Raw genomic sequence first — 44,826 nt, 5'->3', positions numbered from 1 at the left:
CGCTTGGATGGACGGCTTTAAGGGATTGGTTATCAGATATGAAGTCCTATCCAGGAACTGGATGGCGATGCACTGGATGGCATTCTGCGTATTTTTCCTCAGAAGAATTAACAAAAAAATAAAAGTTTAAACAACTTCGATGAATAAACGCTACGCTAATTATTTGAAAGTGCGGAAACAGATAGAAAGCATCAAAAAAAAGACTTCGAGCAAGGCAAAGCGAAAGTTGGGCATATTACAAGGCAAAGTAACCATCATTTTTCATGACGATTTTAAAATGACTGACGAAGAGTTTATTTCTTTATAATTTTTGTAAGACTGCTTAATTGCTTTGTAACTTTTTTATTCCCACACCAATTTTTATTCGATAAAAACAGCATATTTAAGCTTTAACAAAAGTTTATTTATGCAAAGATTACTCCTGCCTCTGCTGTGTTTTTTGTTTGGTGCGGCATCGGCACAAACAACCGCCAAAAAACCTTTAGACCATTCAGTTTACGATGGCTGGCAAAGCATCAGCAACGAACGTATCAGCGATGACGGCAAATGGGTTTTATTTGTGATAAAACCGCAGCAAGGCGATGCCACGCTTGTAATTTCTACTGCTAAAAACAGCAACAAAACCCAGGTTCCGCGGGCAGATACGGCACGCATTACGGCTGATTCCAAATATGCCGCTTTTTTGATCCGTCCGTTTTATGCAGCTACCCGTTTGGCGCGCATCAAAAAGAAAAAGCAGGAAGACTTTCCGAAAGATACGTTGGGGATTATGTCGCTTGGATCAAACCAAATCACCAAAATCCCGGCCGTCCGTTCTTTCAAAATGGACGAAAAAGCTTCAGTACTGGCTTACCTCGCGCCAAGCGATACCTTAAAAAAACCGGCCGTTTCGGATACCACCAAAAAAGCAGTTGCCCAAACCGTTGCGCCGCCAACCCGCGAAGGTGCCGACCTCACCCTGAAACAATTGCTGAACGGCAAACAGCGCACCTTTAAATATGTAACCGATTATCAGTTGGATAAAAACGGAAAGTATTTAGTGTTTGCCACAACGGTTCCGCGGAAAAATAAAGACGCAAAATCAGGTTTGTTTTGGTACGATGTTGAAAAAGATGTGCTAAAAACAGTAAGCAGCGGCCGGGGCAATTACCGCAATTTGGTTTTTGATGAAACCGGAAAACAACTGGCTTTTGCGGCCGAGAAAAACCCGGAAAAGGCGCAGGTGAAACCTTTTAAATTGTATTACTACAACACTTCAAAAGACAGTGCCGAAGTAATTGCAGCGCCAGGATCGGCAGGAATGCCGGCAAAATGGATGGTGAGCGGCGATGGCCGGGTTTATTTCAGCAAAAACGGAAGCCGTTTATTTTTCGGCACTGCGCCTATCCCAAAACCTGCGGATACTACTTTGGTGGAGTTTGAACATGCCAAGCTGGACATTTGGAACTACAAAGACGATTACCTGCAACCGCAGCAATTACACAATTTACAGCGCGAACTGCGCCGCAATTATTTGGCGGTAATTACACCTTCGGAAGCAGAACACAAGTTGGTTCAATTGGCAAATCCCGGTGTTCAGGATGTGATGCTTCCCGAAAACACCGATGCCCGTTTTGCTTTGGGCGTTACCGATACAGGTGCGCGTGCGCAAGCCGTTTGGGCGGGAAACTTGCAGGAAGCGTATCTGATTGATACTAAAACCGGCGAATATAAAAAGATCAACACGCGTTTAAAAGCGCGTTACCAGATTTCGCCTGTCGGGAATTATGTCATCTGGTTTGATTCGGCCAACCAAAACTGGTTTAGCTATGCTGTTTTTACCGGCAAAAAAACAAACTTAACGGCTGCTACCGGAACAAAAATGGGCGAAGAAGACAACGATGTGCCAGACGATCCTTCGCCCTATGGCATTTCCGGCTGGACGGAAGGCGATAAAGATTTGCTGGTTTACGACCGTTACGATATTTGGAAAATTGACCCGGCAAATGGGCAGGCCAGCAATTTAACCAACGGTTTTGGCCGAAAAAACAAGCTCATTTTCCGTTATCCAACACCAAACCGAAGGATGAACGCGGCAGGAAATGAAGAGGAAAAAGCAATCCCAACCAAAAAACCGCTGCTGTTTTTAGTGCAGAACGAAGAAAACAAACAATGGGGAATTTATAAAAAAACCTTTGCCAGTAACAAAACGCCTGAGAAAATATTGATGGTTCCTTACAGTTTCGGTGCTTTGCAAAAAGCCAAAAACAGCGATGCATACATTTACACCAAAGCAAATTACCAGCATTCTCCGGATTTATATGTTTCCACGGATTTGAAAAAAGAAGTAAAACTAAGCGCCATCAATCCGCAGCAAAGCCAATACAACTGGGGAACGGCCGAATTGGTGAGCTGGACAACGCCAAAAGGTTATCCGTCCAAAGGGATTTTGTACAAGCCGGAGAATTTCGACCCGCAAAAGAAGTATCCGATGCTGGTTTATTTTTATGAAAAACTTTCCGAAGGTTTGTACAGCTACGTTCCGCCTGCGCCAACACCTTCGCGCCTGCCAATTTCGTTTTTTGTTAGCAATGGTTATCTGGTTTTTACGCCGGATATCAGTTATGAAAGAGGCCAGCCCGGCGCTTCTGCAGTCGAATTCATCAATTCGGGTGTCGAGAATTTAAAGAAAAACTCTTGGGTTGATGGTGCACACATCGGCATCCAGGGACAAAGCTGGGGCGGTTACCAGGTTGCTTTCCTCATCACGCAAACCAATATGTATGCCGCTGCCTGGGCGGGCGCGCCGGTTGCCAACATGACTTCGGCTTACGGCGGCATTCGTTGGGAAAGCGGCATCACGCGTGAAGGCCAGTACGAAAAAGGGCAAAGCCGCATCGGTTCCAATTTGTGGGACAATACCGATTTGTACATCAAAAACTCGCCTTTGTTCCAGTTGCCGAAAGTGAAAACGCCGGTGGTGATTATGTCGAACGATGCGGATGGTGCCGTTCCCTGGTATCAAGGCATCGAAATGTTTACGGCTTTGCGTCGCCTAAATAAACCGGTTTGGTTGCTGCAATACAATAACGAAGCGCATAATTTGGTGCTGCGCCAAAACCGGAAAGACATTTCCATCCGCGAGCAACAGTTTTTTGACCATTATTTAAAAGGCGCGCCGATGCCGGTTTGGATGGCCAGCGGCGTTCCGGCGGTGGATAAAGGAAAAGACTGGGGATTTGAATTAACCAAGTAACCTTTTTCTCGAATTGAACATATAAACCTGGCAGGAAAAGCAATCCAGCCGGGGTTTTTTGTGTTTGAATTTTACCTTTACACAACCTGTTATTTTCAACATAAAACAGAAACATGATATGAAGCAACAATACGATTTGCTGGTAGTGATTCCGGTTGGGCCAAACTGCAAAATCCCTTTTATTGCAGATACTTTGGACAGCATTATCCATTACTGTTTGTGCCCTTATAAAATCATTTTGATTGATGATTCAAAGAAAGATTTTGGCGCTCAGTTGAAGCAAAATTATCCGGATATTGACGTGATTATTAACCAGCAGCGGTTCGGTTTATTGGGCGGTTTGTACATTACTTTAAGCCATGCTTTTGCTTATGCGCTGGACAATTACCAGTTTAAAGTTTTACTGCGGATGGACACCGATGCGTTGATTACGGGATACAACCCGCAGGCAGAAGCGATTGAAATGTTTGATAAAAATTCTAAAATCGGTATTGCCGGGTTTGTAAAACGTGGAAAAGAACCGCGGGATTTTGCCGGGAACGCGGTCGAAAATTACTGGCCGATGCACCAAATCACCACTTACGCGCTGACCTGGCGTTTCTTATCCAAACCAAAAGCAAACCTGGCGTTGCGCAGATTGGTGATTAAAGCTTTGTTGAACGGTTATGCCATGGGCGAAAATGTTTTTGGCGGTGCTTACATGGTGAGCGAACTTTTTTTGCAAAAGCTGCACGAAGCCAATATGCTGCCGGATTACGGCATTCAAAAGATTTATTTGGAAGAAGACCATATTTTTGGCTTATTGACCAAAGCCATCGGTTTTGAGTTGGGCGATCTGGAAAGCGGCAATTTACCCTTCGGCGTTTCCTGGAGAAGTTTGCCAACTTCACCGGAGGAATTGTACAAACGGGGAAAAAAGATCATCCATTCCACCAAAATTTATAAAGATTTGAACGAGGCCGATATACGCCAATTTTTTAGGGATAAAAGAAGCATCAGGGCTGATGATGCATTTTTTAAAGAAATAAAAGAATAAACAGACACTGATTTTTACCCGATAAAAGAAGCATTGTAATTTTTAAAAAAAACGTAAAAGCTGACAATGGAATTTCCCAAAAAATAAAAAGAATAAGCGGCCATTGATTTTATACCGATAAAAGAAGCATTGTAATTATTTTTTGAAAGAAGCAGAAAAGCTAACGGTGCATTTTCCCAAAAAATAAAAGAATAAGCGGACACTGATTTTATGCCGGTAAAAGAAGCATTGCATTTTTTTTGATTTTCGTTTTTTGGCTAAAGCCTCATACCTGTTTTTTATTATCCCCGGCCTGAAGGTCGGGGCAATGAAACCCTTATATTTTCACCAGATGTTTTTTTGCAATTGCCTGGTTTTTTTTCATTGCCCCGGCCTTTAAGCCGGGGAAACAAAGCTGTGAAGTTGGCTTTAGCCAAAACCTTTTAAACCGGATTTTCTAATGGCAGAAACGAAAATTGGATAATTACCGTTATTTGCACAACCAAAAATCTATTTACAAAATTTTAATTTTTCACACGCGTTCTTCTTCCTGTTCACACCATAACATCAATGAATTCCATCAAACATAAACTGCTCTTTTTACCGCTCATTTTTATGCTGCTAAACGAAGCATCGGCACAAAGAAAAGTGGATTATACCCGATTGGTTGACCCTTTTATCGGCACCGGCGGCCATGGCCACACGTATCCCGGCGCGGTTGTGCCTTTCGGAATGGTGCAGTTAAGTCCGGATACACGGCTGGAAGGCTGGGACGGCAGTTCCGGTTATTACTATACGGATTCGCTGGTTTACGGCTTCTCGCATACTCATTTGAGCGGAACCGGAGTTGCCGATTATTGCGATGTGCTGTTTATGCCAACTACCGGAAAACCACAGTTAAACAACAAAGATTACCGCTCCGCTTTTCAGAAAAAAAACGAAGATGCTGCTCCCGGTTATTACACCACCACCTTAGATAAATACAACATTACAGTAGAGCTGACCGCAACCACACGCGTTGGCGTGCACCGTTACAGTTTTCCATCCACAAAAGAAGCAAATATCATCATTGATTTGCAGCACCGCGATTCGGTTTTGGATTCCTGGATTGAAGTGGTCAATGATCACGAAATACGTGGTTTTCGCCGCTCGTCTTCTTGGGCAAAAGACCAGTCGGTTTACTTTTACGCCAAGTTTTCCAAGCCTTTTAAAACTTATGGTATCGCCCAAAACGACCAGATCAAAGAAGGCGAAAAAAAGCTGCAAGGCAAGAACATCAAAATGTTTGTGCAATTTGATAACCCCGGCGAAGTGATTGCCAAAGTTGGTATTTCTTCCGTCAGTGCCGATGGCGCTTTAAAAAATTTGGATGCCGAAGTGCCCGATTTCGACTTTAAAAAAGTAATGCGTGCGGCAAAAGATACCTGGCAAAAGGAGCTTGCCAAAATTCAGGTAGAAGGCGGCGCGCCGGTGATGGCTCCGGTTCAGCAAAACAACATGGGTTTTGGCGGTTTTGCAGGAAGGCCGCAACCAAGGACCCGGACATCAGATTACGCCCGCATCAAACAAACGATTTTTTACACGGCATTGTACCATTGCATGCTGGTGCCTAATATTTACAACGATGTTGACGGGCAGTACCGAGGTTTAGACCAGCAGATCCACAAAGCAGAAGGCTTTAACTATTACACCGTTTTTTCTTTGTGGGACACGTACCGCGCCGAGCATCCATTACTTCTTTTAATTGATAAAAAACGCACGCTGGATTTTATCAAAAGTTTTATGGCGATGAACGAGCAAAGTGGATTGCTGCCCGTTTGGCCGCTTGCTTCTAATGAAACTTTTTGTATGATCGGTAACCATTCCATCCCGGTTATCGTGGATGCTTACGCAAAAGGTTTGCGCGGTTTTGATGCCGAAAAAGCTTTTAAAATGATGAAAGATGCCGTCAACCGAAACCAGTTTGGCTTGGATTCGTACCGGAAAAACGGTTTGGTTTTGGCGGAAGATGAAAACGAATCGGTTTCCAAAACTTTGGAATATGCTTACGACGACTGGTGCATCGCCCAGATGGCTAAAATGTTAAAGCAAGACCAGGATTATGCCGAATATATCCAGCGCGCCCAAAACTGGAAGAATGTTTACAACAATCAAACCGGATTTGTGCAAACGCGTAGCAACGGCGGTTGGCTTTCGCCTTTTAAACCTTCGGATGTGGACAATAACTTCACCGAAGGCAATGCCTGGCAGTTTTCGTTTTTTATGCCGCAGGATGTGAACGGTTTAACCACGATGCTGGGCGGAAAAGAAAATTTGGAAAACAAACTGGATGCTTTGTTCTCTGCCAGTCCGGAAATGACGGGCAGAAGCTTGCCAGACATTACCGGGACAATTGGCCAATACGTTCACGGAAACGAGCCGAGCCACCACATCGCTTACTTGTACAATTTTACCGACGACCCTTACAAAACGCAATATTACCTCAACAAAATTATGAACACGTTGTACAAAGCTGCACCGGATGGCTTGGCCGGCAACGAAGATTGCGGACAGATGAGTGCCTGGTACGTAATGAACGCTTTGGGTTTGTACAACATCGCGCCCGGCCAAAACAACTTTCAGATTGGGATGCCAGTTTTTGATAAAGCAACGATCAACCTCGAAAACGGGAAAAAGTTTATCATCAATTCTTCCGGAAACGCAACCAACAGTTTTTATTTGCAGGGGATGCAACTCAACGGAAAGCCTTACAACAAGCTGTTTTTACCGTATGAAAGTTTGGCCAACGGCGGCAACTGGGATGTTTTTATCGGCAGGTTGCCCAACAAACTGTACATGGCGGATTTGGAAAAACCAGTTTCGGCCATCACCGACCATTTGATTACGGTGAACCCTTATCTCGTTGCGCCTTCCAAAACTTTTTCCAAACCGATTACCGTTTCGGCAGCTTCGGCACGAGACAGCGTGAAAATTTATTATACTTTGGATGGCAGTACACCGACTTTGCAATCCAAGGAATATGTTGGCCCGATCAATATCAGCAACACCACAACCATCAAAATTGTGGCCGCTAAAAACAGTATCCTGAGCAAAGTGGTAAGCGGGACTTTTACCAAAGTTGCAGCAGATGTGAAGGCTGGTTTACCGGCAAAAACCTCGGCAACCGAACAAAAGCTAAAGTAATCAGTATAAATATCGCTACAGAATTTTGCACAAGCTGGTAATATGGCTTAATTGCTTACGTTTGTACACCTCGAAACACTTCGTTTATTTATGTTTTTAAGCTTAAAAAATCCGGTTTTACGATACTTCGTTTACCTGGTATATTTTATCATCATCCTGTTTTGTGCCGTCGAGCTGAACTTTTTGTGGCTGTTCGGCCATTCGCCAAACACGGGGGATATTAAAAACCCAACTTTGTCTATCGCTTCTGATGTTTATACGGCCGATGGAAAACTGATCGGGCGGTATTACAAGGAAAACCGTTCGCCGGTGGATTTTAACAAGATTTCGCCCAACCTTATCCATGCTTTGGTTGCTACCGAGGATACGCGTTTTTACCAGCACCACGGCGTGGATTTTTATGGATTGTTCAGCAGCATGGTTTCTACGGCAACCGGCGACCGGCGCGGCGCAAGTACGATTACGCAGCAGTTGGCCAAGAATTTGTTCCAAACGCGGAAAAAGAAATACCAGGGGCCGATTTCGCATGTTCCGGTTTTGCGCACCATTGCTTACAAATTTAAAGAATGGCTCACGGCGTTTAAGATCGAGCGCAGCTACAGCAAAAACCAAATCCTCACTTTGTATTTCAACACCGTTCCGTTCGGCAACAATTCTTTCGGCATAAAAACAGCATCGCTTAAATATTTTAATAAGAACCCCGACCAGGTTAATCCTGCCGAAGCCGCTACTTTGATTGGTATGTTGAAAGCGACTTCTACCTACAATCCCATCAAAAACCCGGAAAAATCTAAGGAACGGCGGAATGTGGTTTTGTCGCAGATGGAGAAATACGGCTACATCACCAAAGCGGATTATACCAATTACAGCACCAGCCCAATTACGCTGGATTTGAGTTATGTGGAGAACGAAGCGCAGGGCGATTCGTACATCCGTACTGCCGTGGACAAATGGCTGGAAAAATGGTGCGATGACAACGATTACGATTTGTATGCTGATGGTTTAAAAATTTATACCACGATTGATTCCCGATTGCAAGGCTACGCCGAAGAAGCCGTTGCCGATAAAATGAAAGCTTTACAAAAACGTTTTCAAGGTGTTTGGGGGAAAGAAAACCCGTGGCGAACGTTGGATGGCAAAGAAATCCTGGATTTTCCGCAACGTGCCGTGCAGCGTTTGCCAATCTATAATCTGCTCGAAAAAAAGTACAAAAACAACCAGGATTCGGTGGATGCTTATTTTAACCGTAAAAAACGGATGCAGGTTTTTACTTGGAAAGGCGATCAGGACACTACTTTTTCGACTTACGATTCCATCAAATATTATGCGCGATTGTTGAACACCGGCATGATGACGATCGAACCATCCACCGGAAAAATCAAGGTTTGGGTGGGCGGCATCAACCACCAATACTTTAAATACGACCACGTAAACCAAGCCAAACGCCAGGCTGGTTCTACTTTTAAACCTTTTGCTTATTGCGCTGCGCTGGATAACGGAATGACGCCTTGCGATAAGTTTACCGATAAACCGGTTTCCATCAAATACATCAATAACGAAGGAAAACCGGATGTTTGGGAACCTAAAAATGCCACTTTTAGTTTTTCATACCAGGAAATGAGCTTGCGCTGGGCAATGGGAAAATCCGTTAATTCCATTACAGCACAGGTTACCGAAAAAGTAGGTTGGGACAAAGTGGTAGAATATGCGCACAAATGCGGCATCGAAAGCCATTTAGAGTCCGTTCCTTCCGTTTCTTTGGGTTCCAACGATGTTTCTGTTTATGAAATGGTACGTGCTTACAGTACTTTTTTGAACAAAGGAAACCGCATTGACCCGATCCTCGTTTCAAAAATAACCGATAATAAAGGCAATGTTGTAGCAGAATTTAAACCGAAAACGACTTCTGTTTTAAGCGAAGAAACCGCTTGGCTGATGTTGTACATGTTCCGCGGCGGGATGGAAGAACCAGGCGGAACGTCTCAGGCTTTGTGGGAATACCCGGATTTGTGGAAAGGCGGCAACAACCAGATCGGCGGCAAAACGGGCACGTCTTCCGGCTACGCCGATGGCTGGTACATGGGCATCACCAAAGATTTGGTTACCGGGATTTGGGTGGGTGCCGATGAACGCAGCGTCCATTTTAAAACTTCGCAAACTGGCGAAGGCTCGCGCACGGCTCTGCCTATTTTTGGCGAATTTATGGAAAAGGTTTACGACGACCCGAAATCCGGTTATACCCGTGGCCCGTTCCCGAAACCCTGGAGCAAGATCAGCAAAGAATACAACTGCCCAACGCCGAGGATTAAGGTGGACACCACACGCACAGACAGTATTGCCGCGCCAATTGCAGATACCACTTCGGTTACCGAGCCGGCCATCAATCCATAATATTTTTCTACAAATTGAACTTGAGGTTTAATAATTGGTCTAAATCTGCGTTATCCTAACCGAGGCAAAAAATATACCCATAAAAGAAGCATTTAATTTTATCCAGGTTGGTCAATATGGAAAAACCAAAACTTACCCGCTACCCATTTAAAAAGTTGTTTTGTACACTGTGCTGCATTTTCGGCATACTGTTTTTACTGCCTAAAAATTCGGATGCCCAATACTTCGGGCAAAATAAAGTCCGCTACAAAAACCTCAAATTTAAGGTTTATAAAACCCCGCATTTTGAAATTTATTATTACCTGAAAAACGACAGCGTGATCAAACGTTTTGCCCAGGAAAGCGAACTTTGGTACACCATCCATCAACAGGTTTTTCAGGATACTTTCCGAAAAGCCAACCCGATTATTTTATATGCCGATCATCCTGATTTTGAACAAACTACTGCGATACAAGGCGAAATTGGCGTAGGCACAGGCGGCGTAACTGAAGGCTTAAAAAACCGTGTGGTGATGCCGCTCATGGAAACCAGCCAGACCACGCGCCACGTGATCGGCCACGAACTGGTTCACGCATTTCAATACCATACGCTGCTCGACAACAACCGGGCGCAAGGCGATGTAAGCAGTATCAATAATTTGCCGTTGTGGATGATCGAAGGGATGGCGGAATATCTTTCGCTGGGCAAAAAAGATGCTTATACGGCCATGTGGATGCGCGATGCCTACCTCAACAAAGACATCCCAACTTTGAAAGATTTAACCACCAGCAGCAAATACTTTCCGTACCGTTATGGCGAGGCTTTTTGGTCGTTCGTTGGGTCAACTTACGGCGATTCGGTGATTGTGCCTTTTTTCAAAAACACGGCGCATTTTGGTTTGGAATATGGCATCCGCAGAACATTTGGTTACGATGAAAAAACGCTTTCCAGCTTATGGAAAAACTCCATTGAAGCCACCTACAAACCGTATTTAAAAGACACGCTGCAAGTTCCGGTTGGGATGAAAGTGATTGACGATAAAAACAGCGGGAAAATGAATGTGGCGCCGGCGATCAGTCCCGATGGAAAATACATCGCTTTCCTTTCCGAAAAAAACCTGTTCAGTATTGATCTTTATTTGGCCGATGCGAAAACCGGAAGGATTTTACGAAAGCTAACGAGCAAGGTCTCGAACACGCACATTGATGAATTTAACTTCATCGAATCGGCCGGAACCTGGTCGCCCGATAGCAAACGTTTTGCTTTCAGCGTTTTTAACGAAGGCCGGAATAAATTAGTGATTGTTGATGCAAACAGCGGCCGTGTGATGGAAGAATCTTCCATGAAAAAAGCCAAGCAGTTTAGTAATTTAAGCTGGTCGCCAAACGGCAATGACATTGTTTTTAATGCTTTGGCCGAAGGGCAAAGCGATTTGTACCTGTACAATATTTCCACAAAAACAGTAACACAGATCACCAACGATAAATACACCGATTACCAGCCCAGCTTTTCCCACGATGGCAAAAAGATTGTTTTTACCAGCGACCGCACCACTTACGACCAATCTTTAGCGCAAACCATTCCGTTTAATTTGGCGGTTTATGACCTCGCTACAAAAACAACCACAGATATTACCATTTTTAACGGAGCCAACAATTTAAACCCGGCTTTTTCTGCGGACGACAAGTCCATCTACTTTTTAAGCAACCGCGATGGTTTCCGCAATATGTACCGCTACAATTTAAGCAGTGCAACTACCGAGCAAATGACGAATTTGTTTACCGGTATTTCCGGCATCACCGAGTTCTCCCCTGCTTTGAGTTTATCGGCCAACAACGATGTGGTTTACTCGTACTACCGCGCCCAGAAGTACACCATTTACAATGCAAAAGTTACTGATTTTAAACCTGTTGCCGTAGAAAACCAAGCTATTAATTTTGATGCTGCCTTGTTGCCGCCGCCAAAATCGGTTGGCGTTGATTTAATCAATACCAACTTGAACAATTTTCTGGCCTATCAAAAAATCCCGACAGATTCGATCCATAATATCCCTTTTAAACCACAATTTAAACTGGATTATTTGGCCAGCAGCGGCGTTGGTGCAGGCGTGAGCCGTTATGGTGCCGGTTTGGCCAGCGGAATCCAGGGTTTGTTTAGCGATATCATTGGCCGAAACCAAATTTATGCAGGTGCTGCGGTAAATGGCCAGATTTATGATTTTGGTGCGCAACTGGCCTACATCAACCAGCAAGGCCGTTGGAATTTTGGCGTTAGTGCTTCGCATATCCCTTTTCAATATGCCACTTATCAGGAAGGCATCACCAACATCAGCCAAAATAACAAACCTGTTAGCGTTTACGAGTCTCGTTACGATATCACGCGCACTTTCCAAGATGCGTTGCAGGTTTTTACTTCTTACCCTTTTTCTAAAGTTACCCGTATTGAGTTTGGTACAGGTGCTTCCCAGTATTATTACCGGGTGGATCGCTACAGCACGTATTACAACTATGTAACCACCAATAACAATCTTCAGATCACCAACGGTTTGTATTCTGAACACGAGAAAATTTCGCGTGCGCAGTACTTTAGCGAAACCGGTTACGATTTGATGCCTTTTTCGCTTTTCCAGTTAAATACGGCTTTGGTTGGCGATAATTCTTATTTCGGGGTTGCCTCGCCTTTGGAAGGTTACCGTTACCGGATTGGGATTGAAGGCAACGTGGGCAGCTATAAATTTTTGGCGCCAACAATAGATCTGCGGAAATATGTGCGCACCAAACCCGTAACTTTTGCCGGCCGCATTTATGGCTACGGCCGTATTGGCGATAACAGCCAGGCACTTTTCCCGCTGTTTATTGGCTATCCATATTTGATCAGGGGTTACGAAGCCAACAGTTTTTACAACAACAATGCACGCAACAAAGGCAATTTCACGATTGACCAGTTGCAGGGAAGCCGTACAGCCGTGGCCAATTTTGAAGTCCGTTTGCCTTTTACCGGGCCGGAAAAACTGTCGCAGATCAAATCCAAATTCCTCTTTACCGAACTAAATTTTTTCTTTGATGCCGGTTTGGCTTGGAATGCCGGCGATAAAATCGCTTTCAAAAAAGAACCGGATGCCAACCAATATTTAACAGATGCCAGCGGAAACCCGGTTTACAGCCGCTTTGGCCAATTGGTTTATCCAAGCGGTTATAACCGTGTTCCGGCTTTCTCCACCGGTATTTCTTTGCGGATAAACCTGTTTGGCGCCTTTGTTTTGGAACCTTACCTGGCCATTCCTTTTCAACGGACGGACGTGCAGAAACCCGTATTGGGCTTAACTTTTGCGCCGGGCTGGTAATGCTTCTTTTATCGGCATAAAAAAAGTGGTCAAGTTTTAAATTTCTAAATTTAGAGCCTGTTTAAACTTTGAAGTTGTTTAAATTTATTTTTGGATGCTTCTTTTATCGGGTAAAAATTAAGGTCATCCCCCTTGCCCCCTTCAAAGGGGGAAAAGGGCCAGGGCGCACATCTTTCTTTCTCAAAATTTCTAAACTTTAGAAAGGTAGGCGACAGGCTTCCCCCTTTGAAGGGGGTTAGGGGGATGAATTGGTTTCATTTGATTGGTTTCTATCCTTTCTTCTTATAAAAAGTTTAAACAACTTCTTTGTTCAACTTATTTTATATGCTTCTTTTACCACATAAAAATTGTTATTTGTTTGTGCTTTTTTGTACCAAATAAAGAATTTATAGGCATAAAAGAAGTACTATAATTTTTAAGATAGAAATTTAAACACGCTCAAATACTTACACCAAGTTTTAGTAATCCTCCATCTGGCCAAATTCTTGATTTTAAACATCTCCACTTAAACCATGGACCTGTTTAAACTTATTCTTTTGTACTTTACATCATGCTTCTTTTACCGACTAAAAATTGGTACGTGAATCAACCTAAAAAAATCAAAAACCAATTGCCCGCCAATTTTTAGGCGATAAAAGAAGCATCGAAAAATAAATGAACAAAATTTAAACAGGCTAATCGTAAAAATTAAAGTTTGCTGTTTCAAAATAATTACCTACTTTTGTACTGTAATAAAAATTAATACAGTTTGAACAACATAGAATTTGCTACTGCTATCCATATTTTAACCTTACTGGCCATTACCGGAGAGTATTTATCTTCTCCTTATATTGCCGGCAGCATCAACATAAATCCGGCTATGGTACGCAAATCGTTGAGTGTGCTTCGCACCCACGGATTTGTAGAAACAAGGGAAGGTAAAGGCGGTGGTGCTGCACTTGCAAAGCCTGCCGACCGGATTTTGCTTTCAGATGTTTATCGGGCAATAAATGATGCCGCTTTGCTGGGCAAGTTGAACAAACCTAATCCCGATTGCAAGGTTGGCAGGCAAATCAATAACCACCTGATTGAATTATACAAACAGGCCGATCATGCATTGGTGAATAAACTGAGCATGACAACGCTGGCTGATTTTTGTAAAGAGTTTAAATAATTTTTTTTAACCCATACTGTAACAATTTAAATTACAGTACATTTAATAATCACTAAATAAATAAAAAGATGAAAGTAGCATTAATTGGAGCAACAGGCTTCGTAGGAAAGGCAGTATTAAATGAGTTACTGCACAAAGGCCATCAGGTAACAGCTATTGTCCGTAATCCTGAAAGTTTGAAGCCTCAGCATGGCTTAACCATCGTTAATGGCGATGCAACCGATGTTTCGGTGCTTGCCGATGCGTTAAAGGGTCAGGAAGCTGTAATCAGTACATTCAATGCCGGCTGGGCGAACCCAAACCTTTACTTGGATTTTTTGAACGGTTCGAAAGCAATACAGGAGGGCGTGAAGAAATCTGGTGTTAAACGCCTGCTGGTTGTTGGCGGTGCGGGAAGCTTATTTATTGATGGCAAACAGTTGGTAGATGCACCAGCGTTTCCGGCAGAATATAAAGCCGGTGCAACAGCCGCGCGCGACTATTTGAATGAGCTAAAAAAAGAATCCGGGTTAGATTGGGTGTTCCTGAGCCCTGCTGTTGAAATGCACCCAGGTACATCCGGCGTTCGCAAGGGTACTTACCGCACTGGTACGGAAAACCCGGTGTTTGATGAAGCTGGCAGAAGCGTAATTTCAGTTGAAGATCTTGCTGTGGCCATTGTTGATGAAATAGAACAGCCTAAATTCAGCCGCCAGCGTTTTACAGCAGCTTATTGATCGAACGCAAAATGGTTGGCATGACCTGTCGAAAATGAGGAGCCGGTCAATTAATTGCATAAAGAAAAATTTATTTCACATGACCAAAAACCGTTATTACACGTTAATCCTGGTACTGGGTGCTTTAACGGCGCTGGCTCCTTTTTCTATAGATATGTACCTGCCCGGGTTTCCGGCAATTGCCAAAAGCTTTGGCGTCAGTACAGGCAAAGTAACTTTAAGCCTCTCCAGTTTTTTCTTAGGCATAGCTTTAGGGCAAGTGTTGTACGGGCCATTACTCGACAGGTTTGGCCGCAAGAAGCCGCTTTACGCTGGGCTGTTTTTATACCTTGCGGCTACTGCAGGCTGCTATTATGCACCATCTATTGAAGCCCTGATCGCATTACGTTTTGTGCAGGCTATCGGTAGCTGTGCTGCGGGAGTCGTTTCCATGACCATGGTTCGCGACTTGTTCCCGGTAGCAAACAATGTTAAAGTATTTTCACTGCTACTGCTAGTATTGGGTGCGTCGCCTCTGGTTGCGCCTACTATAGGCGGATTTATCTCCTCAGCGTTTGGGTGGCAGGCCATTTTTATTACGCTATTTGTGTTAGCGCTAATTATTTTGATAGCATCATATGCTTTGCTCCCGGAACCGCAACAGCCAAAGGCCGCTCATCCGCTCAATATAAAATCTATTCTGTCCGGGTATGGGCAGGTGCTTAAAAAACCTCAGTTTCTTACCTATTCCGTTGGTGGCGGCATTGCCTCTTCTGGGATGTTTGCTTATATCGCTGCTTCACCAACTATCTTTATGGTAGGCTATGGCATATCAAACCGGACGTATGGATGTGTATTCGCCATAATAACCTTGGGTTTTGTGTGCTTGAGCCAACTGAACAGGTTTTTCTCGAAATACTACAGTCCGGCGCAAATCGTTTTCGGCGCCATTTCGGTTATGGTATTGATGAGTATCATACTGTTTAATGGATTAAACCAAAAATGGTTTGGAATCGTCGGGACAGCGGTAATACTTTTTATATTTCTTGGTTGTGTGGGTATAATCAATCCCAATGCTGCTGCATTATCCATGGAGCCGTTTGAAAAGAACACAAGCTATGCTGCCTCTCTGTTTGGATTGATCCAATGGGGAATAGCAGGCATAACGGCTGTTATTGTCAGCTTGTTCAAAAACAGCACCGCAATACCTTTAGCCGGGATAATGGCAGCAACAGCTATCCTGGCGCTGCTCATTACATACTTTGGCAGTAAAGCCATCCAACAACAACTTGTATTGTACAAAGAAGTTGTTTAAACTTTTTTTCTGACCCCTACTTTTTTTGGGTTGATGCTTCTTTTACCCTATAAAAATTGGTGGTTCCATCGGCCTAAACAAATCAAAACAAATTGCCCACCAATTTTTAGGCGATAAAAGAAGCATGGTGTAAAGCACAAAAGAATAAGTTTAAACAAGTTCAAAATTAATTAAACAACAAATATGAAAAAGACATTGCTAAGATTGCGCCGTTTAGGTTGGGCAGGCGTTGAAATAGAGTATGATAACCAAACGTTGCTGATTGATTATATCCAAGATACTTCGCCGCTTGTCCCCTTGCGGGGGCCAAATGAACCTTTCCCGCAGTCATCACAGCCAGGCGCAGCAGCAGGGGCACTTTTAACTCATCTCCATGCAGATCATGCCGATCCGGGCGCGATAGCTCAGGCATTACGTAAAGGCGCTCCGGTATTTCGCCCAGTGGCCGCAACCGGGGTTCAAGCAGACCTAGAGTTGACCAGCCACGCAGAAACACAATTTGCCAAGTATGATCTTGCAACTGAAATTGTTGGAGAGTGGGAAGAGCGCAGCGTAGGCCCGTTCCGCGTGTTTTCGGTACCGGCAGTGGACGGATTTGGAGACCGGCAGATCAGTTGGGTAGTTGAATGCGGTGGACGTCGGATCATTCACGCAGGCGACACGATGTTCCATGGTTTTTGGTGGCGAATCGTCAATAAGTTTGGCCCTTTTGATGTAGCATTCCTGCCTGTCAACGGCCCCGTGGTCGAGTTTTCTTTCCTACAGCCGCCAAGCCCGCTGGAAGCGGTAATGGCACCCGAGGAAGCGGCAGTTGCGGCGCATATCCTACAGACAAAATCGGTGGTGCCAATCCATTATCACTCACTCCACAAGCCGCCAATCTATATAGAAACGCCGCATGCCACCGAACGCTTGAGCAATAAGTTGAGCGGTTTAGGCATTGAAGCGAAGATTTTGGAGCCGGGTGAGTGGTTCGAACTGGACTAATTTATTACTGTGGAGATTCCGGCAGTATTGACTAGAATATTCCACCGGGGATGGCGATCAACAATATGGTAAAAGGAGGCGTATGCTCCTTAAAATAGCATTGATGAATTATTCCAGCCTGGTTTATATCCATTGGTTTTATAGTTAGCACCCTAAATATCGGATATTAACCTGATGCCCTTCGTTCAAACTCAAACCAAGTTATATATTTTACTAAGAAATTGTTTAAACTTTTTTCCGGCCTTGGTTTTTGGGCCGATGCTTCTTTTACCCCTATAAAATTGGTGCTTGTGCCGTCCTAACAAATTAGAAACCAGCCAATGTCAATTTTTAGTCGGTAAAAGAAGTATGGTTTAGAGCACAAAATATTATGCTTAAATAAGTTTTTGGTTTGAATTTAATTTTAATAACTTAAAATTTTTAATCAGAAAAATCAGAAACGTTGTATTTCCGAAGGCATTGGCGTACCGGGAAATTCCGGGCTGGAAGGATAGCCTGGGTTTTCTGCGGGAAAACGATCCGGGGCGGGAAAATCCGGCGAACGAAAAGGTACTGGGTCTTCCTGCGGGATTTCCGGTTTTGGGCTTTCGGCGGGCGCTTGTTCCGGCGTTGTTTCCGGGTCTGGCTCTACGTTATAAAATGCTGTTGTTTTCATGGTGATGCTTCTTTTATCGGCATAAATTTAACTTACAGAACGGTTAAATGTTTTAATCAGGGAGATTTGCCCATCTTTACAAACCCAATAATTTTTAGCTTTTGAACATCAAACAACAACTCCACCAGCTTTGTGCCGAACAAATCCAACAACGGATCACCGATGCCGAAACCGCTATTGCTGAAGCCCGGAAAGCATCTGAAAACGATACCAAAAGCAGTGCGGGCGATAAATACGAAACCGGCCGCGCCATGATGCAGCAGGAAATTGACCTCAACTCGCGGCAATTATTGGAAGCACGGAAAATGCAGGCGCAGTTACAGCAAATCAGTTTTGATGCAACACACAACTCGGCACAAGCCGGAAGTTTGGTAGAAACCAGCCAGGGCGATTTTTATTTGGCCGTTAGCGCCGGTGCTTTGCTGATCGGCACAAAACGTTATTACGCTATTTCCACAGCTTCGCCGATGGGCTTGCAATTAAAAGGCAAAAAGGCTGGCGAGAGTTTTAAATTGAACGGCAAGGAATTTCGGGTTTTAAAGGTTTGGTAGGATTTTGATTTTTAGGTGGTAAAAGAAGCATTAGAGGAAAATTAAAAATAAACTATGAAATATAAAGTACTAATTTTTATAACAGTAAGTTTATGGATCATAATTACCCGTATTTATGATGTGTATGAAACCTATTTATTTATGCCAAACTTAGATAGGGAAATTAATCCTTTGGTAAAATACTTGCATGTTGGATGGACTGGTTTGTTACTTGTTATTACGTTATTAGTTGTTTACATCATCTTTAGTTTTTATAAGTTTTTATTTGATAAACCTCTATCATTACCAAAGGAAAATGGCTTAAATTTTAGTGAATTTTTTACCACATGGTATTTTGGCAAAAAAGAAAATTGGTATAAAGCTTTTTATAAATTTCCTGATACAAAACGGGTACATTATTTTGCTGGTGTCTTTTTTGCATCTGCCATTTCCGTTGCCGGGCTTTGTACTACTTTAATGTGGGTACTTATAAAATATACAAGTTGGTATTATACGAAATATCATAATATCATCACCTTGTTAATTGGCTTCAGCTTTTGTTTTGTACCATCGTTGTGGTATATTCAAATAATGTACAAAAGGTACAAGTTGCTTACTGCTTAGCCTTAAACTTTTAATATAAATACCTGTTTTATGACAAGTCAGCGAAAGTTTTACGTTGAATGTGAAAGAGTTTCGGGTTTTAAAGGTTTGGTAGGATTTATCGAAACAGCATTAGGCCGAATTTTTGCTAACTTAGAACTAACAAAATGAAAAGCGATGTTGTACGGACAAGTAAGTATTGACCCAGAAGTGATGAGTGGCGCACCGGTTTTTGCCGGAACAAGAGTTCCTATTCAAAATCTTTTTGATTATCTAGAAAATGGTGAAGACCTTGCCGAATTTTTGGATGATTTTCCATCAGTAACAAAAGAAGCCGCATTGGCAGTTTTGGAAATGGCAAAACGATCAATCACAACAGAAAAATTGCTTCATGAAAATTTTGCTTGACGAAAGTTTGCCCCGAAAGTTGAAATATGATTTTGGTGAAGAACATGAAGTTTTGACTGTACGAGATATGGGTTGGTTAGGAAAAAAGAACGGTAAATTATTGAAACTGATGACAGACAACCGTTTTGAACTATTTATAACTGTTGATCGAAACTTGCCTTATCAGCAGAATTTACAAAGGCTTCCGTTAACTATTATTGTTTTAAGAGCTAAAAACAACACAAGAGAAACGTTAAAAAGACTTGTGCCAGGAATATTCATACGTGTTGCAGAAGGTAATTTGCAAAATGTTATAGAGATATTTTGAATTATAGTTGTATAAGTTTGTTATGATATTGATTTTTAGGTGGTAAAAGAAGTATTGGAGGAACAAAATGAAAATAAATAAATTTAAAGATCACTCTTTTCATGATTCACAAATAATAGAAGTAAAAGAAAATTCTACTAACCAAACTTTTGATTTTTTACTTAATTATCCTGTAAACTGGGATAATAACATCTTTGAAAAAAGGATTCTAAGATTTAGGAATATTACCAAATACAAGTTAGAGGAAATACCTTTTGTTGGCCCTCGTACAATTTTAGAAATAATAGATTTAGTTGTTCCAGCAACAATGGATGATGACGAAGATATATTTGGATTGACAAAAAGTAAAATTGAAATAATTACCAATGCAGGAAACAGGATAATTGAATTTTCGGAATGTGAATTATTAGACACTTTTTAAATCCTGTTCTGCCTGTTTTTCATGCTTCTTTTATGCCATAGAATTTAGGTAACTTGTAGTTTTGGCTGAAGCCAACGTTGTTCCGCTTTATCCACGGCCTAAAGGCCGTGGCAATGAATAAAGCATGATGTTGTAGGGTTTTGTTATCAGCAGGTTTAAAAGGATTTGTAGAACAAGGTGGTTTAATTGCCACGGCCTTCAGGCCGTGGTAAGTTTAAATTGGGATTTGGCTTTAGCCAAAACACCATTAAATGAAATTTAAACAGGCACTTAAAAGTTTAAGAAACCTAACCACCCCTACTTCCTTTTAGCCTTTTCCCAAGCCGCGCTTTGCACGCCAAACAAATACCGAAAAATCCCAGCAATCACCGCATAATTCATCACGCCAAAATAATACGGGATAAACAAAGCTTTGATTTTGATTTGCTGTTTTTCTAAAAGCCAGCCTAATAAAGCGGCTGCATAAAATAAAGTTTGTGCCGATAAAAGAAGCTGGTAAATGATCTGATGGGTTTGCAAAACTATCAAAATATTGAGGATAAAAACTGCGATCATCAAAAACGGCACAACTGTCCAACGTAAAACGCGATGGCTAATGTATTGGAACGATAGCAGCGGCTGCCGAAACGGCAACAGCAAACCTTTAAGCCAGATAATAGATTGCAAGCCACCGGCCGCAATCCTGATTTTCCGTTTTAATTCTTCTTGGATGTTGGCAGAAGAAGTTTCGGTGGCGTAAGCTTCCGGTTCGTAAACAATGCGGAAACCTTTTTTGGCGATGAGCATCGAAATCATAAAATCATCAATGATGCTGTTGGGATGAACCGATTCGTACAATGCTGTTTTTACACTGAATAATTCCCCGGCAGCACCAACAACCGAGTTCAGTTCCGAATCCCAAACCTTTAACTTGGATTCGTATTTCCAGTAAAAGCCCTCTCCTGCTGTTGCATCAGATCTGGCCTCAATATGGACGCGTTTTTCTCCGGCCACGGCACCAACTTTCGGATCGGAATAATGGCGGCAAAGATTAACTAAAGCTTCTTGATTTAAAAAAGTATTGGCATCGGTAAAAACCATAGCTTCGGTTGTTACGGCTGCTACGGCGCGTTGCACGGCTGCAATTTTGCCAAGCCTTGCTGCCGAATGCATCAGTATAATTTCAGGAAATTGACGGATAATTTCCGGTGTTTTATCCGTAGAACCATCCGTAATAAACAAAAATTGGATTTTATCTTTCGGGTAATCTAAAGCAAGCGTGTTTTTGATTTTCGCTTCGATATAAGCTTCTTCATTGTAAGCGGCCACAATTAAAGTGCAAGTTGGCAATTCATTTTCTTCAACCAAAGGAATGCTTCTTTTACCCCTAATAATTCGACGCAGCCTCACCAAAACAAACAAAACCAAACCGTAACCGGCAAAGGCGTAAAAGATGAGAAAAAGGCTGATCCAGAAAAACGCGATCACTTGATTTCTGTTGGGTAACCGATGTAATGACTGTTGCTGCGGTTGGTAAAATTCCACCAGACAGAGCGGAACATCATGCCAATATGCGCCGAATTTTTCCCAAGCATATAGGAAAAAATATTGCGCGGCACCACCAACAATAAAAAGTGGAGGTAAAACACTTTCCGCTTAAAAAACGGTGCGTTTCGGCGAATGTACAACACGCGGTTGCGGTTCATGAAATAGGTTTTGAGCATACTGTTTTTACCTACCGAAATTGATTCTTTATGATAAATCACGGCCTGCATATCTACCCAAATTTCGTAACCGGCGCGTTTAAAACGGTCGCACCAATCCAGTTCTTCGTAATACAAAAAAAACTGTTCGGGCATTAAACCGGCTTTTTTGAGCGCGCATTTCCGCACCATCATGGCCGCACCGTGCGCAAAACCGGTTTGGCCGGTCAGGTGGTCGTACTGGCCGTTGTCTTTTTCAAACTGCCCGATGCACTGGTTGCGCGCATTGTAATAGTTCATCGCTGTAAACCCGGCGTACTGCAAGGTGTCCTGATCGTCAAAATATTTTATTTTTGGGGAAATGATACCGATCTGCGGGTTTTTCTCCATCTGATCAGCCAGGCGGCCAATCAAGCCGGGCGTAATTTCGGTATCGTTGTTGATGAGGAAAAGATAATCGCCGTAAGCCTCGCGAATGCCCAAATTGTTGCCGCCGGCAAAACCCAGGTTATTTTCCGACCGGACAAAATGTGCCCAGGGATATTTCTTTTTCCAAGCCTCGATTGGGTTTTTTTGGCTGCCATTGTCCACCACAATCATCTGGATTTCCGGATAATCGTTTTTGCTGATCACCGATTGCAGCAAAGCTTCGGTAACTTCGGGCTGATTATAATTAACAGTGATGATAGAAATTAAGTGCATAAAAACAGTATAAAGCTAAGTTTAAATAAGTTAAACTCAGCTTTATACGTACAGAAAAAATATTTGGCCTATTAAAACCTACTATCCATACTGTTTTTATGGCCTTAAATTTCGAGTTTGCCTTCCACAGAATCGTCGAAAGTTTTGCCCACAACGGCCGATGCAGTTTGCTTTAAAAATGCAATCGCGTCGCCATGTTTGTTGTCCCAGTAATAAGCTTCTGTCGGCACAACTTTTACTACGCTGATCCTCGGGTCGTCCTTGCCTTCGGTAAACCAGGCTTTCAAAATCGGGTCCCACAATTCTTCAATTTTTGCTTTGTCTTCGCTGATGTAGGCATCGCCATAAACATTTAAAAATCCGGAACGGTGGCTTTCCTGAAACAGCAAATGCACGTGGTCGTCTTGTTTGATCTCGTCGTTTTTGTGGCTGTCTTTACTGCTTAAAAACCATAAATTGCCTTCATCGTCCACTTTTTGCACCTGCATCGGGCGGATGGCCAGCGGCGAGCCGGTTTTAATCTGCGTACAAAAAAAACAGGTTTGCGTGCCTTCTGCAATTTCTTTCAGTTTTTTTAAAGCCTCTGTACCGGCCAGGCTTTTAACATTTTCTTCTTCCTGGTTTGCGTTTATGCTATCCATAATTTTTTTGATTTTTTTTTAAGCTTAACAGGTTTTGGCCGAAGCTGTTTCGCTTCACTGATTTTATGCCGGTAAAAGAAGCATCGGGGTTTTCAGCAAAAACAAAAGATAAAGCACAAACACAAAACATTTTAATTATTACGAAAGTTGTTTCAGGATAAGTAAAACAAAAACATCATGGAACAAACCAATCAAGACCCAACCAAAAAATACGAGAACCAGCCTTTCCCCGAGCAGCAGCAGGAAGCGCCGGGAACGGAAGCCGAATTGCAGCCCAAGGCAGACCACGGCGAAACGTCGTACAAAGGATCGGGCAAACTGCAAGGCCGGAAAGCGATTATTACAGGCGGCGATTCGGGCATCGGCCGTGCCGTTGCCATTGCTTTTGCCCGCGAAGGTGCCGATGTGTTGATTGTGTATTTGAACGAAGACGAAGACGCGCAGGAAACTGCCAGATTGGTGGAAGCAGCCGGGCGAAAAGCGGTTTTAATGCCCGGAGATTTGCGCGAAGAAGCACATTGCCAGCAAATTATAGAAAAAGCCGTAAGCGAACTGGGCGGAATTGATATTTTGGTGAACAATGCAGCTTTCCAAATGGCACGGCAATCTTTGCAGGAAGTGAGCAGCGAAGAATGGGACCGCACGTTTAAAACCAACATTTACCCGATGTTTTACTTGTGCAAACATGCCGAGCAGCATCTAAAACCAGGTAGCACCGTCATCAATACCACTTCGGTAAATGCGTACAAACCAAAACCTACGCTGATTGCTTATGCAGCCACCAAAGGCGCCATCCAAAACTTTACAGCAAATATGGGGCAGCTTTGGGCCGAAAAAGGCATCCGTGTAAACTGCGTGGCACCGGGGCCGATCTGGACGCCGCTGATTCCGTCAACCATGAGCAAAGAAGAAGTAAAATCATTCGGGCAAGATGTTCCGTTGAAACGTGCAGGCCAACCTGCCGAACTTGCAGCGGCTTATGTTTTTTTAGCGTGCGAAGATTCAAGCTATATGACGGGCTCTACCATCCAGGTAACGGGTGGCTCGCCAACAATTTAAGCAGGTAAAAACAGCATCGTTTTTTATCAAAGCAGGAAATTGTGGATAACAGTTTCCTGCTTTGTAATCCGCGCCTCAAATTATTTTGCTGATGCTTCCCAGCCCACCAAATTTATAGGCATAAAAGAAGCATTGTCAATCTAACCAGGCATTATTTTACGCCCCAGTTTTTGTTAGGCCGAGGGCCCATTTCCAAAGTCAATTCCCCTCCTTTAAGCAGTTCTTTTGCAGGGAACCAAAAAGACTGCAATGCTTTTCCGTTCAAGGTGGCACGCTGTACATATTTATTGTCGCGGGAAACATGGTTGGCCTTGATCGTAAATTTGTCGCCACGGCTGTACCGGTGGTTTAGATGGATGACCACCTCAGGAAAAATCGGGCTTCCGATCTCGTAAACCGGATTGGCATTCGCGCCGCCATCGGTTTGGAAAAGCCCTAAAGCCGACATGATGAACCACGCGCTCATCTGCCCCTGGTCTTCATCGCCCAAATAAGCGTTTGCTATGCCGTAACCGTAATACCGGTCGAGGACGGACCGGCCCCATTTTTGGGTAAGCCAGGGTTCTTTTCCCCAGTTAAACAAGTAGGCAAAGTGCATGGACTGCTGGTTGCCCTGGTCAACCGGGTTGTTCCAATATTGGTCTCCGGGCGCATTGAACCTGTTTTTAAAGCTTTGTCCAAAACCCCAGGAAAGGCGGTCAACAAACTTCTTTTCGCCAATGGTTTTGATCAGCCCGGGCAAGTCCTGCGGAACGAAATAGGTCAGTTGCCAGGCGTTCCCTTCTACATACTGCTCGTTTGCGCCAGACCGGAACGGGTCAAAATTTGGAAACCAGGTCCCGTCTGACTTCCTCATCCGCGCATAGCCGGTTTCTTTGTCAACCGCATTTTTCCAATAGGCCGAGCGGTCAATAAACTCGTCATATTCTTTTTGCCTGCCCAGGGATTTGGCCAGTTGGGCCACCGTCCAGTCGTCATAAGCATATTCAAGCGTGTTTGAAAACCTGCCCAAATCATAAGGCACATATTTATATTTTAAGTACACCTGCAAATTTTCATTTCCCGCAAAACCGGCCTTTCCTACTTTTTGGGCGGGCGTGGTTTGCATTTTATGTACGGCTTCAAAAAGTTTTTGCGCGTCATAATCACGGATGCCCATTTGATAGGCACTAACCAACAATGGGATTTCGTGCTCGGCAACCATTACCGGCACAAAGTTCATCCCGGCCGGGCCTTTGGCCAGCCAGCCGTCGGCATCGTACATCGCCAATTGTGATTTTACCCAACTGGAAGACCATTCCGGCACAGCCAAATTCCAAAACTGGTTCAAGTTCCAAAAGGTGTTCCAAAAAGCATCGCAGCCCAATGCCGGGGAATTCGGGTCTTTTAACTGCTGGGCTTTTTTTGAAGCGTCAACCCAGTTTCCGTTTACATCGCTCCAGGTGTTCCTGCTGGCCAACGCCCTGAACATGTTGCTGTAAAAGCGCATTTTTTCGCGCCTGTCGTTGCTGCTGATTTCCAAACGGCCCAACAATTTGTTCCAGGTCTCTTTTTGTGCGTTGCGTACTTTATCAAAACTCCAGTCAAAAGGCTTGGTTACCTCGGCTGCCAAATTTTCCCGGGCATCTGCTATGCTTACCAATGATATGCCCGTACGTACCTGAACTGTTTGGTTTTCGTTGGTGTCAAATTCTGCATAGGCACCTGCATTTGCAGGGTTTGCAACGTTAACAATATCATGGCCGCTTACCTGCTGGTTGACCCAGGTTCCGAACTTTTTGATTGGCCGGTCAAACTCTATCACAAAATGCACGGTATATTCCTGGTCAACGCCGCCAGCCCATACGTTTGCCGAAAACTGTTTGCTCGACCCTTCGATCCGGTGATCGCTTACTTTGCTGATGCTGGCTTCTTTCAGGGCATAATCATATTCGGCAGGGATTTTTAAGTCCATCATTACCCTTGCGTCCGTCATTTTTGGATAAGTATAACGCTGAAAGCTGCAGCGGGTAGTTGCCGTCAGTTCTGCTTTGATGTTGTGGCCGGCAAGCAGCACTTTGTAGTAGCCCAGCGGCGCTTCCTCCGTTTCTTTGTTAATCTGCGAGCGGTAACCTTCCTCCGGGCGCTGTTCATTGCCTACGGTAGTTTTTAATGGGCCGCTTGTAGGCATCATCCCCAAACCCGCCATTGTCCATTCGTGGATATGGCTAAAAGTGCCGATGCTTTCGTAGCTTGGGTCGTATCCGCCCATCCATTCCATATTCTGGTTATCGGGACTGATCTTCACCATGCTAAACGGCATCCAGGGGCCGGGCGCAATCATCCACCTGGAATGTGCAGAACCTAATTTGGTATCTACATAATCGGCGGCAGAAAAAACAGGATGGGGCCCGCGCTGCACTTTTCCTTTTTCTAATAAAATATTATTGCTGAAGATTTCATAATCACTGCTTTTTTCCGCGGAGACTGCCGGCATTGGCACTTCAAACTCGTACCGGGCAGAATCAAGGGTTTCAGAAAAAATTTGCTTTCCATCTAATTTAACGGAAAGTTTTGGTTTCCCGGCCAAATGCTGCACGTCAACCAGCAAGGGCTGATAATGCCGGCCGTCTTTTTCAATCTCATAACCGGCCGCTTTAACATTCCGCAAAAATACGTTTCCAGGTTTTATCAGGATGAGGTCTTTCGGCGCTTCCAGTCTAAGCTGATCGAATACCAGCCAGGAGCCTTTCAGCGAAGTTATCTGTATTTCGTTGCCGCCTTTATGCAGCAAACCTGCTGTCGGGATTTCTATTTTATACGGTTTGGCATGGCTCAAATTTCCTTCAATGGCATTGTTTTCATCCCCTTTTGGCAATTGGAACCGAAAGGGTTTCCCGTTGATGATGACTTTTACCAACGGCGGCAAACTGTCGCGATAGGCCAGCACGTTGACCGTAAAATTACCATTATCGTTTGCCGGGACTTGCGCTATGCCAAACAGGATGTTCAACACTTGCGTCCTGATCCCGGAGTTTTGGGCCGTGCCGCCCCAGCTATCTTTTGGGCCGGGCAGCACGTAGGGCCAATCCTTTTTAGGGTTAGAAAAGCCGATCAAAAAGTAACGGTCTTCCCAGCCAAAATCATGGTCCAAAAAATGTTTGTAGTTGGAAGGTGCCAAAGCCATATCGCCATAACCATGGTCGGCCTTGCCAATTTCCCAGGCAACTTTGTTTTGAGCTACGGCACCACAAAAAAAGGCCGATAAAAACAGTATGCACATCCCCTTTTTTATACTGGCCTTCTGCTTAAAAATGTTGAATGTGTTGGTGTTTACAGTAACCGGCCCACAATTATCGGCAACAATGGATTGTTTAAATAAATGGATTGGGTTGATCAAAAAAGACAGAAAACGCTGGTACTTTTTGCTGAGGCGGTTAAAAAAATATGGGTCCGTCATAATTGGTTTGATATCCTGTTTGGGCTGGTTCATGTTTTTTTTGGGTTGATAATCTTTTAAATTTTATCAGGGATAGCGATGCTTCTTTTATGGCATAAAAACCATTGTGCTTTTTGATTTTCTGATGCAGGAGCAACATCACTTACAAAAAAACCCTCTTTATACTATTAAGTTAAAGCCGGCAATTTGATGGCCATTTAGTAATTGATGTACTGCTCCTTAAAACTGCCGTCTGCATACAAATCAATCAGTCCGTAACCTGGGGCCGTTTCCCTGCGGTTGCCTTTCCACCAGGCACCGCTTACGGCACCGTTACAGAGGTAGGTAACATTATTATACACCACTTTGTCGCGCATGTGGAGATGCCCGCTCAAACAAAGTTTTACATTAGGGTATTGATAAAAAAGGTTTATAATTTTTGCCGTATCGGTGTGCATATCGCCCCCCAACATTTCCCAGCGGTTCACCACATCATCCTGGATCATCAGCAAAGCCGTAAGAATAGGGATATGGGACATCACCAAAACGGGCATGTTTTTTGGCGTGTTTTTGAGTTCGTTTTCGAGCCAGCTAAACTGCTCTTCGCCTAATTTACCGATGTACCAGGTACCATCAACATCGAGATGGACACTATCCAGGATTAAAAATTTCCAACCCTTGTTGATAAAACTATAGTACAGGCTGGAAAGCTTTAATTGGTCGAGGGCGTATTTTTTACCATACATACTTTGCCCTTTATCGTCCTCATACCACCATATGTCGTGGTTTCCCAGGCAATAATGTACCGGCAGGCTGCATGAAGAGCGCATAACAGAATGGGTTAAAGCCCATTGTGCATTGATTGTTTGCAGGTTTTCTTTGTTCATATCGAAAACCACATCTCCGCCATTTAAAATAAAATCAACCTTGGGAGATTGCTGCTGGACATGATAAAGGCATTTTTCATAACGCCGCGGCGCGTCAAACTCATTCTTTAAATGCACATCGGTTAAATGTGCCAATCGTAAAACAGGCTTTTCAAACGGGTTTTTGTTGATTTCGGGAAGGTTTGAAGCGACCAGCAAACCGCCTAAATTTTTAATTAAGGTTCTTCTTTCCATCTTTGATTTTTGGCAAACAAGGTTGTCTCAAATTAAGATCAAAAAAAGCACAAACAAGATTTATTTTTTTAGGTACTTTAACCATATTCATCATTAATTCCTAACAATAGATGTTTTGACTAAAACTGATTTAGGGTTTGTTTAAAACTTTGTTCAAGATATTTCTGATGCTTCTTTTACCACCTAAAAATCATTGAACTTTTTTGATTTGCAGGAACAACATAACTTACAAACGTGGCAGAAATAATACAAGGAGAGGTGTAAACGCTGTAGTTTTCCTAAAAAGGAAAAAACCTTCAAACTTTAAGGTTTTGAAGGTTTTGAAGGTTTTTTGGTGATCCCGCTGGGATTCGAACCCAGGACCCCAACATTAAAAGTGTTATGCTCTACCGGCTGAGCTACGGAATCATCCTTTTTCAAAACGTTGCCGTTTTTTAAAGTGGTGCAAATATAGCAGTATTAGCTATTGCCTGCAAGGTGTAAAGCAAAATATTTTTGAACGTTAAATTAAACACTTTATGGCCAGGCCGCTAATTTTTATAAACGGCTATTTTCCCCTGGTCGCCGGCCAATAAAACTAAACGGCCGCGTTTGGCTTTCTGGCAAACGTTGTAGCTGGCTTTGTCAACCTGCCTCCAGGTTTTGCCGCCGTCGGTGGTGATATTGCTGTCTGATGTACCTGTCGAAATAAAAACATCTCCGTTAATAAACGCCACACAGGATTGGTAACCGGCAGGCGGACGGGCCGAAACATTGGCCACCGAAGAACCGGAAACAGTGCACATCACCGAATCCGTGCGTTGTTTGTCCTGGTAATCCCCGCCCACAACCAACTGTTGTTTTTTGTTTTTTGCAGATGAAAAAGCGCCCTGGCTATCCTTGCCATGCAGCAAAGGAAGCGGCAGAGCCTGCCATTCTGCGTTTTTTTGTTTACTGCCAATATCCAGCGTCAACATCCGGCTCACTTTGCCACCTGTTACGATGGTCAATGTTTTGCCGTTTGTGCTGATGCAGGTTCCGCTGGCCGCAAAAGCAGCTTCGCCAGGCAAAGCAGTAGGCGGATCAGGCATCGGGTTCCAGGTTTCGCCGCCATCTTTGGTTTCCAATAATAAAAACTTTCCCTCAATCGGGTCGCCCAGAGCAAAACCGTGCCTGTCATCCACAAAAGCCAAAGCATCTAAAAAATATGTTTTATCATTTTGAAATTTTATTTGCCAACTTGCGCCGCCATCGTCTGTTTTCAAAATCAAAGCCGGCGTACCGGAACTCATAATAACAGCTTCCCGGTCCGAAAAAGCTTCCACATCCCGGAAATCACTTTGCCCGAAACCTTTTATTTGCTGCCATTTCCAGGTTTTGCCGCCGTCCTTTGTTAGCCCAACTTGTCCTTTGCTCCCGCTTGCCCAAGCAACGCGGTTATTTACAACAGACAGGCCGCGAATACTGCAATTTGGCCCTTCCGGCAAAGGCAAAACAGATTGTGCGTGTAATAAATTTTTTATAGCGATAAGCAACAGAAAAAGCAAAAGTGTTTTTTTCGACATAAAAAGAAGCTTTAAAATTAAAAACGGTACAAAAGCGGCCGATATCGTTCCGGTTAAAAGTATCAATTTCAAACCAAACACAAAAAACCCGGATTTTGAGGATTGTTAAAAAACTTTCCCCGAAAAAACTATATTTGCAGCAGCAAGCCCATGTGGCGAAATTGGTAAACGTTGCGGTCTCAGAAGCCGTTGAGGATTATCTCTTGAGAGTTCGAGTCTCTCCGTGGGCACCAAAAGCGGGTAATCTTTGGTTATCCGCTTTTTTGGTTTTGTTCCCGATGCTTCTTTTACCACACCAAATTTGGTATGGTAAAAGAAGCATTGCCTTAAACAGTATCAATTTTAAGTTTCACTATTTTTGTTTGGCAAGAATTACAGCTATGGATTTTATCAACCAATCTATCACAGATCTGAAGCAGTTTGGCAAAGACAAGCACCAGGAATATATCAATGCTTCCCCTTTCCCGAGCATCGTGATAGACAACTTTTTTAACGAGGAAATGCTCAGCAAAGTGGCGGACGAGTTCCCGGACCTTTCTAAACTTGCCGAAGTAAAAACCTACGACAACCACAACGAAAAAAAACTCGAAGCCAAAGGTGAAAAGCATTTTAGCGAAAACGGCCGCCTGCTTGCGCATTTCCTCAATTCGCAGCCTGTTTTGCAGTTTTTGCAGGAACTAACCGGCATCAAAGAAACTTTATTGCCCGACCCGTATTTTGTTGGCGGCGGTTACCACGAAATAAAACCCGGCGGTTTGCTAAAAGTACATGCCGATTTTAACAAGCACGAAATGACTTTTTTAGACCGCAGGATTAATTTATTGGTTTATTTGAACAAAGACTGGGAAGAAAGCTACGGCGGCAATTTTGAGTTGTGGGACAAAGACATGACGCGCGCCTACAAAAAAGTGCTGCCAGTATTTAACCGCGTTGCCATTTTTTCGACTACTGATTTTTCTTTCCACGGGCATCCGGACACGCTGAGTTGTCCGCCTGATCGCAGCCGGAAATCGCTTGCCTTGTATTATTACACCAACGGCCGCCCCAAAAGCGAACTGAACCCAAAAGCACACGCCACGCTTTTTGTAAACCGTGCCGGCGTTAAAGACGACATCGAAAAAGAACCCTTGACTTTTCGGGAAATTGTGGTTGACCTTGTCCCTCCGATTTTGTTGAGGACGGTAAAAAAGATCGTGAGGTAAGTTTTAGGCATTTTTTTGGATTGCTGTCTAAGCATTTGGGTTTTTCCCGTAAGCAGCAGATACTTCTTTTACCTGTGTTTTTTTTATGTTGAAGGTAAACGTAAATTTTGCTTTTATATCAAATTAAAACAATCGGTTTCATTTAAAATTTACACCAATTTTTATGCGGTAAAAGAAGCATCACGCCCTCGCACTAAAACCCTGGTTTTTTACGCCATTCCTGCACTTAAACTTTAACCTTTTCTTAACAATTTCGTTTAATGGCAAACCTACATTTGTAACACAATGAGTTTGTTAAAACAACAGTTAGACAGCAACCTGAAAGCCAGCAATTACTTCTGGGCTGCGGTTTGCGTTGGCGTGTTGTTTGTGCTGTTGTCTGCTTTTTATTTAGCCTGATTTTAGGGCCATAAAAACAGTATTGAGGTTTGTAAACCAACAATTCCTTAATTTTTACCCGATAAAAGAAGCATTGCTTTGCTGCTCAAACCAGTAGCCTGCTTAATTGTTTTTCAGCCCGATGCGGTGGTTTGTATAATCCATCAAATATTCATTCGCCGTAAAAAAATCAATGCTGAAAATCGTCCGGTAATCGCCGCTGATGTTTGGGTTTTGGATGGCTGTTAAATTGATGGTGCCGGTTGTAGTATAAGTGTAGGTAAAGCCGTGGTTTGTGGTAATGGTTACCTGCGAACTTGCTGGCAAATTGCCCAAACCTGCGGTTGCTTTTGGGTCTTCGATAACGGAAACAGAAGGCGTGCCGGTATCAAACAAAACATTGCCCGAAACACTTTGCCCATTATACGTAATGGTTGCCGGTATATTGGGCGAATAACCACTGAATGTATAATAAGTAAGCGGGTGCATGATAAAACCGGTGGTGCTGCCCAAATCTGTTGGCGTTAAACCGATGGAAAGCAAACCGGAAACGTAAGCACCGGCACTGCTAAAACTGCCGCTCCTAAGCATGGCCAGCCGGAAACCACTGGCAAGGCCGGAACCTAACGTAAAATAACTCAGCGGGCTGCCGATGGCCGAATTGAGGTAACTTGTGCCGGTACTAACGCCAAAAACATCGGCCGAGTGTGCCGCCAGTTGCACGCCGGTTTGGTCGTTTATGATTTTGTAATATAAAAAAAACGGTATTCTTTTAGTGGTGATGTTTCCGTTTTGGTCGCCGATGGTGATGGGCGCATAAGCCAGGTTGCCGTATTCTTTGGTGCCGTTGGTTTTATCGCCGTAGCTAATTGTTGATGTTTTGGACGTAACGGTAATGCCGTTTACGTTGATCGAATCGCCGCTAAAAACTATGCCCGAACTGGTAACCATCGAAGCCGGCAGAATACCGTTGGCATCCAGCGTAAGGCCGGTAGAACCAGTATCAAAAACGCCGTAATAAGTTACCGCCTGCGTTCCAACTTTGCTTATCGGGATAAAAACCCGGCGGTTATTGCCCAAACCATATTGGTACAAACCCAGCGTTTTTAGCGGCACAATGGGTGCAGGAGTAACATTTGAGCTTTTTTTGCAGGAAGCGGACAACAAACTCAATACAGCCAAACAAAGCAGATAAGTAAAATTATTTTTCATGTGATGGTTTTATTCATTCCAATTTTAAAAACCCAAGCCGAATGCTTCTTTTACCAGTATAATTTTAAGGTTTGCCATTACCAATTTTAGGTTGATAAAAGAAGCATTGCAACAATCAAAGCCGGATTTGAACTGATGAATGTAGCGATAAATGTTTAAACCTAAAACGATCAGCCTGAGAATTGAAATTTGTACCCATGAAAGGGCGAATTGTACCGATGAAATAGCTTAAAGTTTTTTTTTCAAACCGAACTTGTTTAAACTTAATTTCCCTGATAAATGCTTCTTTTATGGCATACAAATAAAGGACACACCCCTGACCCCTCTCGAGAGGGGAAGCATAGTTTGCTACCTTTCCGGCTTTAGAAAGGTATGCGCCATATTTCCCCTCTCGAGAGGGGTCAGGGGTGTGTCCTTCATTAATACATGAATACATGTAAATAAAATAATTAATGCCAAAAGTTTAAACAACTTTACCATCAATTTAAAATTACTGCAACATCTATTTTATACTGATAAAAGAAGCATTACTATTACTTCTGCCTAACCACGCCTTTCGGATCATCCGTTGTAAAACCCTGTCCCTGCCCTAAATAAATCCGTGCCGCCTGCTTGTTGATCGGCGAAGCGCCTCCGCTAAAATTGGTGATGCGCAGGTTTTGAAAGTTTTCAGCTTCGATCCCATGCGTGTAATAAGGCATACGCGGGTTGGTCCAAGTGAGTTTAAAATCGTTGATGCTGATATTTTTGGCATGGTCAATCAGCAAAGCCGGAATATCGCGCTGAAAAATCTGGTTCTTTTCGCCCATCACGCCCCGCAAATCAATGTTGCCGCCTGCAACGTCGTTCAGTTTACTATCGGTCAGTTCAAAATTAATCCCGTTAAAAGAAATATCATCAATGATGCTTTCGTCCGTTCCGTAAACCAACATTCCGTTTTCGCCTTTGCAGGTGATGTTGCTGAACTTCACATTTTTGATTTGGCCTAATTTTACGTTTTCTTTTCCCCGGATGGCCGAAATATGGATCGGCTCACCGTTGCCCCACCAATCGCCGGTACGCAGCTTGGTTTCGATGTACATGTTGGAAAAAGTGATGTTTTCCAGCGAACCTTCGTCCCGCACAAAAATACCAATGCCGCGGGTAGAATTGGTGATGTTGACATTGCTGACGTGCACATTTCTAACCGTGTTTTGATCGAGAAAACCGATACGGATGGCACTGGAATATGATTGCAGGTTGCAATTGGCGATGATAATATTTTCAGAAACGTGCTTTTTACCGGTAAAACCAGGGATTTCAAAGTGATGGTCGTAACCCACGATGGCCAGCGCGTCATCACCGGCACGGATATCGCAATCGGTTATGGTTACGTTGCTGCTGCTGGTTACGTCAATGCCATCCGCATTCGGGATCAGTAAACCGCTCCACAAACGGATGCCGGTAACCAAAACGGCGTCGCAATCGGCAAAATGCATCGTCCAAAAAGGAGAATTAAGCAGCGAAACATTGCGCACCTGCACATTGGTACAACCCGAAAAAACCACCATTTGGTGCGGGCGGTCTTTGTTCGGCACTACCGGCCCGTCGCCAACGCCGCTTGAAACTTTCCGGTAATTGTCTTTTTGCCTGCTGAAACGCGTAGTATTGGCATCAATTTTTTTGGCTTGTGTAAAATCATGGAAAACCTGGTTGTTGCCATCAATCGTTCCCTGCCCGGTGATGGAAACATTGCTGGCATTGGTGGTATAAAGCATGCCGTAATACGTCAGGCCGTAAATCGGCGGCGTGTAGCTGTCGTAGTCTTTTAAATTTGGGCTTCCTTTCAAAACAGCACCGTTTTCTAAATACAAGTTCACGTTGCTTTTGAGGTGAAATGTACCGGTAATGAACGTACCGGCAGGCACATAAACCATGCCGCCGCCGTTCGCGTTGCAAGCATCTACCGCTTTTTGGATGGCCGCGGTATTCACGGTTTTTGCATCGGCAACGGCGCCAAACTGGGTAATGGCAAACGTTTTTTGCTGGGCAAAAACAGTATAATTAAACCACATCGAAAGGAACAGGAATAAAATTTTTTTCATAAAAAATATTGAAATTTAGGGCTTGTATTGGTGTACAATGATAGGCAAAAACCGCGTCGCAGAACGAGATAAATCGTGCAAATACTAATCAGATTTTACCTTAAACCCGTTTCCCTTCGTGCTTTTACTTTTTGTTGAAAAAAAATAAAAATCCCGGCGACAATGATTTTATACCGGTAAAAGAAGCATGGCGGCAAAGGCAACCAGTAAGCGTGATAAATTTTTCACCAATTTTTACCCGATAAAAGAAGCACCTTCAATGGTTTCCGGCTGTACCATTACAAAGCGCACCAGCGTAAAATCTTTTTTTACCGCATCGCGGATGCGGTTTATCGCTTCATTTATTTCCTTTGTGTTTAAGTTTTCTTCAAAGGCAACGATCAGCACCAAAACTATCTCTTCCGGAGATTGATAGGTTGACAAAATGTGCATCACCCGGATAACTGCCGGGTCTTTTTTCACCAGCTCGCTTATTTTTATTTTGGTTTCACGCGTAACGCCTTCGCCCATCAACAAACTCCGGCTTTCGTGCGCCAAAATAGAGGAAACGCCAATCAGCAGCAAACCAACCAAAACCGAGGCGACACCATCTAAATAAGGCATATGAAAACGGACGTTCAGGTAAGTAAAAATGGCCACAATAAGCAAACCGGCCAAGTCGGCGCCATCTTCAAACAAAACCAAAAAAGTGGTTGGGTCTTTACTTTTGATAATGGCCTGCCAAAACGTTTGTTCGCCCCGTAACCGGTTAAATTGTTTTAAGGCAACGGTAAACGAAAAACCCTCAAACAACGCGGATAAGCCTAACACAATATAATTGACAGTTGGGTTGCCGATTTGCTCCGGGTGAACGATATGCAAAATGCCCTGGTAAATGGAAACGCCGCCGCCTAAACCAAAAATAAGGATCGAAACAATGAAAGACCAGAAATAAAGTTCTTTGCCATAGCCAAACGGATGGGCCGAATCAGGCTGTTTTTTGCTTTTGTGCATCCCCAGCAGCAGCAGCAGTTCGTTAATGGTATCAACCAGCGAATGAATGCCTTCGGTTATCATCGAGCCACTGTTGGTGATGGCACCGGCGATAAATTTTGTGGCCGCAATAAGCAAATTTGCCGCCAAAGCGCTATAAATGGAAAGTTTGGTTGAAGCCATGTTTAAAGTTTTTGCAGCTAAACGGACATTGATTTTATGCCGATAAAAACAGTATCGGCATAAAACAAACAGGAAGCAGCCAACTGATTTTACGACAACCGTTTTACCCTGATATTTTTCAGCCAAATCCTCTGCCCGTGGTGCTGAAACATCAAATGGCCGCTGGTGGCTTTGGCAAATTTGGGGTTGTCTTTGTACTTACTGGCCGCAATCAGATCGTTCAGTTTTTTCGACCCGATTTCGTATTCCACCACTTTCACGCCGTTCAGCCATTGCTCTACGTGGCCTTTGTTTACATACAACCGGCCGGTGTTATACTCGCCAACGGGCTTTAAAATTTTATGCTGAGGCGCAATCAAATCGTACAAAGAACCAGCCGAACGTTTCGGCTCTTTGTCGTTAAAATCAATATCGTCCAGCAACTGCATCTCAAAATTGTCCAGCCAATTCGGGCTGTTCCCGTTGCCCGATTCGTGGGCCGAAGTTTCTTCCACATTGTAAAAAACGCCGCTGTTGCCTGCTTTGGATACCTTCCATTCAAACGTCAAATCAAAATTGGTGTACGTATTTTTTGATACCAAATCCACGTTCGGCACTTCCGGGTTGGTTACCAAAGCGCCGTCTTCAACTTTCCAGGCTTCGGTAGGAAAACCGTCCATTTTGTAGCCCCTTAATTGCGCGGTTGATTTTCCGTTGAACAAATAAACCCATTTGCCAACGGCTTGTGCGTTTGCAATTCCGCTTAACAAAATTAGGGCGATAAAAGAAGCATAGGCAATATTTTTCATCAAAGTTGAAATTTAGGAATGGGCGAAAATAGATAATCAAAAATCAGAATAAGCAGTTGGGTGAAGGAAAACCATGTCATTACGCGAAACATTGTTTTGATATTCCGGCCGGGCCGATAATGCTTTCCATTCCGTATCGTTGGAAAACGTTTCCCAGTGTTTGTCGCGGTCTTGTTTGTTGTTAAAAGCAGTTAGGTACATCAGGTTGGGCATGTGGCTTCCGGCCAAAACTTCGGCATAAAAAACAGCATTAAAATTGAGCCTTTTAAAAAGCGCAACCTCGTTGCCATCGTTAAACATTTTCACTTTGTTGCGGTTGTATTTCTCCGTCGGGCTTTCGTAACTGCGCAGTTCGTAAACGCGTTCTGTTTTTGGTGAAGATAAATTGGGAACGGCAGGGTGCAGCATTTTTGGAAACGCTTGAAGGATAACAGTTTCCATTCGCGTAAAAGCAGCATCTTTATAATTGGCTTCCAAATAATCTTTGCCGTTGGCGAGGTATTGCTGGTCGGCATTTAAAGCCTGGTCAATCGTCGTTAGTTTTTTTAAGGAACTAAACGGAACCAAAACATAAACCTTTTTATCGGCCGCCGTGTCCTGTTCAACCGGTTTAAACACGCCTACTGTTTTTATGCCCATTTTATGCAAGGCCGGCAAATAGGCGTTTTGCAGGTATTGGTCCAGCCGGTCTTCCTGCGCTTTGGTTTTAAGGTGATAAATTTTAAGCTGATAATAATCACCATCGGCAGCAAAAGCTACCGGAGAAGCAAAACCGGCAATCAGCAACAAAGCCAAGCCAAACAAAAATTGACGTTTTTTAGAAATGAAATTCATCAACAATGAAATTTAAAATCAATCAATAACCAAAGTAGCGATGGAATGCGGAAGGCTGGTCGTTTCTGCGCCCTGGCCTTTCATCCATAAAGTATAAGGGATTTTTTCGTCGGTCTGGTTCATCACCACAACCGAGATTTTGCCATCCGGGGCAACGTAAGCAGTAGTCAATAAATTACCGCGGCTGGCCACACTTGCAATCCGCTTGGCACCCGGTTTGATAAATTTAGAGAAATGGCCGATGTAATAATACGAATTGGTGTAATGCAAACTGCCGTCGCGCGTATCGGCATGTACGGGCGCAAAGCAAAAATTGCCCACATGGTTTGGGCCGCCTTTTTCATCAAGCAGTACGTTCCAATCTGTCCAGGCAACGGTGCCGCTGTTAAAATCATGAACCATAGAAAGGCCGTACCTTTCGCCCAAAGACCAATCGTTTAATCGTGCAAAATCAAAACTTTCGATACAGCCTTCTGTAAAAACCAAATTTTTTGTCGGGAAAGCTTCAGCTACCTGGCGTGTGCTTTCAAACTGCATCCCGGCGCCGGTCCAGGTTTCGTACCAGTGAAAACCAATGCCCCAAACATATTGGGCAGCATCCGGATCTTCCAAAATGGTGCTTGCGTACTGGTACATTAAATCGCGGTTATGGTCCCAAACAATCATTTTTTTGTTGCCCAAACCTGCTGCGCGCATGGTTGGTCCTAAATATTTCTTTACGAAATCGCGTTCGTCGGTTGCCGTGTACAGGCACGATTCCCATTTTTGCTTCGCCATCGGCTCGTTCTGCACGCTGTAGCCCCAAATCGGGATGCCTTCTTTTTCATAGGTTTTGATGAATTTGGCGAAGAAATTGGCCCAGTTTTGCATGAATTCCGGCTTTAATTTGCCGCCGTTCAACATATCGTTATTGTCTTTCATCCAGGCTGGCGGGCTCCAGGGACTGACAAACAGGTTGAACTGGTTTCCTGCTGTTTTTTGCACACTTTTAATAAACGGGATCCTGTATTTTCTGTCGTGGCTGATGCTAAAAGTTTTTAAAGCCGCATCGTTATTGGCAACATAACTATAGGTGTCGCTCGAAAAATCGCAGCTTTGGATATTGGTACGGCCAAAAGTATAACCAATGCCTTTGTCTTTGTCGTAATAAGCGGTCATCAGTTCCTGCTGCTTGGCCGCGGGCAATTTGTAAAAGGTTTCTGCGGAAGCATCGGTTAGGGCGCCGCCAATCCCGATCATGGTTTGAAATGTTTTGGTTGGGTCAACAAAAACCGAAACCTGGCTTTCGGGAGGCTGCGGTTTTGGGCTAAGCGTTAAAGTTTCGGTAGGCGAAAACCGGAGATCGGTATTTTTTGCCGTAACATAAACGGTAACCCGGCTGCCGGTTTTTGCCGGGTTGCTTTGTGCGTTGAGGATAAACGGCAGGCTTAAAAGAAGTGGCAACAGGAGGTAATTTTTTTTCATGGCAAGTGGTTTCATGCAAAGCAAAATCTTGCAAAACTGTTTTCGATGGTTTTTTAAAGATTGTTGTGAATGGCTGTAATTAGCCCTTCAAATATAGTGTTACTGTTTTATCAATCTACATCAAAAATAACAATGCTGTTTTTATGCCTGTTTTTTTAGCAAGCGTAGGGCTTTAGCCAAACCAATTTTATGCCGGTAAAAGAAGCATCGCATAAATACTTCCCTTTCCGCAAAACCGCTTTTTAAAAACCTAAAACGAGCTTTACCTTTGCCAGATGGATTATTTTAAACGCCAGCTCGAACTGCTCCGCATTGAAAAAGAGGAAGACTGGAAAACTTTTTTGAAGTTGACGGAAAGCACGTCGGTTGCCGAGCGGCGTGCCAACGGTTTGGCCTGGTATCCAGTCGCCATCCGGGGTACAGAACCAAGCCGCGGCGATTATTTGAACGTGGAAGTGGAGCGGACGACGCACCAGGATCTGGCGCACCAGTTTCGGTTTGGCATTCCGGCGGCGCTTTTTTCCAACCACGATCCAAAAAAAGACCGTGTGGAAGGCGTGGTTATTTTCGTCAGCGGCAATCGCCTTAAACTTAATTTATTTGTGGATGAACTGCCGGATTGGGGCCGCGACGGAAAATTGGGCATTGATTTGCTTTTTGACAACAACAGTTACGACGAAATGCAATCGGCCTTAAAACTGGCGGATAAACTGAGCGAAAAGCCAGAAGAAAACCATTTGATCCGGATTTTAACGGGAGAAAATTTACATGCTTCTTTTAGCACCATAATTTCAGAAACTTTCCCTCAGCTTAACCTTTCTCAAACGGAAGCCGTCCGAAAAATTTTGGCTGCGGATGAATTGGCGATCGTTCACGGCCCTCCCGGAACCGGAAAAACAACCACTTTGGTACAGGCAATTAAAGCGTTGATTCAACAAAACGGCAAACCAATTTTGGTGGTTGCGCCAAGCAATACGGCGGTTGATTTACTGAGCGAAAAACTGGCTGATTTAGGTTTAAATGTGCTGCGGACAGGCAATCCGGCAAGGGTTTCGGAGAAATTGTTGTCGCTGACTTTAGACCGAAAAACAACCGAACATCCAAACTACAAAGAGATCAAAAAACTGAAAAAGCAGGCCGGCGAATACAAAAACATGGCGCACAAATACAAGCGCAGTTTTGGCAAAGCCGAGCGCGACCAACGCAAAGCACTTTTTACCGAAGCGCACAAAATCATGAAAGAAGCGGGCGCGATGGAGCAATTTATCACCGATGACCTGATCGGAAAAGCGCAGGTGATCACGGCGACTTTGGTTGGCGCCAACCATTACACCATCCGCAATTTAAAGTTTGAAACCGTTGTTATTGATGAAGCCGGACAAGCTTTGGAACCGGCCTGCTGGATCCCGATTTTAAAAGCGAAAAAAGTGGTTTTTGCCGGAGACCATCAGCAATTGCCACCAACCATCAAATCGCAGGAAGCGGCGGCGCAAGGTTTAAGCGTTACGCTTTTTGAAAAATGTATCCGCCTGCATCCCGAAGCCGTGGTTTTGCTGGACGAGCAATACCGGATGAACGAAGCGATTATGGGCTTTCCTTCGCAAGTGTTTTATCAGGATAAATTGAAAGCAAATCTAACAGTTGCTAAAAGTTTGCTTTTTCGGGAAGATGCGCCTTTAACTTTTATTGATACGGCCGGTTGCGGTTTCGAGGAAAAGCAGGAAGGCACCAGCGTAACCAACCCCGAAGAAGGGAACTTTTTGCTGAAGCATTTGTCGGCTTATGTGCAGGAATTGAAAGGGCATTTCTCCGCAGAAAACTTTCCGACCATTGCCGTTATTGCGCCTTACAAAGAACAGATTCGGGTTTTGAAAGAGCAGTTGGCCAGTTTTGAACTGTTGCAAACTTTCGCCAAAAATATTTCGATCAATACGGTGGATAGTTTCCAGGGACAAGAACGCGACGTGGTTTACATCAGCATGACACGCAGCAACGCAAAGGGCGAAATTGGTTTTTTGTCGGATATTAGAAGAATGAACGTGGCTATGACGCGCGCCCGAAAAAAATTGGTCGTGATTGGCGATAGTTCTACGCTTTCTAAACTGCCTTTTTACACACGGTTTATTGCTTATGCCGAGCAGTTGAACGCTTACCACAGTGCCTGGGAGTTTTCGGAAATTTAAATTTGATGCGGAATCGTGATGCTTCTTTTATCAGCACAAAATTGGGCTTGGATCAAATTAAACAAAAGTGCGTACAACAATTAAGTATTTTTATGTGGTAAAAGAAGCATTGCAAACATGCCGAAAAAAGATTTTTTCAACATCAAAACCCGCTTCTTTTTAAATTTATACTTTTAACCTTTGTGGAAACACCTGCCAAAAAGCTTCCTGCCAAACCAAAAACTGCGCCCAAGAAAAAACCGGCCGTTCGTAAAAAAGCACCGCTAAAAAAGAAAGGCAAGCAGCAACAGGAAACCTGGTTTCCCTGGAAAACCTTGCTTGCCGGCGCCTTGCTCGTCCTGCTTTCGCCTTTTTATTACGGTTACATTGTCAAAACTTTTACGGCGAGTTGGCAGTGGATCAAAGACATTGGCCGAAACCCAAATTACCGCGTTTACAAAAGTTTTGATATTGGCATCCCCCGAAAATACAGCATCCATGGCATTGATGTTTCTTACGCGCAAGGCAAAATTGACTGGCACCAGGTAAAAGCGATGCAGGAAGACAGCGTGCACATCAGTTTTGCTTTTATTAAGGCCACCGAAGGCTTGCTCACCGTTGACCCGTATTTTAAACGCAATTGGCGCGAAGCACCAAAAGTGGGCATCATTTGCGGCGCGTATCATTTTTTCAGGCCGGAGAAAAACGGGATGTGGCAAGCGCGTTTCTTTTTGCAAAACGTGGATTTGGAAAAAGGCGACCTGCCGATGGTGGTGGATATTGAGCAATTGGACGGCATCCCTCCCGCCCAAATGCGCAAAGAGTTGCAGCGTTTTTTGGATTTTTTAGAGAAGAAAACCAAGGCAAAACCAATCATTTATTCGGGACTGAGCTTTTACCAGGATTATTTAATGGGCTATTTTGACGCTTACCCATACTGGATCGCGCATTATTATAAAGAAAAACTGAAAATCAATCCGGCAACCAATTGGTGGTTTTGGCAGCATTCGGACAAAGCCAGGGTAAACGGCATTAACCATTTGGTTGATTTTAATGCTTTTAAAGGCGATGAGCTGGCATTTGAGCAGTTGCTGGTGCCATAAAAAGGTTTGGGTTGATTTTGGTTGAGGATTTTTATTAATTTTCCCATCAATGCCCGCCGCCCAAAATCATCTTCCGGGCATGAAAAACAGCCGGCAAAATGGCTTGCAAACTTTCGCGCGCGCCATTGGCACTTCCCGGCAACGTAACAATTAAGGTATGGCCGATGGTGCCGGCAACGCCACGGCTCATCATGGCCAAAGGCGTGCGTTGCTGGCCGAAAACGCGCATCGCTTCGGCAATGCCTTCTGCTTTATTTTCCAGCAATTCTTCAACAGCTTTTATGGTATTATCGCGCGGACCTAAACCCGTGCCGCCGGTGGTAAAAATGAAAGGGACATCCTGCCGAACCCATTCCAAAATTTGCTGCTGGATCTGCTGTTTATCATCCGGCAAAACCTCAAAATGTTTTACTTCGGCATTAAAACTTTCCAGCATTTCTTGGATGATCTTTCCGCTTTGGTCTTGCCGCGTTCCGGCCGCGGTAGAATCCGAACAAACCAAAACGGCGCAAACAGAAACATCTTCGTACAGCAATTGCCGGTCGCTTTTGCCGCCGCGTTTTTCCAACAGTTTGATATGGCCGATTTCCAGTTGCTTGTCAACCGGTTTCAACATGTCGTAAATTTCCAAAGCCGCTACCGAAACTGCCGTCAGCATTTCCATTTCGATGCCTGTGCGGCCAATAGATTTTGCTTCGCCTAAAATTAAAATCCCGGTTCGGTCAAACGCTTTTTCATCTACATATTCGGCATGTTTTTCTTTGTCGAGGTATTCAAATTTGATACTCATCCCGTCAATGGCCACCGGGTGGCAATGCGGCAACAGTTGAGGCGTGAGTTTGGCGCCCAAAAAACCGGCCGCCTGCGCAACATCAAACAAATTGCCTTTGGGCAACTGGTTGTTTTTGATCAATTCGATGGTTGGCGCGGTACAAAAAATAACGCTGACGGCGCATGCCGTGCGCAAGGTAATTTGTTTATGGGTAACGTTTTGCATGCTTCTTTTATCGGCCTAAAATTTGGGTCAGATTAGTTTTTCCGGGCGTAATTCTTTGATCCGTATTTCATCGTCAACACTAATAATGCCCTGGCCTTCGTAAATTAAATTTTGCCCGAAATAAACTTTATTGTTTTTTTTGCGATAGCCAGACAGCGTTTTCAACGGCTCTTTTCCTGTGGTTGCGTGTTCCTGGTCAATGGTTATAACCGGACAACGGGCACAAGGTTTCACACCAAAAAAATTGATGTTTTTGATACTGAAATGCTGCATCTGGTCTTCCAAAAAAGCCTCGCCGCCGGTAAAAACGATGTTTGGGCGAAAACGGTCCATCGGCACCGCTTCTTTCAGCCGGCCGTTCAGCTCGTCCAGCGAAGCTTGCCCGACAATCAAAACCGGAAAAGCATCGGCAAAAGAAGTAATATGATCGGCCCGCGCATACCGCTGGTCAACCTGCCGCCGGGCTGCTTCGGGCATATAAACTAAGCGGCATTTTACCTGTAGTATTTCGGTAAACCACTGGTCAATTTCGGTATCTACAAATTCCGCCAGGCAGGTATCGTCCCAAATGGTGCACAGCGCGGTTTCATTGGCTTCAAACAAAAACGGGATGTTGATAAATTCTTCAGGCTGCTGCCGGTGCATCACCAGCAAACCGTTGTTGGTAATTTCTACATAAAGCAGCGCCATTTGCGGGACTTCGCGCTGCGATAAAAACCGGTTGTGCTCATCCACCAGCATCCAGCGGCGGTCGTGTTTTAAGCCACGGCTGGTTACTTGTGCCGAACTGACCGCAATGCCGCCGAGCGATTTTATGGGATAAACAAAAAGCCCGCTGATTTTTAACATGGCAATAAAGGTATAAGCAATTTTAGATTTTGGGCGAAGAAAATAACGTTTGCATTTAATTAACTCAAGTTGTTAGTTAGGTATTATTTTGTCAAGGGTAAAAGCAAACACGAACAAGGTGATTTTCAACAGCCATCCTTTGAAAGTTACTGCATGAAGTTTTCTGAGAAACAAGCCTTTGATCTCGCTAATTGTTGTTTCGATCCGTTT

34 protein-coding genes, 2 tRNA genes and 1 pseudogene are annotated in these 44,826 nt (G+C 43.8%); 20 read left to right on the top strand and 17 right to left on the bottom strand.

Going from position 1 to position 44,826, the window contains the following annotated elements; translation table 11 throughout:
- The first annotated feature begins 139 nt into the window (after positions 1-139).
- The 10 genes from V5804_RS06590 (at position 140) to V5804_RS06545 (ending at position 17,297) form a co-directional block, all read left to right on the top strand.
- Entirely contained in the window at positions 140-307 is a 168-nt protein-coding gene (locus V5804_RS06590) for a hypothetical protein (RefSeq protein ID WP_369590585.1), read from the top strand.
- A gap of 99 nt (positions 308-406) precedes the next feature.
- Entirely contained in the window at positions 407-3,235 is a 2,829-nt protein-coding gene (locus V5804_RS06585) for a prolyl oligopeptidase family serine peptidase (protein ID WP_369590584.1), read from the top strand.
- A 118-nt stretch (positions 3,236-3,353) separates the two neighbouring features.
- Complete coding sequence (locus tag V5804_RS06580) at positions 3,354-4,271, top strand: glycosyltransferase (RefSeq protein WP_369590583.1); 918 nt, start codon at positions 3,354-3,356, stop codon at positions 4,269-4,271.
- Positions 4,272-4,820: 549 nt separating this feature from the next.
- Complete coding sequence (locus V5804_RS06575; protein WP_369590582.1) at positions 4,821-7,433, top strand: GH92 family glycosyl hydrolase; 2,613 nt, start codon at positions 4,821-4,823, stop codon at positions 7,431-7,433.
- A 90-nt stretch (positions 7,434-7,523) separates the two neighbouring features.
- Positions 7,524-9,824 (top strand): penicillin-binding protein 1A, encoded by a 2,301-nt coding sequence (locus tag V5804_RS06570; RefSeq protein WP_369590581.1) that lies wholly within the window; start codon positions 7,524-7,526, stop codon positions 9,822-9,824.
- A 116-nt stretch (positions 9,825-9,940) separates the two neighbouring features.
- A complete protein-coding gene (locus V5804_RS06565) occupies positions 9,941-13,147 on the top strand; it encodes a tolB protein precursor (RefSeq protein WP_369590580.1) in 3,207 nt (1,068 codons plus the stop codon).
- Positions 13,148-13,895: 748 nt separating this feature from the next.
- The gene (locus V5804_RS06560; RefSeq protein WP_369590579.1) at positions 13,896-14,300 is read left to right on the top strand and encodes an Rrf2 family transcriptional regulator; all 405 of its coding nucleotides are present in this window, start codon (positions 13,896-13,898) and stop codon (positions 14,298-14,300) included.
- Between the two features lie 68 nt (positions 14,301-14,368).
- Positions 14,369-15,016 (top strand): NAD(P)-dependent oxidoreductase, encoded by a 648-nt coding sequence (locus V5804_RS06555; protein WP_369590578.1) that lies wholly within the window; start codon positions 14,369-14,371, stop codon positions 15,014-15,016.
- A gap of 79 nt (positions 15,017-15,095) precedes the next feature.
- Positions 15,096-16,310: a multidrug effflux MFS transporter gene (locus V5804_RS06550; protein ID WP_369590577.1), complete on the top strand. Its 1,215-nt coding sequence runs from the start codon at positions 15,096-15,098 to the stop codon at positions 16,308-16,310.
- Between the two features lie 183 nt (positions 16,311-16,493).
- Positions 16,494-17,297 (top strand): MBL fold metallo-hydrolase, encoded by an 804-nt coding sequence (locus tag V5804_RS06545; protein WP_369590576.1) that lies wholly within the window; start codon positions 16,494-16,496, stop codon positions 17,295-17,297.
- A 433-nt stretch (positions 17,298-17,730) separates the two neighbouring features.
- On the opposite strand, the gene V5804_RS06540 is transcribed toward V5804_RS06545, so the two are convergent.
- Positions 17,731-17,952, bottom strand: coding sequence for a hypothetical protein (locus tag V5804_RS06540; protein ID WP_369590575.1), 222 nt, complete (start codon positions 17,950-17,952; stop codon positions 17,731-17,733).
- Positions 17,953-18,053: 101 nt separating this feature from the next.
- On the opposite strand from V5804_RS06540, the gene V5804_RS06535 reads away from it, so the two are divergent.
- From V5804_RS06535 to V5804_RS06515, 5 genes are all read left to right on the top strand, one after another.
- Entirely contained in the window at positions 18,054-18,503 is a 450-nt protein-coding gene (locus V5804_RS06535) for a 3-oxoacyl-ACP synthase (RefSeq protein ID WP_369590574.1), read from the top strand.
- Positions 18,504-18,557: 54 nt separating this feature from the next.
- The gene (locus V5804_RS06530; protein ID WP_369590573.1) at positions 18,558-19,106 is read left to right on the top strand and encodes a hypothetical protein; all 549 of its coding nucleotides are present in this window, start codon (positions 18,558-18,560) and stop codon (positions 19,104-19,106) included.
- Between the two features lie 156 nt (positions 19,107-19,262).
- Positions 19,263-19,493, top strand: a complete 231-nt coding sequence (locus tag V5804_RS06525; protein ID WP_369590572.1) for a DUF433 domain-containing protein — start codon at positions 19,263-19,265, stop codon at positions 19,491-19,493.
- Entirely contained in the window at positions 19,477-19,800 is a 324-nt protein-coding gene (locus V5804_RS06520; RefSeq protein ID WP_369590571.1) for a DUF5615 family PIN-like protein, read from the top strand. Before V5804_RS06525 ends, V5804_RS06520 begins: the two co-directional genes overlap by 17 nt.
- Before the next feature lie 67 nt (positions 19,801-19,867).
- Complete coding sequence (locus V5804_RS06515) at positions 19,868-20,221, top strand: hypothetical protein (RefSeq protein ID WP_369590570.1); 354 nt, start codon at positions 19,868-19,870, stop codon at positions 20,219-20,221.
- Between the two features lie 297 nt (positions 20,222-20,518).
- On the opposite strand, the gene V5804_RS06510 is transcribed toward V5804_RS06515, so the two are convergent.
- The 3 genes from V5804_RS06510 to V5804_RS06500 all read right to left on the bottom strand — a co-directional run bounded on the left by V5804_RS06510 (position 20,519) and on the right by V5804_RS06500 (position 23,246).
- A complete protein-coding gene (locus tag V5804_RS06510; RefSeq protein ID WP_369590569.1) occupies positions 20,519-21,688 on the bottom strand; it encodes a glycosyltransferase family 2 protein in 1,170 nt (389 codons plus the stop codon).
- Entirely contained in the window at positions 21,685-22,605 is a 921-nt protein-coding gene (locus V5804_RS06505; protein WP_369590568.1) for a glycosyltransferase family 2 protein, read from the bottom strand. The genes V5804_RS06510 and V5804_RS06505 overlap by 4 nt, the downstream gene beginning before the upstream one ends.
- Positions 22,606-22,709: 104 nt before the next feature.
- Entirely contained in the window at positions 22,710-23,246 is a 537-nt protein-coding gene (locus V5804_RS06500; protein WP_369590567.1) for a pyridoxamine 5'-phosphate oxidase family protein, read from the bottom strand.
- A gap of 177 nt (positions 23,247-23,423) precedes the next feature.
- Between V5804_RS06500 and V5804_RS06495 the strand changes: the two genes are divergently transcribed.
- The gene (locus tag V5804_RS06495) at positions 23,424-24,305 is read left to right on the top strand and encodes an SDR family oxidoreductase (protein ID WP_369590566.1); all 882 of its coding nucleotides are present in this window, start codon (positions 23,424-23,426) and stop codon (positions 24,303-24,305) included.
- Between the two features lie 151 nt (positions 24,306-24,456).
- Here the strand turns inward: V5804_RS06495 and V5804_RS06490 are convergent, their stop codons facing one another.
- From V5804_RS06490 to V5804_RS06475, 4 genes are all read right to left on the bottom strand, one after another.
- A complete protein-coding gene (locus tag V5804_RS06490) occupies positions 24,457-27,777 on the bottom strand; it encodes a GH92 family glycosyl hydrolase (RefSeq protein ID WP_369590565.1) in 3,321 nt (1,106 codons plus the stop codon).
- 164 nt (positions 27,778-27,941) lie between these two features.
- Positions 27,942-28,844, bottom strand: coding sequence for a metallophosphoesterase (locus V5804_RS06485; protein WP_369590564.1), 903 nt, complete (start codon positions 28,842-28,844; stop codon positions 27,942-27,944).
- Positions 28,845-29,176: 332 nt separating this feature from the next.
- Positions 29,177-29,252: transfer RNA gene (locus V5804_RS06480), tRNA-Lys, on the bottom strand.
- A 122-nt stretch (positions 29,253-29,374) separates the two neighbouring features.
- Positions 29,375-30,388 (bottom strand): WD40/YVTN/BNR-like repeat-containing protein, encoded by a 1,014-nt coding sequence (locus V5804_RS06475; protein WP_369590563.1) that lies wholly within the window; start codon positions 30,386-30,388, stop codon positions 29,375-29,377.
- A gap of 146 nt (positions 30,389-30,534) precedes the next feature.
- Here V5804_RS06475 and V5804_RS06470 point away from each other — a divergent pair.
- Both V5804_RS06470 and V5804_RS06465 read left to right on the top strand, forming a co-directional pair.
- Positions 30,535-30,621 (top strand) — tRNA-Leu (locus tag V5804_RS06470).
- A 147-nt stretch (positions 30,622-30,768) separates the two neighbouring features.
- The gene (locus V5804_RS06465; protein ID WP_369590562.1) at positions 30,769-31,590 is read left to right on the top strand and encodes a 2OG-Fe(II) oxygenase; all 822 of its coding nucleotides are present in this window, start codon (positions 30,769-30,771) and stop codon (positions 31,588-31,590) included.
- A 501-nt stretch (positions 31,591-32,091) separates the two neighbouring features.
- Here the strand turns inward: V5804_RS06465 and V5804_RS06460 are convergent.
- The 6 genes from V5804_RS06460 to V5804_RS06435 all read right to left on the bottom strand — a co-directional run bounded on the left by V5804_RS06460 (position 32,092) and on the right by V5804_RS06435 (position 39,505).
- Complete coding sequence (locus V5804_RS06460; RefSeq protein ID WP_369590561.1) at positions 32,092-33,180, bottom strand: hypothetical protein; 1,089 nt, start codon at positions 33,178-33,180, stop codon at positions 32,092-32,094.
- 533 nt (positions 33,181-33,713) lie between these two features.
- Positions 33,714-35,264: a glycoside hydrolase family 28 protein gene (locus V5804_RS06455; RefSeq protein ID WP_369590560.1), complete on the bottom strand. Its 1,551-nt coding sequence runs from the start codon at positions 35,262-35,264 to the stop codon at positions 33,714-33,716.
- A gap of 234 nt (positions 35,265-35,498) precedes the next feature.
- Positions 35,499-36,419: a cation diffusion facilitator family transporter gene (locus V5804_RS06450; protein WP_369590559.1), complete on the bottom strand. Its 921-nt coding sequence runs from the start codon at positions 36,417-36,419 to the stop codon at positions 35,499-35,501.
- A gap of 89 nt (positions 36,420-36,508) precedes the next feature.
- Positions 36,509-37,207, bottom strand: coding sequence for a DUF1080 domain-containing protein (locus tag V5804_RS06445; protein WP_369590558.1), 699 nt, complete (start codon positions 37,205-37,207; stop codon positions 36,509-36,511).
- 36 nt (positions 37,208-37,243) lie between these two features.
- Positions 37,244-38,041, bottom strand: a complete 798-nt coding sequence (locus tag V5804_RS06440; protein ID WP_369590557.1) for an NIPSNAP family protein — start codon at positions 38,039-38,041, stop codon at positions 37,244-37,246.
- An 18-nt stretch (positions 38,042-38,059) separates the two neighbouring features.
- Complete coding sequence (locus tag V5804_RS06435) at positions 38,060-39,505, bottom strand: glycoside hydrolase family 30 beta sandwich domain-containing protein (protein ID WP_369590556.1); 1,446 nt, start codon at positions 39,503-39,505, stop codon at positions 38,060-38,062.
- A 275-nt stretch (positions 39,506-39,780) separates the two neighbouring features.
- Between V5804_RS06435 and V5804_RS06430 the strand changes: the two genes are divergently transcribed.
- Both V5804_RS06430 and V5804_RS06425 read left to right on the top strand, forming a co-directional pair.
- Positions 39,781-41,688, top strand: a complete 1,908-nt coding sequence (locus V5804_RS06430) for an AAA domain-containing protein (protein WP_369590555.1) — start codon at positions 39,781-39,783, stop codon at positions 41,686-41,688.
- Between the two features lie 182 nt (positions 41,689-41,870).
- Positions 41,871-42,770, top strand: coding sequence for a glycoside hydrolase family 25 protein (locus V5804_RS06425; RefSeq protein WP_369590554.1), 900 nt, complete (start codon positions 41,871-41,873; stop codon positions 42,768-42,770).
- 46 nt (positions 42,771-42,816) lie between these two features.
- Here V5804_RS06425 and moaCB read toward each other — a convergent pair whose 3' ends face one another.
- From moaCB to V5804_RS06410, 3 genes and pseudogenes are all read right to left on the bottom strand, one after another.
- Positions 42,817-43,767, bottom strand: coding sequence for a bifunctional molybdenum cofactor biosynthesis protein MoaC/MoaB (gene moaCB, locus V5804_RS06420; protein ID WP_369590553.1), 951 nt, complete (start codon positions 43,765-43,767; stop codon positions 42,817-42,819).
- 27 nt (positions 43,768-43,794) lie between these two features.
- On the bottom strand, positions 43,795-44,616 hold the full coding sequence (locus tag V5804_RS06415; protein WP_369590552.1) for an MOSC domain-containing protein: 822 nt from the start codon (positions 44,614-44,616) through the stop codon (positions 43,795-43,797).
- Between the two features lie 72 nt (positions 44,617-44,688).
- Positions 44,689-44,826, bottom strand: a pseudogene (locus V5804_RS06410) (IS982 family transposase); the annotation flags it as partial.

The sequence above is a fragment of the Mucilaginibacter sp. genome (genome assembly GCF_041088075.1).
In the GTDB taxonomy this organism is placed as follows: Bacteria; Bacteroidota; Bacteroidia; order Sphingobacteriales; family Sphingobacteriaceae; genus Mucilaginibacter_A.
The sequence above is the reverse complement of the archived record's forward strand: the minus strand, read 5'-3'. Positions and strand labels throughout refer to the sequence as shown.

What these genes read in the sequence shown, in the direction of transcription:
- V5804_RS06590 (WP_369590585.1), top strand. Translation starts at nt 140, where the DNA reads ATGAATAAACGCTACGCTAATTATTTGAAAGTGCGGAAACAGATAGAA.
- V5804_RS06585 (WP_369590584.1), top strand. Translation starts at nt 407, where the DNA reads ATGCAAAGATTACTCCTGCCTCTGCTGTGTTTTTTGTTTGGTGCGGCA.
- V5804_RS06580 (WP_369590583.1), top strand. Translation starts at nt 3,354, where the DNA reads ATGAAGCAACAATACGATTTGCTGGTAGTGATTCCGGTTGGGCCAAAC.
- V5804_RS06575 (WP_369590582.1), top strand. Translation starts at nt 4,821, where the DNA reads ATGAATTCCATCAAACATAAACTGCTCTTTTTACCGCTCATTTTTATG.
- V5804_RS06570 (WP_369590581.1), top strand. Translation starts at nt 7,524, where the DNA reads ATGTTTTTAAGCTTAAAAAATCCGGTTTTACGATACTTCGTTTACCTG.
- V5804_RS06565 (WP_369590580.1), top strand. Translation starts at nt 9,941, where the DNA reads ATGGAAAAACCAAAACTTACCCGCTACCCATTTAAAAAGTTGTTTTGT.
- V5804_RS06555 (WP_369590578.1), top strand. Translation starts at nt 14,369, where the DNA reads ATGAAAGTAGCATTAATTGGAGCAACAGGCTTCGTAGGAAAGGCAGTA.
- V5804_RS06550 (WP_369590577.1), top strand. Translation starts at nt 15,096, where the DNA reads ATGACCAAAAACCGTTATTACACGTTAATCCTGGTACTGGGTGCTTTA.
- V5804_RS06545 (WP_369590576.1), top strand. Translation starts at nt 16,494, where the DNA reads ATGAAAAAGACATTGCTAAGATTGCGCCGTTTAGGTTGGGCAGGCGTT.
- V5804_RS06540 (WP_369590575.1), bottom strand. Translation starts at nt 17,952, where the DNA reads ATGAAAACAACAGCATTTTATAACGTAGAGCCAGACCCGGAAACAACG.
- V5804_RS06530 (WP_369590573.1), top strand. Translation starts at nt 18,558, where the DNA reads ATGAAATATAAAGTACTAATTTTTATAACAGTAAGTTTATGGATCATA.
- V5804_RS06525 (WP_369590572.1), top strand. Translation starts at nt 19,263, where the DNA reads ATGTTGTACGGACAAGTAAGTATTGACCCAGAAGTGATGAGTGGCGCA.
- V5804_RS06520 (WP_369590571.1), top strand. Translation starts at nt 19,477, where the DNA reads ATGAAAATTTTGCTTGACGAAAGTTTGCCCCGAAAGTTGAAATATGAT.
- V5804_RS06515 (WP_369590570.1), top strand. Translation starts at nt 19,868, where the DNA reads ATGAAAATAAATAAATTTAAAGATCACTCTTTTCATGATTCACAAATA.
- V5804_RS06505 (WP_369590568.1), bottom strand. Translation starts at nt 22,605, where the DNA reads ATGCACTTAATTTCTATCATCACTGTTAATTATAATCAGCCCGAAGTT.
- V5804_RS06500 (WP_369590567.1), bottom strand. Translation starts at nt 23,246, where the DNA reads ATGGATAGCATAAACGCAAACCAGGAAGAAGAAAATGTTAAAAGCCTG.
- V5804_RS06495 (WP_369590566.1), top strand. Translation starts at nt 23,424, where the DNA reads ATGGAACAAACCAATCAAGACCCAACCAAAAAATACGAGAACCAGCCT.
- V5804_RS06490 (WP_369590565.1), bottom strand. Translation starts at nt 27,777, where the DNA reads ATGAACCAGCCCAAACAGGATATCAAACCAATTATGACGGACCCATAT.
- V5804_RS06485 (WP_369590564.1), bottom strand. Translation starts at nt 28,844, where the DNA reads ATGGAAAGAAGAACCTTAATTAAAAATTTAGGCGGTTTGCTGGTCGCT.
- V5804_RS06475 (WP_369590563.1), bottom strand. Translation starts at nt 30,388, where the DNA reads ATGTCGAAAAAAACACTTTTGCTTTTTCTGTTGCTTATCGCTATAAAA.
- V5804_RS06465 (WP_369590562.1), top strand. Translation starts at nt 30,769, where the DNA reads ATGGATTTTATCAACCAATCTATCACAGATCTGAAGCAGTTTGGCAAA.
- V5804_RS06460 (WP_369590561.1), bottom strand. Translation starts at nt 33,180, where the DNA reads ATGAAAAATAATTTTACTTATCTGCTTTGTTTGGCTGTATTGAGTTTG.
- V5804_RS06455 (WP_369590560.1), bottom strand. Translation starts at nt 35,264, where the DNA reads ATGAAAAAAATTTTATTCCTGTTCCTTTCGATGTGGTTTAATTATACT.
- V5804_RS06450 (WP_369590559.1), bottom strand. Translation starts at nt 36,419, where the DNA reads ATGGCTTCAACCAAACTTTCCATTTATAGCGCTTTGGCGGCAAATTTG.
- V5804_RS06445 (WP_369590558.1), bottom strand. Translation starts at nt 37,207, where the DNA reads ATGAAAAATATTGCCTATGCTTCTTTTATCGCCCTAATTTTGTTAAGC.
- V5804_RS06440 (WP_369590557.1), bottom strand. Translation starts at nt 38,041, where the DNA reads ATGAATTTCATTTCTAAAAAACGTCAATTTTTGTTTGGCTTGGCTTTG.
- V5804_RS06435 (WP_369590556.1), bottom strand. Translation starts at nt 39,505, where the DNA reads ATGAAAAAAAATTACCTCCTGTTGCCACTTCTTTTAAGCCTGCCGTTT.
- V5804_RS06430 (WP_369590555.1), top strand. Translation starts at nt 39,781, where the DNA reads ATGGATTATTTTAAACGCCAGCTCGAACTGCTCCGCATTGAAAAAGAG.
- moaCB (WP_369590553.1), bottom strand. Translation starts at nt 43,767, where the DNA reads ATGCAAAACGTTACCCATAAACAAATTACCTTGCGCACGGCATGCGCC.
- V5804_RS06415 (WP_369590552.1), bottom strand. Translation starts at nt 44,616, where the DNA reads ATGTTAAAAATCAGCGGGCTTTTTGTTTATCCCATAAAATCGCTCGGC.